Source organism: Phenylobacterium sp., assembly GCF_036502675.1.
Classification (GTDB): Bacteria; Pseudomonadota; Alphaproteobacteria; order Caulobacterales; family Caulobacteraceae; genus Phenylobacterium.
The window spans coordinates 1-56,139 of sequence record NZ_DASXYF010000107.1 but is presented as its reverse complement, the minus strand read 5'-3'; the positions used below and the strand labels follow the sequence as shown (position 1 = coordinate 56,139).

Genomic DNA, 56,139 nt, shown 5'->3' with positions numbered 1-56,139 from the left:
ATGGTCAGCCAGGCGGCGACCAGGGCGGGGCCGAGCCCCGCCACGGTGGCCGCCGGCGGCATGAAGGCGAACGGCCAGACGGCGATCAGCCCGGCGACGGCGAAATCGGCGAAGCCCGGCGGGGCGGGCGACGGCGTCCACTTGGCGGCGTCGCGGTCGCCCGCGTAGGGCGTGGCGCGCATGGCCATCACCGCCGTCGCCCGCGCCGCCCCGTGGCCGGCCACCAGGGCCACCGCGCCGAAGCCGGGCGAAAGGCTGGTCAGCGCCGCGACCCGCAGCGCGACCACCAGGCCCAGCGCCAGGACGCCGTAGGTCCCGACGCGGCTGTCCTTCATGATCTCCAGCCGGCGTTCGGGCGTCCGGCCGCCGCCCAGGCCGTCGGCGGTGTCGGCCAGGCCGTCCTCATGGAAGGCGCCGGTGACCAGGATGCCCAGGCCCACCGCCACCAGGGCGGCCAGGGCGGGGGGCCAGACCTGCAGGCCCGCGAGCCAGGCGGCGGCGCTGATCGCGCCCACGCCCTGGCCCACCAGCGGGAAGTAGCGGGCGGACCGCGTGATCCAGCCGGGCTCGAAGCCGGCCTGGGCGGGCATGGGGACGCGGGTCAGGAACTGGACGGCGCAGGCGACGAGCTGGAGCTGGCGACGCATCTAGAGGCGCCCGGCGATGACGTCGTCGAGGCTGGCGACGTCGGTGAGCAGACGGGCGGCGGCGCGCAGCAGCGGCAGGGCCAGCAGCGCGCCGGAGCCCTCGCCCAGGCGCAGGCCGAGGTCGAGCAATGGCTCGGCCCCCAGGCTGCGCAGCAGGATGTCGTGGCCGCGCTCCGCCGAGCGGTGGGCGAAGATGCAGTAGTCCGCCGCGGCGGGGACCAGGCGGATCGCGGCCAGCGCGGCGGCCGAGGCGATGAAGCCGTCCACCAGCACGGGCCTGCGCCGGCCGGCCGCGCCCAGCACGGCGCCGGCCATCATGGCGATCTCCAGCCCGGCGAACTCCGCCAGCACGTCGAGCGGCGCAGCGGCGGCGGTGCGCGCGGCGGCCCGCCGCAGCACCGCGGCCTTGCGGGCCAGGCCCGCGGCGTCGTGGCCGGCGCCGGCGCCCACGCAGTCGGCCAGCGGCGCGGGCGCCAGGCGGTGGACCACCAGGGCGGCGGCGGCGCTGTTGCCGATGCCCATCTCGCCGATGGCGATCACGTCGGCGGCCTCGGCGGCGCCGGCGGCGATCTGCGCGCCGCGGGCGAGCGCCGTCTCGACCTCGCCGCAGGTCAGCGCCGGCTCGACGGCGGCGTTGCGCGCGCCGCGGCGGACCTTGGCGTCGATCAGCGCCGGATGCGGCGCGAGGTCGGCGTCGACGCCGGCGTCCACCACCCGCACCTCGGCGCCCACCGCCGCGGCGAAGGCGTTGGCCGTGGCGCGGCCGGCCAGGAAGGTGGCGACCATGGCGGCGGTGACTTCGGACGGATAGCTGGAGACGCCCTCGGCGGTGAGACCGTGGTCGCCGGCGAAGATCAGCAGGCGGCAGCGGTCGATGACCGGATCTTCGCGCCCGGTCATCAACGCCAGACGGACGGCCAGGTCCTCGACGCGGCCCAGCGCGCCGGGCGGCTTGGCCTTGCCGTCGAGGCGGGCGCGCAACCCCGGTTCGGCGGCGCGGTCGAGGGCGGGGATGTCAGGCAGGGTCATCGGGGCTCCAGTCCGGCGATGGCCGAAAGCGCCGGGATGTCGAAGGCGTCGGCCAGCGCCAGGGCCAGTTCGTCGAGCGCCGCGTCGATGCGGGCGGACTGGTCGAGGCCGTCGGACGCCGCGCCCCACTCGGCCAGCAGGGCGGCGCGGGCCTCGCCGACGTCGAACAGGCCGTGGACATAGGCCCCGGCGATGCGGCCGTCGAGGGAGACCGCCCCCTCTCCCGTCCCTTCGTCGCGGACCAGGAAGGGCCGGGCGGCGTCGGGCCCGTGGGTGCGGCCGGCGTGGATCTCATAGCCGGCGAAGCGGGCGCCGGAAGTCAGGCGGCCCGCGGCGGCGCGCAGCACCTTCTCCGGCTGCAGCACGGTCTCCACGTCCAGGAGGCCGAGGCCCGCGGCCTCGCCGGGCGGCCCCTCCAGCCCGAGGGGATCGGCGATGCGCCGGCCCAGCATCTGGTAGCCGCCGCAGATCCCCAGCACCCGGCCGCCGCGGCGGACATGGGCGGCCAGGTCCACGTCCCAGCCCTGGGCGCGTAGGAAGGCGAGGTCGGCCAACGTCGCCTTGGTCCCGGGCAGCACCACGAGGTCGGCGTCGCCCGGCAGGGCGGCGCCCGGCGGGACGAAGGCGAAGGCCACGGCCGGTTCGCTTCTCAGGGCGTCAAAGTCGTCGAAGTTGGCCATGCGCGAGAACATGGGGACGACGATGCGCAGTTTCCCGCCGGCGGCGGCGCGGGCCTCGTCCAGCACGACGGCGTCCTCCGCCGGCAGGCGCCGGGCGGCGGCGAGCCAGGGGGCCACGCCGCAGTCGCGCCAGCCGGTACGGGCGGCGATGGCCGCGCGGCCGGCGTCGAACAGGGCCGGATCGCCGCGGAACTTGTTGATCAGGAAGCCGCGGACCATGGCGCGGTCCGCGAGATCCAGCACTTCGTGGGCTCCGACCAGCGCGGCGATCACATGGCCGCGGTCGATGTCGCCCACCAGCACCACCGGCACGCCGGCGGCGCGGGCGAACCCCATGTTGGCGATGTCGCCGGCCCGCAGGTTGATCTCGGCAGGACTGCCGGCGCCCTCCACCAGCACCAGGTCGGCCTCGGCCTGCAGCGTGCGGAAGCTTTCCAGCACCACATCCAGCAGTTCGCCCTTGCGGGACTGGAAGGCCGCGGCGGCCCAGGTCCCGGCCACCCTGCCGTGCACCACCAGCTGGGCGCCCGTGTCGCTCTGCGGCTTGAGCAGCACCGGGTTCATGTGGACGCTGGCCGGGGTGCGACAGGCGATGGCCTGCACCGCCTGGGCGCGGCCGATCTCGCCGCCATCGGCGGTGACCGCCGCGTTGTTGGACATGTTCTGCGGCTTGAACGGGCGCACCTTCAGGCCGCGGTTGGCGTAGAGGCGGCAGAGGCCGGCGACCAGCACCGACTTGCCCACGTCCGAGCCGCAGCCCTGGATCATCAGCGCCGCCATGCGAGGCCTCCCACCAGCAGGGCCAGCGCCGCCAGCGCCAGCGCGCGGCGATAGAGCGCCAGGCCGCGGCGCAGGTCGGCCGGCGTCGGCGGGGGGCCCTCGCCCAGCGCCGCGCGGTGGTGCGGCTCGCCGTCGTAAGCCACCGGGCCGCCCAGCCGCACGCGCAGCGCGCCGGCCATCGCCGCCTCCGGCCAGCCGGCGTTAGGCGAGGCGTGCCGGCCGGCGTCGCGGAACATGACCCGCCAACCGCCACCGCCCGCCAGCGCCAGCAGACCGCCGGCCAGCCTGGCGGGGAGCAGGTTCATCAGGTCGTCGGTGCGGGCCGCGGGCCAGCCGAACCAGCGATAGCGCTCGTCGCGGTGGCCGATCAGGCTGTCGGCGGTGTTGACGGCCTTGTAGGCGAACAGGCCGGCCAGGCCGCCCACCAGGAACCAGGCCAGCGGGGCCGCCACCCCGTCGTTGAAGCTTTCGGCCAGGCTCTCCAGGGCCGCGGCGGCGACGCCCGTCTCGTCGAGGCCGCCGACATCGCGGCCGACGATGCGGCCCACGGCGGCGCGGGCGCCCGGCAGATCGCCGGCGGAAAGCGCCCGGTCGACGGCCGCCACGTGGTCGTGAAGGCTGCGCGCGGCCAGGCCCAGCGAGCCGGCCACGGCGGCCGCCGCGAAACCCCAGGCGGGGCCGGCCAGCAGGCGCTCGAGGCCATGGCCGGCCAAGGCCGCCCCGCCGGCGACCAGGGCGAGGCTCGCGGCGCCGGCCAGCCGCCGGGTCCGCGCACCGCCGCGGTTGAGGCGTATTTCCAGGCCGCGCAGGGCGGCGGCGATCCAGGCCACCGGATGCGGCAGGCGCGCGTGCAGGCGTTGGGGATAACCGGTCGCCGCCTCCACCGCGCCGGCGGCCAGCACCAGCCAGGGGTCAGCCGGCACGGCCGATGACCTCGACCAGCGGCCCGGCCGTGCCGGCCGTGAGGCGCGCTTCGACCCCATAGGCCCGGCTGAGGACCTCCGGCGCCAGCGCCTGCTCCGGCGGGCCGTCGGCGAGGATGCGGCCCTGCGCCATCACCACGATCCGGTCGGCCAGCCGGGCGGCCAGCGACAGGTCATGCAGGGTGACGACCACCCCGCAGCCCCCGCCGTGGGCCAGGGTGCGGAACAGCTCGGCGGCGTCGAGCTGGTGGCCGGGGTCGAGGCCGGTGAGCGGCTCGTCGGCCAGCAGCCACTGCGGCCGGCCGGCCAGGGCGCGGGCGATCAGCACCCGGGCCCGCTCGCCGCCGCTGAGCGTGGTGACCAGGCGCTCGCCCAGGCCTTCGACCCCCGCCGCGCGCATGGCCTCGGCGACGGCGGCCGCGTCCTCGTCCGAGAGCCCGCGGGAGCCGATGAACGGCGTGCGGCCCAGGCCCACCAGGATGCGCGCCTCCACCGCCCAGGCGACCTCGGCGATCTGCGGCAGGAAGCCGATGCGCCGGGCCCGCGCGCGCGGCGACAGGGCGGCCACCAGTTCGTCGTCCAGCCGGACCTCTCCGGCGTCGGGACGGCGCAGGCCGGCGAGGCAGGCCAGCAGGGTGGACTTGCCGGCCCCGTTGGGCCCGAGGACGGCGGTGACCTGGCCCGGCCGGAAGGCGGCGTCGACGCCGTCCAGCACCGGCTTGCCGCCGAGGCTCAAGCGCAGGCCGTGGGCGGACAGGCCGCTCACGCCAGCCTCCGGCGCATGGAGAGCAGCAGGGCGAAGAAGAACGGCCCGCCGAGGATCGCCATGGCCACCCCCAGCTTCACCTCGCCGGCGGCCGGGGTCAGGCGCACCAGGATGTCGGCCGCCAGCACCAGGGCCGCGCCCCCCAGGGCGCTGGGGATCAGCAGGCCGCCCGGCCTGGACCCCACCAGCGGCCGCAGCAGATGGGGCACGATCAGGCCTACGAAGCTGATCACCCCGGTGACGGCGACGCTGGCCCCGGCGGTGAGCGCCACGCCCAGCGCCAGGGCCCAGCGGAGGCGGGTCAGGTCGACGCCCAGCGAGCGGGCGCCGTCCTCGCCCAGGGTGAGGGCGTCGAGGCCGCGGCCGGTGAGCAGCAGCAGCGCGCAGCCCACGGCCATCAGCGGCGCGGCCAGGGCGACGTCGGCGACGCTGCGGTCGGCCAGCGAGCCCATCAACCAGTCGATGATCTCGTTCACCGCCCAGGGGTTGGGGGCGAGGCTGAGCGCCAGGGCCACGCCGGCGGCGGCCACGGTCTGCAGGATCACGCCCGCCAGGACGAAGGTGACGATGCTGGAGGCCGCGCCCGACAGCGCCAGCAGGAAGAACACCGCGAGCAGGGCGCCGCCCATCGCCGCTACGGCGATCACCCAGGAGGCCTGCGCCCCGGCACCCAGGTAGAGGGTGAGCACCGCGCCCAGGGCCGCGGTGGAGGAGACGCCGAGCGCGCCGGGGTCGGCCAGGGGGTTGCGGGTGTAGCCCTGCATCGCCGCGCCGGCCATGCCGAGAGACCCGCCGACGAAGACGGCCAGCACGGTGCGCGGCAGGCGCAGCTCGAAGATGATCGCCCAGCGCGGGTCGTCCGGGTCGCTCCAGGCGCTGAGCGGCGCCCAGACCCGGCCGGCGGCGAGGCTGGCCAGCGCCAGCAGCCCGATCAGCAGCGCCAGGACGGCGAGGGCGAGGCGGCGATGGCGGACGCTCACGCGAGGGCCTGCAGGGCTTCGCGGCGGACGCGGGCCAGCATGGCGGCGGTCTCGATCAGCACCGGCCCGCCGCAGAAGGTCAGGCGCTGGGGGAAGACGGCGCGGTGCATCCGCCCGCGCACATGCGAGAGCGCCGGATGGGTCAGCACCCGGTCGGCCCAGTTGGGCGCGCCGGGGCGGGGCTCACCGGCCAGCAGCACGTCCGGCGGGTCGGCGATCACCCGCTCCAGCGGCACGTCGCCGGTGCGTTTCAGGCCGTAGCGGGTGGCGGCGTTGTCGAAGCCCGCGCGGGTCAGCATGTCGTCCATCAGCGCCCCCTTGGCGGCGGCGAACCCGCCGGACTGGTAGACCAGCACCGTCAGCCGCCGCTCGCCCGGCGGCGGCGCGGCCCGGGCGATGGCGGCCCGGATGCGGGCGACCAGGGCGTCGCCGCGCTGCGGGCGGCCGACGGCGCGCGCGACCTCGGCCACCTGCGCCAGGCTCTCCTCGACGGTGTCGGGGGCGGCGAACAGCGCGGTGCGCACGCCCAGCCGCGCCAGGGCCGCACGGGAGGCGGCGGAGGAATGCCCGCCGGTCAGCACCAGGTCGGGCCGAAGCGCCACCACCTCCTCGGCGGACTCGTAGGTGTAGGGGAAGGTGCGCCCCACCGGGCCCAGGCTGGAGGTCTCCGGATCGTGCGACCAGTGGCTCAGCGCCACGATCTGCGCGCGGTCGGCCAGGTGGACCAGGATCACGTCCAGGCAGGGGTTGAGCGAGACGATCCGCTTCGGCGCCGGCGCGGCCGCCCGGGCGCCCCCCGAGAGCAGGCCGGCGGCGAGCCCCGCGGCGGCGGCCCGGCGGGTGGGGGCCCGGCTCAAAAGTCGATCCCGCGCTGGGCCTTGATCCCCTGCTCGAAGGGGTGCTTGACCAGGGTCATCTCGGTGACCAGGTCGGCGATGGCCAAGAGCTCCGGCTTGGCGTTGCGGCCGGTGACGCAGACGTGCTTGTCGCGCGGCCGGGCCTGCAGGGCGGCGACCACCGCGGCGATGTCCAGGTAGTCGTAGCGCAGGGCGATGTTCAGCTCGTCCAGCAGCAGGAAGTCGATGGCCGGGTCGTGCAGCATCTCCAGCGACCTGGCCCAGGCGGCTTCGGCGGCGGCGACGTCGCGGGCGCGGTCCTGGGTGTCCCAGGTGAACCCCTCCCCCATCACCTCGTAGCGGACCAGGTCGGGGAAACGGCGGAAGAACTGCCGCTCGCCGGTGATCCACTTGCCCTTGATGTACTGGACGATCCCGACGTGCTGGCCCCAGCCCAGGGCGCGGGCGACCATGCCGAAGCCGGCGGTGGACTTGCCCTTGCCATCGCCGGTGTGCACCAGCAGCAGGCCGGCGCCCTCGGCGGTCTTGGTCGCCATCAGCGCCTCGCGCTCGGCCTGCAGCGCCTTCATGGCGTCGGCGTGCCCGCGGTTCTTCGCGTCCTCGTCGGTCATGGGCGCAGCTCCTGCAACGCGGCTTCGACCCGCGGCCACTGGCCGGGCGCGGGCAGGCCGAAGCGCAGCCAGTGGGGATGGTCGCGGAAAGGGCGCGCCAGCACGCCGCGCCCCGCCAGCGCGCGGAAGGCGGCGGCGGCGTCGCGGCGCCGCGCGAGGCGGAACAGCGAGGTCCCGCCCAGCACCTCGAACCCGGCGGCGGCCAGACGGGCGTCGAGCCGGGCGGCGTCGCCGGCGAGCCGGCGGACCGTGCGCGCGCGCCAGGCCTCGTCGGCGTAGGCGCCGGGCGCCGCGGCCAGGGCCTCCGCGCCCACCGGCCAGTCTCCGAAGGCGGCCCGCACCCTGGCGGCCAGGGCGGGCTCGGCGACCACGAAGCCCAGGCGCACGCCGGGCAGGCCGTAGAACTTGCCGAACGAACGCAGCACCACCAGCCGCCCGCCGGCGCGCGAGGCCAGGGTCAGGTCCGGGACGGTCTCGCCGAAGGATTCGTCGACGATCACCCAGCGCCGGGCGGCCTGGGCGGCCAGCCGGCCAGGCGGGATCGCCGATCCGTCGGGGTTGTTGGGATTGACCGCCACCAGGGCCTCGGCCGCCCGGTCGTCGTCGAGGTCGCGCACGGCGGCGGCGGCCACGCCGGCGGCCGCCCAGGCTTCGGCGTGGCCGCCGTAGGTGGGCGCGACGATCGCCGCCGAGCGCGCGCCGGTCAGGCGGGGCAGCAGCCTGAGCCCCGCCTCCGCCCCCGGAACCGCCGCGACCGCAGCCGGCGCGGCCCCAAAGGACCGGGCGGCGGCGGCCTCCAGGGCGGCCACGGCCTCGGGGTCCGGCAAGCGCCGCAGGTCGGCGGACGCCGCACGGGCCCCGCGCCAGGGACGCGGGTTGATCCCCGTGGAGAGGTCGATCCACGGCTGCGGCGCGTCCGGGAATGCGGCCTTCGCCGCGGCCAGCCGGCCGCCGTGGCGGAACAGGACCTCCAGCGCCGTGGTCACCGGATCAGAACCTCCCACGGACGCCCAGGTAGGCCGCCCTGCCGGTGGAACCATAGTTGCGCACGGTCTCGTAGTCGTCGTCGAAGGCGTTCTCCACCCGGCCGAACACCTCGATGGCGTCGTTGACGGGGTAGGACGCCCGCAGATCCAGCAGGGTGTAGGCCTGCAGCACCGTGGCGTTGGCGGCGTCGTCGAAGCTGCGGCCGACGTAGCGGATCTCCCCGCCCAGCGCCGCGCCGTTGGCCCAGGTGTAGGTGGCGGCGATGTCGGCCTGCTGCTCCGGCCGGCGCGGCAGGCGGTTGCCGTCGTTGGCCGAGCCCGCCACGGCGTTGCGGGCGTGGGTGTAGGTGTAGCTGGCCTCCACCGTCAGCGGGCCCAGGTCGGCGGAGGCCTCCAGCTCGGCGCCCTCGGCCTTGGTGCGGGCGACGTTGTCGTAACCGCCCGAGCGGCGCACGCCGTTCACGAAACAGACCGGACTGGCCGCGCTGGCGAAGCAGGAGACGAAGTCGATCTGGTTCTTCGTCGCCCGCTCGAACCAGGTCGCCCGCAGGCGCAGCCGCCCGTCCACGAAGCGCTGCTCAATCCCGGCGTCCCAGCCGTCGGCCTGCTCGGGGGCCAGGGCGAGGTTTCCGTATATGCTGTAGAGTTGGTAGAGGGTCGGGGCCTTGAAGCCCTGGCCGTAGCTGGCGCGCAGCACGGTGTTCCCGTCGTTCAGCGACCAGGCGAGGTCGGCCTGGCCCAGGGTGTGGTCGCCGAAGGTGTCGTGGCTGTCGCGGCGCAGGCCGCCGGTCAGGGTCAGGCCCTGGAGCACCATGCCGCGCACCTGGGCGTAGAGGCTGTCGATCCCCGCCTTGCCGCGGACCGGCGCGGGGTTGGCGTCGAAGGACGAGGGCGAGGCCGTGCGCATGGACGCATCCTCGGACTCCGCCCCGAAGGTGGCCGCCCAGGCCTCGGAGAAGGTCCAGACCCCCTGGTACTCGAAGCGCCGGTTGCGGCCGCGGGCGTCGAAGGTTTTGGTGGTCACCGTCTGGGCGGGGTTGAACTGGTCGCGGTCGGTGCGGGTGTAGTTCACCCCCAGCCGGTTCTTCAGCGCGCCGCCCAGCAGGTCGAAGTTGACGCCGGCATAGCCCACGAGGTCGCGGGTCAGCGCATATTCGGCGGTGTCGTCGAAGCTGAAGGCCGGGGCCGGGAAGCCGTCGAATTCGTTGCGGCCCTTGGAATAATAGCCGCGCAAGTCGAGGCTCACCGCCTCGCTCAGCTGCACCCGGCCGCGGGCGGTGGCGCCGGTGTTGCGGTAGCCGTCCTTCTCCGTCCCGTAGCGATAGGCCGAAACCCCGCGGGTGCTGAAGCGGCCGGCTGCGATCCGCCAGTCGCCCCAGGTCCCGGCGCCGCCCGCCGTCGCGCGGACGTCGGCGGTGCTCATGGAGCCGCCTTCCGCCTGCACCGTCGCCTCGAACGGCTTCGTCGCCCGGGCGGTGAGGATGTTGACCACGCCGCCGATCGCCTGGCTGCCCCACAGGGTCGACTGGCTGCCGCGCAGGACCTCGATGCGGTCGGCGTCGCCGATCATCAGGTTGGCGAAGTTGTAGCCGCCACTGGTGGACGCCGGGTCGTTCAGCTTCACCCCGTCGATGGCCAGCACGGTCTGGCCGTCCTCCGCCCCGCGGATGCGTACCGAGGTCACGCCGCCGGGGCCGCCGTTGCGGGTGACGCTGACGCCGGGGACGCGGGCGAGCAGGTCGCTGGCGAGCAGCGCCTGGCTGGCCGTGATCGCGTCGTGGTCGATGACGGTGACCGACTGTCCGATGCGGTCGGCGCGCTGGGGCGTGCGGTTGGCGGTGACGATGAGTTCGCCCACCGCCTGGGCGGCGACGGCGGGCGTCGCGGTCTGGGCGAAGGCCGGGCTGAAGCTGGAAAGCGCCGCGAGGGCGGCGGTGGAAAGCAGCATAGGTCGCATGGGTCATCCCCTGGTTCATGACGGCGACCGGCGAAGCTCGGGCAGGACGGGGCGGGCTTGACGCACGCCTGTCCGGCCCGCGCCGCGCGCGGCCAACAAACGTCGCCTGTCGGGAAGACCCGTTCGCCCGGCGCACCCCGGCCGGTCGAAAGACGACTGCGTCAGGCAGGTCTCCTGGCTCGCGGGTCGCAGCCGGTGCGCGTCGCCTTCCCAGACCGAGGTCCAGTGGACTATGACGCGCGGGCTCGCCGCTTACAGTTGCGGGGGCAGCCCAGGTGTCGCACCTGAGTTCCCTTTTCACCCCTTGCGGGGACCTGTCGCAGCGCCGCCTTAGGCGCAGCCGGCGGGCGCGTCAATCGCGGGAGCACGGCCATGGGGCTGACTTTGCTGCTGGGCGGCGCCCGATCGGGCAAGACCCGCCATGCGCTGGCGGCCGCCCAGGCGCGGGCCGCGGAGACCGGCGGGCGCCTGGTGATGATCGCCACCGCCGAGCCGCTCGACGCCGAGATGGCCGCCCGCATCGCCCGCCACCGGGCCGAACGCGGCGGCGGCTGGACGACGGTGGAGGCGCCGCTGGGCCTGGCCGGGGCCGTGCGCGCGTTGGGGCCCGCCGACGTGGCGGTGATCGACTGCCTGACGCTGTGGCTCTCGAACCTGATGGGGGCGGACGCGGACGTCGACGCCGAGGTCGAGGCGTTCGCCGAAGCGGCGTCGGCCTCGCCGGCGGCGCTGTTCCTGGTCTCCAACGAGGTGGGCGCCGGCATCGTGCCGGACAATGCGCTGGCCCGCCGCTTCCGCGACGCCGCGGGCCTCGCCAACCAGCGGCTGGCGCGGGCCGCCGACACGGTGGTGGCGGTGATCGCCGGGCTGCCGCTCCGGCTGAAGGGATAGAGCCGGCCCCCTCGCCTCACACCTCGATGTTGTAGACCCTGGCGGCGTTGCCTGAGAGCACCTTGACCTTCTCCTCTTCGGTCAGGCCGCTCATCGCCTTGTCCATGTCGTCGATCGGATAGAGGCAGATGGGGTGCGGGAAGTCGGTCTCGAACATCACGTTGTCGACCCCCACCGTGCGGATCATGTAGGTCAGGTCGCGGCGCTCGAACCAGAAGCAGGTATAGAAATTGGTCGCGAAGTACTCGGAGGGCAGGCGCTGCAGCGTGCCCACGTTGACGCCCACTTCCTTGTACTCGTGGTCGAGGGCTTCAAGGATGAACGGCACCCAGCCCAGGCCGCTCTCCACCGAGACGAACTTCAGCTTCGGGAAACGGTCGATCAGGCCCGAGAGGACCAGGTTGCCCATCACCCGGCCGTTGTTCATGAACAGCATCGCCCCGCCCAGCGCCATGCGCAGGTCGTTCGGCAGGCCCGGCCAGCCCTGGTCGCCGAACCAGTCCATCGACTGCTCCGAGCCGCCGATATGGAAGTTCGCCGACATGTCGAGGGCTTCGCAGGCCTCCCACATCGGGTCCCAGAAGGGTTGGCCCAGATCCGGCAGCTTGCTCCCGTCGGAACCGGTGAAGGTATGCGGGTCGGAATTGATGTTGACGCCCCGCAGTCCCATGGCGCGGGCGCGCTCCATCTCCTTGACGGCCAGCTTCGGGTCCCACCAGGGCAACAGCGCCATCGGAAAGATCCGTTGGCCGCTCTCGGCCTGGAACTCGCCCATCGCGTCGTTGAAGATCTGCACCGAGGCCAGGCGCAACTCGTCGTCCACCCGCGCGGCCTTCTGGCCGCCGAAGCCCAGGATGTTGGGATAGAGCACCTGCGCGGCCACCCCCGTGGCGTCCAGCAGCTCCACGCGCTCCTTGGCGCTGTATGAGGACGGGTGCACGTCCTCGATCTGTTGCTTCAGGTAATCCAGCCCCGGCCACTTGCCGCCGTCCCTTTTGACGGTGCTCGACGGACTGGCGCCGAGGCCGATAACCTTGTCGCCGTCGATCACCCAGGAGCGTTTGCCGTCGATCACCTTCACCTGTGGCACGCGATCCTTCAAGCTGGCCGGCGCGCGCCTGGTCCAGAGGTCGTGGGGCTCGGTCAGATGGGTGTCGACGTCGATCACCTTGCGGCCGCCGAAGACCGACGCATCGAGAATGGGCTTGTCCATGGCGTTCCCTCCGGCCGCTGCGCAGCCTTGCGGCGACGGTAGAACGCGGCGGCGGCGAGGGAAAGCCGGCTGGCGTAACAGACGCCGGCTTGTTTTTCAGGAGCTTACGAAGCAGGCCGGCGCCGCATTACTTCAGGGAGCCCCGCTCCAGCAGGCGGGCCGTCAGCGTCGGGTCCACGCCCAGCTCGGCGCAGACGCCGGCGGTGTTCTCGCCCAGCGCCGGCGGCGGGCGGTCCAGGCGCAGCGGCAGGTCGCCAAAGTCCCACAGCGCGCCCACCTGCTCCAGCCGGCCCCAGTCGCGGCTGTCGTAGGCGGCCACCAGCCCCTGGGCGCGGGCCTCGGCGGAGTCGAAGAAGGCGTCCATCTGGTCCTGGCGCGCCGGCTCGGCGGGGACGCCGGCGTCGCGCAGGCGGGCCAGCACATACTCCCGCGGCCAGGCGGCCACGGCGGCCTCCAGCGCCTCGGGCGCGGCGGCGTCGAAGGCGGCCAGCAGTCCTGCCCGCTCGGCCGGCGTCCTGGCCAGCAGCGCCAGCCACCGGCCGTCCTCGCAGCGGTACAGCCGGTCGAACGGGCTGAGGCCGGTCTGGGCGGCGTCGAGCCGCGGGCGCGGCGTGACGTTCCCCGCGTCGTCCATCGTCACCTCGCCGATCGACTGCAGGCACTCGCCCAGCAGGGAGGCGCCGCAGAACTGGCCCCGGCCGGTGGCCTGGCGGTGATGGATCGCCAGCAGCGCCGCGGCGGCGGCCTGCAGCCCGCAGTGGTAGTCCATGTAGGCGTTGCGCATCCACATGGGCGGATTGCCCTCGCCCGCCGCCTCCATCTGCCAGCCGGAGGCCGCCTGGGCCAGCGGGTCGAACCCCGGCCAGTCGGCGCGGGGGCCCTTCGCGCCGTAGGCGTCGATGTGGCAGTAGACCAGCTCCGGGCGGTCCGCCGACAGGGTCTCGTAGTCCAGGCCCAGCCGGCGCACGGCGCCCAGCCGGACGTTGTGACAGACCACGTCGGCCCAGGCGGCGAGCGCGTCCACCACCGGCCGCGCCTCCGGCGCCTTCAGGTCGATGGCCAGGGCGCGCTTGCCGCGGTTGCCGGAGGCGAAGGACTTGGCCGGGCGCCAGAAGCCGGACGCCGGCGGGCGCAGGCCGTCGCCGCCCACGGGCTCCAGCTTGATCACCTCGGCGCCCAGATCGGCGAGGATCATCGCCAGGAAGGGGCCGGCGATGTACTGGCCGAGGTCCAGCACCCTGACCCCGTCCAGCGGCGGGCGCGCGGGGCCGCGGGCGACCTCGGCCGGCGGTCGCGGCGGCCAGTCCGGCGGTCCGGGCGGCGGCGTGCGGATGCGGCTGGGCGGTGCGGTGAGATAGGGCGCGCCGGGCTGCCAGCTCGCCCCGCCGGCCGGGTCCTCCACCCGCACGGAGAAGCCGTTCACGCGGGCCTGCGCGTCGGCGTAGATCTCGCCCAGCTCCAGGCAGGGGAAGGCGGGCACGTCGGCGCCCCACAGCGCCTCCAGCCAGGCGGCGCGGGGACGGCGCGCGAAGGCGCGGGCCTTCAGCGGCTCGGGCAGGCCGACGTGGCCCAGGCCCGCGCCGCGCACGGGCCGGTCGGGGGGCGCGGGCGGCGTCTCGCCCAGCTCCCGCAGCGCCTCGGCCATAAGCGGCAGGAAGTCCGCCACGCCGATCACCTGCATCCACAGCCCGTCGGCGCAACGGTAGCGGGGATTGCCGAAGCCGCCCTCCGCCGGGCCGCGGCGGCTGAGCGTGCGCGACATGTAGGCGAACGCCGGGGCCTCGGCGCGCGCCCACACGCAGCCCATCGAGGCCAGCGCTCCCTGCAGCAGGCTGGTGCGCACGGTCCCGCCGCGCCCGTCGCGCCGTCGGGCGATCAGCCGGGCCAGCACCCCGATCAGCGCCAGCCGCGCCGCCCCCAGGGTGGCGAAGGGCGCGCGGACATAGACCGGCCCCTCCGTCCGCGAAAGGCCCGTGAACTCGTCCAGCATGCCGGCGCGCGCCAGCACCAGGCTGTCGGCGCAGGGGCCGTCGGCCTCGGGACCCGCGCCCGGAAAGGCGGTGACCGCGCAAACCACGAGCTGCGCGAAGCGCCCGGTGAGCGTGGCGTCGTCCAGCCCGAGGGCCGCGGCGTGCGAGGGGCCGTAGTCGTGGATCAGCACGTCGGCGCCGGCCAGCAGGTCCAGGAGCCGCGCCCGGTCCTGCGGCGCCTCGGGATCGAGGTCGAGCACCGCCTTCGACCGCTGGCGCACCGCCGCCGCGTCCCCGCCGGCCGCGGCGAGGCGCGCCACCTCGGCCCCGGACTCGGCAAGCTGGCGGGCGGCGAGCTGGCCGGCCGCGCTGCGGGCCAGGTCCAGCACCCGCAGTCCGTGGAGGACGCCCGCGGGCTCCGCCGCGCCGGCCACCTATTCGGCCGCGATCCGCGGCGCCTTCCACCAGGAGAGGTCCAGGCCGAACAGCCGCGCGGCGTTGGCGCCCAGGATCTTGCGCTTGGACTCCTCGCTGAGGCCCTTCATCGCCTTCAGGCCGTCGACCACCCCGTCGAAGTCGTGGTCGGGGTGCGGATAGTCGGTGGAGAAGCAGAGGTTGTCGTCGCCGATCGCCTCCACGGTGAAGGGCAGCAGGCGCTCGTCGCCCTCCGCGCCCACGAACACCTGCCGCTTGAAATACTCCGACGGCTTCAGGGCCAGCGGCGCGCTGGCGTGGCCCCAGTGATGGGCGTGGTCGTCCATGCGGTCGAGCCAGTAGGGCGCCCAGCCCACCCCGCACTCCACGATCATCGCCCGCAGGTTCGGGTGGCGCTCCAGCACCCCGCCCATGATCAGGCTGAGCAGGCCCATCTGCTGCTCGAACGGATGGGAGACCATGTGGCGGAACAGGAAGTTGTCGTAGCGGTCGAGGCCCACCTGCGGCAGGTCCTGGGTGGTGCCCTCGTGCAGCACGACGGGCACGTTGTTCTCCGCCAGCACCGCCCACAGCGGCTCATAGGCCGGATGCTCCAGGGTGCGGCCGCCGATGGGGTTGGGCCGCATGAACGCGCCCTTCAACCCGATCCCGGCGCCGCGCCGGGCCTCGGCGATCGCCGCCTGCACGTCCATCTGCGGGATCACCGCCGGCGCCACCAGCCGGCGCGGGTCGTGGGCGCAGAAGTCCGCCGCCCAGTCGTTGTAGGCCCGGCACATGGCGACGCAGGCGTCCTTGTCCTCCAGGCTGAAGAAATAGAGTCCGGCGGTGGGATAGATCACCATCACGTCGACGCCGGCCCGGTCCATGTCGGCCAGCCGGGCCGCAGGGTCGGCGGCGCCCGGCAGCCGCTCGGGCTTCTTGCCGGGGGGCAGCGGGATGTAGGGCAGCAGCTTGTCGCCCACCATGCGCCGCGTGCGGCCGCGGCTGTCGACCACCCGCCTGGGCACGGCCGAGGCGTAGCGCTGGTCGAGGTATTTCGCCGACCAGGTCTCGGCCGGCTCGATGAAATGGGCGTCGGCGTCGACGACGGGGCCGTAGGACATGGCGCGCTCCTGGGGTGTACGGGGCCTCGGCCCGGCCGGGCGGCCACAGGTTGCCACAGGGGTCACGCCACGGCGAGACCGCCGTTGATGGTGATGGTCTGGCCGGTCAGGTGCGCCGACTGCGGCCCGCAGAGGAAGACGGCCATGGGCGCCAGGTCCTCCGGCCCCGGCAGCCCCAGGCCCGCCCGCCGCTCGGCCTTCTCGAAGATCTTGCGGCTGAACTCCTGGCGCATGACGTTGTCATAGGCCTGGGTGTCGCGCACCAGCGAGGGCGTCAGCGCATTGGCGCGGATCTGGTGGCGGGCCATCTCCCGGGCCAGAGTGCGGATGAACATGGCCGCGCCGGCCATCGCGCCGCCCACCACCGACTCGCCGGGGGTGGGGATCTTGGCCGCGTCCGACAGCACCGCCAGGATCGCCCCGCCGCCCCGGCCCATCATCTGCGGGACGGCGTAGTGGCAGGCGTAGACCAGCGACAGGAAATAGCCCCTGGCGGCGCCCTCGAACGTCTCAGGCCCCAGCTCTGTGAACGGCTTCACCCCGCCCGACGGGTTGGGCGAGCGGCCGGCGTGGACCAGGATGTCGACGCCGCCGAACCGCTCCTGCGCCACGTCGAACAGCACCTTCTGCGAGGGCCCGTCGCTGGCGTCGGCGGCCACGAACAGGTAGTCGGTCGCCGGCGCGGACTCCTTCAACCGCGCGACCGCCGCCGCCCCGCTGGCCTCCGTGCGGCCGTTGACGATCACCGCCCGGGCGCCCACCTGGCCGAGCTGGCGGGCCACCTCGAAATTGATGCCGCCGGTGGCCATCATCACCACCGCGACCTTTGAGCTGAGCAGGTCCGACATCTCGCCTCCCGGGCTGTTCTCCTACGCGGGATGCCACGCGGTTTGCAGGCATCCTAATTCCCAGGGCCCGCCGATGACCAGCCTTCAGCGGAGGATTGGAGCCCGGCGGCGGTTGCGGCGGCGTGCGCCGTGAGGCAACGTCCGCGACCATGGCCCCACGCCCCGACGCCGTCCTGCTGCACCTGCCCCGCGAACCGCTGCGCCAGCGCCTGTCGGCGGTGCGCTTCATCGAGGCGACCGACGAATCCACCCTGGACGCCGAGGACCGCGCCAGCATCCGCGCCGTCGTCACCAGCGGCGTGCAGCGGCTCGGGCCGCAGCAGATGGACGCCCTGCCGAACCTGGGCCTGATCGTCGCCATCGGCGCGGGCATAGACGGGGTGGACCAGGCCGCCGCCGCCGCGCGCGGCGTCCGCATCGCCACCGGCAGCGGCGTCAACGCCGAGGACGTGGCTGACGCCGCCGTGGCCCTGTTCCTGACCGCGGCGCGGCGGATCGTCAGCAACGACGCGCGCGTGCGGACCGGCGGCTGGCTCCCCAGGGAGCTGCAGCCGGTCCGCTCGGTAGGGGCGACGGCGGTGGGGATCGTCGCCATGGGCCATATCGGCAAGGCCATCGCCGCCCGGCTGGCGCCGTTCCGCTGCAGGCTCGCCTGGACCGGGCCGCGGCCGAAGCCGGAGGTGGAGATCCCCTATGTGCCCGACCTCCTGGAGCTGGCCCGGCAAAGCGACGCCCTGATCGTGGCCGCGCCGCTCAACGCGGAGACCGAGGGCCTGATCAGCGCCGAGGTGATCGAGGCGCTGGGGCCGCAGGGCCTGCTGGTCAACATCGCCCGCGGCGGGGTCGCCGACGAGGACGCAGTGATCGCGGCGCTGAAGGACGGCCGGCTGGGTGGCGCGGCCCTCGATGTCTTCCAGCAGGAGCCCACGCCGCCGGACCGCTGGCGGGACGTGCCCAACGCCGTGCTCTCGCCCCACACCGCCGGCGTCACCCACCAGGCGATGGCCGCGGTCTACGACCTGGCCGCCTCGCGCGCGATCGCCTACCTGCGCGAGGCCCCGCCGCGGCGCTCCGGCTGAAACCCGACGCCCTTCATCGCCCGGGCGAGCCCGAAAACTGACGTTCGCCAGTAATTTTAAGCTTGCGTCCCGGGACCCGGGCTCCCAGCCTTGGCCGAATTCGAGCGAACCCTCGCGAAGGGAGGCGACGAAGACGCGATGACCGAGGTCCCTCCGGCCGGCCACAGCCGGTTGCGCAGCAGCTCCAAGTTCCTCAACCACCCCGGTCTGCGCGAGTGGTGCGCGCGCGACATGCTGCGCAAGAACGGCCCCGACCAGGCCTCGCCGGCCGGCGGCTACCAGATGATCCGCATCCTGGAAGACGAGCTGCAGGGCGACGCCCGGGTCGAGGACCTGCTGGCCGCCGAGCGCCGCGTCCACCCCGGCCTCGACGCCTGGCTGGACCGGGCCTACGTCCCGACCTTCACCGCCGCCGATCTGCAGGACCTGCCCGAGACGTCCCTGGGCAAGATCTTCTACGACTATATCGTCGAGCGGAACTTCGAGCTCGACTTCCACCCGCCGATGCCGAAGACGATGTATGCGCTCACCCGCCTGATGCGCGCGCGCAGCCACGACATCGAGCACATCCTGCTGGGCGCGGGCTTCGACTACCTGGGCGAGCTGGTCCCCGCCTATTACTGCCTGACCCAGCTGCACAAGGAATTCAGCCCCGAGCTCGCCGGCGAGCTGTCGCAGCTCTACATGCTGATCTCGCTGCGCTACACGGTGCGCACCGTGCTGCACTATCCCGAGACCTGGCCGACGGCGATGGAATGCATCGCGCGCGGCATCCGGGCCGGCGAGCAGTCCGATTTCACCTACATGGCCAACTTCGAGCCCTACCTGCACCTGTCCGTACCGGAGGCGCGGGAGGCGCTCGGCATTCGCGGCGTGGCCGACATCGACACCGAGCCCATGTCGCTGAAGTGGGGCGACGCCTCGCACCGGGCCCTGGTCGAGGCCTCGGCCAGGCGGGCGGCGAAGGGCTAGATCCATGGTCCGCGCCGCGGGCCGTGCGAGGCCAACGCTACGAAGGAGAGGGTCGCATGAGCGGCGCGGACCAACTGCTGGGCCTGCAGGATGCGGTGGTGCTGGTCACCGGGTCGGGCTCCGGCATCGGCAAGGCCACCGCCCTGCTCTACGCCCAGGCCGGGGCGCAGGTGGCCTGCTGCGACATCGGCGAGGCGGCGGCGGCCGCCACCGTGGCGGAGATCGCCGGCAAGGGCGGCCGGGCGATCGTCCTGCACGCCGACGTGACCCGTCAGGCGGACGTGCGCGCCATGGTGGCCGAGACGGAAGCGCGCCTGGGCCCGCTGGAGGTGGCGGTCAATGTGGTGGGCGGGTTCGGCGGGGCGAAGCCCAGGCCGTTCATGGACCTGCCGCTGGAAGAGTGGGAGATGCCGCTGCGCGTCAACCTGACCGGCACCATGCTGTGCTGCCAGGCCGAGGGGATCGCCATGGCGCGGCGCGGAACCCAGGGCCGGATCGTCAACTTCGCTTCCTCGAGCGGGATCGCGGCCTCGCCCTCCATCGTCCACTACGGCGCGGCCAAGGCGGCGGTCATGCACCTGACCAAGTCCGTGGCGCTGGAGTACGCGGAGTACGGCATCCGGGTGAACTGCGTGGTCCCGGGCACCCATTGGACCGCCGGGATCGAGCGCCAGGCCACGGACCCGGAGACCGGCGCCCGCATCCGCGCCTTCGCCGAGCGGGTGCGCGAGCAGACGCCGTTGAAGCGGATGGGCGAGACCTGGGAGACCGCCGGCGCGGCCCTGTTCCTGGGCTCGAAGCTCTCGTCCTACATGACCGGCCACATCGTGATCTCCGACGGCGGCGTGCTGCACACCACCGCCCGCGGCGGCGTCTCCGAAGGCATGACGCCCAAGGCGCTGGAGTGAGCGTCGCACCGGGAGGCCTCGATCCAAGCCCTGGCCGCGGGTCGGCAGCATGACCCCGCCCGGGACCTGCGGACGCCGCCCCGGGCGCTAGCTAGGATGGACGCCGACGAACTTGAGGACGCCGACCGAAGATGGCCAAGCAGCGCGACCTGATCCGCATGACCGAGGCGGAGACCGCCGCCTTCATCGAGGAATGCCGCAGCATGGTCGTGGCCACCCTCGGCAAGGACGGTGCGCCGCACCTCACCACGCTCTGGTTCGCGGTCGAGGATGGAACCTACATCTTCGAGACCTACGGGACCTCGCAGAAGGTGGTGAACCTGCGCCGCGACCCGCGGATCAGCCTCATGTGGGAGGCGGGAACGGAGTACGGCGAGCTGCGCGGCGTCACCGTCCAGGGACGGGCCGAAATCGTCGGCGAAGGCCCCCGGCTGCTGGCGCTGATACGGCAGGTGATGGCCCGAAACGCGCCCCGGTTCGCCGGCGAGGCCCTGGACAGGCACGTCGCCGGCATGGCCCGCAAGCGCGTGGCGATCGTCGTCCACCCAGAGAAGACCATCAGCTGGGACCATCGCAAGCTGGCGGCGGCGGCCCCCTAGCTAGGTCCGCCTCCCCCTAATGCCCGCCGCCGGCGGCGGCGGCACGCCTGGGCTTGGGAGCCAGCCAGATGAACGATGCGGCGATCGACAGCGCCACCGCGACGGCCAGGAACATCTGGTTGGTGGACAGCATCACCGCCTGCAACTGCGCCATGCCGTCGAGCTGCTGCAGTGCCTGGTCGCGGGTGAGGCCGCGGGCGGTGAGCAGGTCCAGCGTCGCCTGCGGGTTGGGCAGCGCGCCGGCCAGCACGGTGCGCTTGGCCGTGGCGGCGTTGTCCCAGGCGGTGGTCATGATCGAGGTGGCGAAGGCCGCGGCCGAGGTGCGCAGGAAGTTCTGCAGGCCCGCCGCCGAGGCGGTCTCCTCGGGCAGCACCGACGACAGGGTGAGGCTGGTGGTCGGGATGAAGAAGAACGGCACCGCCACCCCCAGCACGAACTGCGGGAAGGCGAACTGCCAGAAGCTGGCGTCCGTGGTGAAGGTGCTGCGCCAGAAGGCGATCCCTGCCATCCAGAACACCCCGAACGACACCAGGGCGCGGACGTCGATCCGGCCCACCAGCCGCGCCACCACCGGCGACAGGGCCACCGCCAATATGCCGTTGAGGCAGCCCGCATAGCCCGCCCAGGAGGCGGTGTAGCCCATGCTGGTCTGCAGGAAGAGCGGCAGCAGCACCACGGTGGAGAAGAACGCGCCGAAGGTCAGGCTGAGCGTCACCACTCCCACCGTGAAGCCCCGGTGGCGGAAGATCCGCAGGTCGACGATCGGGTTCTCCGAAGTGAGCTCCCAGATCAGGAACGCCGCGAAGCCGATGGCGGCGATCACCGCCAGGATGACGATGGTGGGCGAGTCGAACCAGTCGAGCTCCTTGCCGCGGTCGAGCATGACCTGCAGCGCGCCGATCCAGACGACCAGCAGGCCCAGGCCCACATAGTCCACGGGCACGCGGCGGGTCGGCGTGTCGCGGCTGGCCAGCGAACGGGTCACGAACAGGCAGATCACCGCCGCCACCGGCACGTTGATCAGGAAGATCCAGCTCCAGTGCAGGTTGTCGGAGATGAAGCCCCCCAGCAGCGGTCCGGCGATCGGCGCCACCACCACCGTCATGCTCCACAGCCCCAGCGCCTGCGGCGCCCGGTTCTTCGGGAAGATATGCAGCAGCAGGGTCTGGGACATGGGCATCAGCGGTCCGCCGCACAGCCCCTGCGCCACCCGGCCCGCCACCAGCAGCGGGAAGCTGGGCGCCAGGCCGCAGAGCATGGAGAATAGCCCGAACCCGGCGATGCTGACGGCGAACACCTTCACCGACCCGAAGCGCCCGGCCAGCCAGCCGGTGAGCGGCACGGTGATCGCCTCGGCCACGCTGTAGGAGGTGATCACCCAGGTGCCCTGCGACGGCGAGACGGCCAGCGAGCCCGCGATGTGCGGCACCGAGACGTTGGCGATGGTGGTGTCCAGCACCACCATGAAGTTGGCGAGCGCCAGGAAGACGCCGGCGATCACCAGCGCCGCACCGGTCAGCGGCTCGGGCTCCCGCGGGGGAGCGGCTTGCGCATCGGCCACGGCTCAGCCTCCGACGTCGATGTCGGCCTTCATGGAGAGGCCGACACGCAGGGGATGGCGGGCCAGCCCCCGGGGGTCGAGCGAGATGCGCACCGGCAACCGCTGCACCACCTTGATCCAGTTGCCGGTGGCGTTCTGCGAGGGAATCACCGCGAAGGCCGAGCCGGTGCCGCCGGAGAAGCCGACCACCTTGCCATGGAACTCGACGCCCTTGCCGTAGAGGTCGCTGGTCAGGGTCACCGGTTGGCCGGGGCGCACCTTGCGCAGCTGCACCTCCTTGAAGTTGGCGTCCACATAGGCGCTCTGCACCGGCACGATGTTCATCAGCGGCGAGCCGGACTCCACCTTCTGGCCCACCTCCAGCGTGTTCTTGGTGACCACGCCGTCGACAGGCGCGCGGATGACCGTGCGGGAAAGCTCCAGTTCGGCTTGGGCCAGCTGGGCGCGGGCGGTCGCCACCTCGGGGTTGCCGGCCAGGTCGGAGCCGGCCACCAGCACATTGGCGGCGCGCTGCTGTTCGCTGGCGGCCACGGCGTTGGCGCGGGCCTGGACAAGCGCCGCCTGGGCGGAGGTGCGGGCGGCCTCGGCGGCGGTCAGCTCGTCGCCCGAGACGGCGCCGGCCCCGGCCAGGTTGCGCCGGCGGGCGTAGTCCACCTCGGCGCGGCGCAGCTCCGCCTGGGCCTGGACGATCTCGGCGTCGCGGGCGGCGGCCGCCGCGCCCAGCGCCTGGTCGTTGGCGAAGTACTGGCGCACCCGGCGCTCGGCCTGGTCGAGGTCGGCGCGGGCGCGGTCGACGGCGAGGCGGAAGTCGGCGGGGTCGACCACCGCCAGCACCTGCCCCTTCCTGACGGCCTGGGTCTCGTAGATCGGCACCGAGACCAGCTGGCCGTCCACCAGGGCGCTCACCTGGGCGGTGGAGGCCTGGACGTAGGCGTTGTCGGTCCCCACGTGGCGCGAGCCCACCAGCAGCCAGTAGACGAGGTACAGGATCGCCGCGGCGGCCACCACCACGCCCAGGATGACGAACAGGCGCACGCGCCGCCGGCGCTTCACCGGGTCGGGACGGGACGGCGCGGGGCGGGGCGGAGGCGCGGCCTGGGCTTGCGCCTGGGCGGTCGGGCTGTCGTCGTCGAGCGGCATGGGCTTACATCCGGATGATCAGCAGGGCGTTCAGGCGCGGAACCCGCCGCCAAGGGCGCGGACCAGGTTCGCATCCAGGGCGAGGGCGCGCGCGTCGAGCTGGGCCACCGTCCGGCGCTGGGCGATGACCGCATCCTCGGCGGTGAGCAGGGTGAGGTAGGTGGTCAGGCCGCCCTCGTAGCGCAGGCGGGCGACCCGGTAGGCCGCCTCCCCCGCCGCCAGGCTCTCGCGGGCGGCGGCCAGGCGGGTCTGCAGGGCGCGCAGGGACGCCGCGGCGTCGGCCACGTCCTGCAGGGCGGTGACCAGGGTCTGGTCGTAGTCGGCCACGGCGGCGTCGTAGTTGGCGCGGGCCCCGCGGTAGTTGGCCTGCAGCCGGCCGCCCTGGAAGATCGGCAGGCTGAACGCCAGCGCCCCCTGGCCGATGTCGGAGCCCGACTTCGTCAGGTTCTCCAGGCCCAGCGACTGGACGCCGATGAAGGCCGCCAGGTTCAGGTCCGGATAGAAGCCCGCCTTGGCCACGGCGATCCGCTTGGCGGCGGCCTCGGCCCGCAGGCGGGCGGTCTGCAGGTCCGGCCGGCGGCCCAGCAGGTCGGCGGCCAGGTTCTGCGGCAGGCCGAAGGCGGAATTGGGCGCGGCGGCCGGCCGGTTCAGCTGCAGTCCGCGGTCGGGGCCGGCGCCCGCCAGCGCCGCCAGGCGGTTGCGGGCGATGGCGATCTGTTCGTCCAGGGCGGCCAGGTCCTGCTGCGAGGCGGCGGCGGCGGCGCGGGCCTGGTCGGCCTCGCCCCGGTTGGCCAGGCCGCCGGCCAGCTGGCGGCCCACCAGCTCCGACGAGGCCCCGCGGTTGCGGGCGGCGGCCTCGGCGGCGTCGTGCTCGGCGGTGAGCCGGACGAAGTCGGCGTAGGCCGCCGCCAGGTTGGTGGTCAGCATCAGCCGCGCCTGGGCCTGGTCCATCCGCGCGGCCTCCGCCTCGGAGGTGGCGGCGGCGAGCGCGGCGCGGTTGCGGCCCCAGAGGTCGAGGTCGAAGCTGAGATCCAGCGTCGCGCGGCCAGTGTCCTGGTAGCCTTGCGGCACGAACTGGGCGGGGAAGCCGTTGTTGTAGCTCTGCTTCGCCTCGGCGGCCTCGGCGTTGGCGCTGAGCTGCGGCAGGGTCGCGGCGCGCGCCGCCCGGGCGGCGGCCTCAGCGGCCCGCAGGCGGGCGGCGGCCTGGGCCAGGGTCGGCGAGCCCGCCAACGCGTCGTCCATCAGGACGTCGAGCTGCGGGTCGCCATAGGCCTTCCACCAGAGGTCGGCGGGCCAATCCCTCGCCGGCGCCTGGAAGCTCCCGGCGGTCGCATAGGCGGAAGCCGGCGCAGGCCTGGGCGCCTCGCCCAGCTTGGGGACGGCGGCGCATCCGGCCAAAAGCACGCTGGCCAGCAAGGGCATCATCGAGCGGTGCATCCGCGCCTCGGGGAGAACGTCGCGGACCGCCTGCGGCGATCCGTCAAGGTTGAATTACCGTACGGTACGGTCATATTATGGGGACACCATCTGGACGGCGTCAAGTCCTGACCGTAGAGATTCAAGCATGAGCGTGGGCGTCGGCCTCAGCCGAAGGGAAGAAAAGCGCGACGAGCGTCGCGACGCGATCCTCGACGTCGCCCGCCAATGCTTCCTGGCCGAGGGCTACGCCACCACCTCGATGTCGGCGATCGCCGCCCGGCTCGGTGGTTCGAAAGGCACGCTCTACAACTACTTCCGCTCCAAGGACGAGCTGTTCGCCGCCATGATGGAGCGGCAGTGCGGCGAACTGTCGGAAGTGCTGTTCGACGTCTCCAGCGTCGGCGACCAGCCGCACCAGCGCCTCACCCACTACGCCCGCAACTTCCTGGAACTGCTGCTGTCGCCCATGCCGATGGCGATCCACCGGCTGGTGGTGGCCGAGAGCGAGCGCTTCCCCGAGCTGGGCCGCGCCTTCTACGAGTCCGGCCCGCGGCTGGTGATGGGCCGCATCGGCGCCTACCTCGCCGAACTGATGGACCAGGGCGCCCTGCGCCGCGCCGATCCGATCGTCGCGGCGCAGCAGTTCAAGGACCTGGCGATCTCCGGCGTCTACCAGCCCCGCCTGTGGGGCGTGATCGGCGACCTGACGCCCGAGGAGATGGACGTGCAGGTGGACCGCGCGGTCGACACCTTCATGCGGGCCTACGCGCCGTAATCAGGCCCGGTCGGGGCTCCGTTTCGCTCCGCCGCCATCTCCCCGTCGAAGATCCGCGAGGCTTCCGACGTGTCCAGGTCTTCGGCGTTCCGTACGCCCATCGCCTGGCGCGCCTCCGCCGGCGTCAGATGGAAGATCTCCTCGAACCGCCCCATCAGGATGCACTCGGAGTCGAGCCCGATCGACACCCCGCGCCGCATCAGGTCGACCACCGTCAGCCAGGTCGCCGGGTAGTGCAGCGCCGCGCGCATCACCATGCGGAAGCCGCCGAACACGTGCAGCGTGAACAGGGCCGAAGCCAGCTCCGGGCTCAGGTTGGCGTGCAGGTTCGACAGGCGCGCGAAGTAGGGCAGGAGCTCGCCCAGGGTGTTGAACTGGCCGCCGGTGACGATGTGCTCGAAGTCGTGGATCTGGCCGGAGCGGAACAGGATGTACTCGCGATCCGCGTCGGTCTTCGGGAACGACCAGCCGAGGTTGAGCTGGAAGTCATTGTCGACCACGTAGCGATAATAGACGCCGCCGAAGCTTGCCGGGTCGTACCTGCCGAAGTCCTCGACGGTGTGGCGGCAGACGGGCTTGGCGTCCAGCCAGGCCTTGAACTTCGGGTTCTTCTCCTTCTCCGCGGCGATCAGGCGGTCGAGGGCCGCAAAGTCGCGGATGCGGTGCAGCGCCTGGACGAGGCCGTTCGACGTGTCGCCGGCGGTGGGCAGGTCGGGGCCGTTCCGGCGCAGGAAATGCAGCGCCAGCCACTCGCGGATCGCCGGATCGTTCAGGTATTTCGACGAGCTGACCAGGGCGCTGCTCTCGGTGGCGACCGGCTGGACGCCCTTGAGGAAATAGGCCGGGTTCTGTCTCGCGCCGTCGTCCATCCTCAGGCCTCGCCGTGCCGGGCGGCCCAACGCCCGGCCGCATTCTCCCCCAGCCGGGCCGGATCGCAAGGCCCGATGACGCCTGCCGGCGCCTCCGGTTCAGAGCCCCATCACCGCCAGTTCACCGCCGTCGACCGTCAGATCGCGGCCGGTCACGAAGCTCGCGTCCGCCGAGCACAGGAACGCCGCCGCCGCCGCGATCTCCTCGGGCCGGCCCATCCGGGCCAGCGGCGAGCCCTGGATCATGCCGGTCATGACCGGATGGGACGCCAGCTCCGCCCGGCCCATGCCGGTGTCGATGATGCCGGGCGAGATCGAGGCGATCCGCGCGCCCCGCGCGCCCCAGGCCGAGGCCCGGTGCTTCACCAACCGCAGCACGCCGCGCTTGGACAGCGCATAGGCCGCCTCAGCGGTGGGCGCGAACTTCAGCAGCTCCGCCAGGCCGTCGGGCGCCAGCGGCGCGTCATAGGCCGCGGCGGCCTCCGGCGAGGCCGGCATGTGTCCGGATATCGAGGCGATCAGCACCGCCGCCGTCCCGGCCTCCGCCTTAGGCAGCAGGGCGTCGAGCAGCCGGGCGCTGGCGAACAGGTTGACATCGAGGATCCGCTCCGGCCCGCCCATGGTGGGCGACAGGCCCGCCGCGTGCACCAGCGCCTTGAACGGCCGGGCGCCGACGGCCGCCGCGATCCGGCCCGGAAACGCCGGATCGGCCATGTCGCCCGCCAGCGCCTCGACGCCGGCGCCGTCCGCGCGCAGCCCCTCGGCCACGGCCTCCAGCGAGGCCGCTCCCACGTCGGTGATCAACAGGGAGTATCCCGCCTGCGCCAGCCGGCGAGCGCAGGCGCCGCCGATCCCGCCTGCCGCGCCGGTCACCACGGCGAGGCCCGATTGCGAATTCATGGACGTCATCCTTCAACCGCCGCCGATCTTCGGGATCAGGCAGACTTCGCTGTCCGGCGCCAGCGGCTCCTCGAAGGCGTCCTGGTGGATCTCGCCGTCGATGGCCAGCGCCATCCGCCGTTGGACGAACTCGCCCAGGCCGGGGAAGCGCACGTCCATCGCCCGGATCAGCTTGCGCACGCTGTCCGCCGCAACGTCGAACTCGGTCAGGCCTCCGGTGAGGGCCGCCAGGTCCGACGTGGTGGAGACCACATGGACCATCAGCCGCCCTTGGCCTCGATCGCCGCGCGCACCCGCGGCGGCGACAGCGGCAGGGCGTTCATGCGCACGCCGATGGCCGCGCGCACCGCATTGGCCACGGCGGCCAGCGGCGGTACGATCGGCACCTCGCCCACGCCCTTCACTCCATAGGGATGCCGCGGGTTCGGCACCTCGACCATGATGGCGTCGATCATCGGCAGGTCGGAGGCCACCGGCACCCGGTAGTCCAGGAAGCCGGCGTTCTCCATCCTGCCGGCGGCGTCGAAGATGTACTCCTCGTTCAGCGCCCAGCCGACGCCCTGCACCGCGCCGCCCTGGATCTGGCCTTCCACGTAGGAGGGGTGGATGGCCCGGCCCACGTCCTGCGCCGCCGTATAGCGCAGGATGGTCACCGCGCCGGTCTCGGGATCGACCTCCACGTCGCAGAGGTGGGCGGCGAAGCCCGGGCCGGCCCCTTGCGCGTTCAGCGACACCTCGGCGCCGATCGGCCCGCCGGTGCGGCCGGAGGCCCCGGCCAGCGCCTTCAGGCTCATGGTCTTCTCGCCGTTGCGCCAGACCGCCTCGCCCTTGCGCCACTCCACCTCGTCGGCGGGCGCGTCCCAGAGCAGGGCCGCGCGGCGCTTCAGCTCGGCCACCACCTTCTCGGCCGCCTGGATCGCCGCCATGCCGGTGGCGAAGGTGGTGCGCGAGCCGCCGGTGACCATGCCGTGGCCGATCGAGGCGGTGTCGGCCACGATCGAGCGGACCTTCTCCATCGGCACGCCCAGCACCTCGGCGGTCATCATCGCCATGGAGGCGCGCGAGCCGCCGATGTCCGGATTGCCGGTCGCCACCGTCGCGGTGCCGTCGTCGCCCAGGTGCACCGAGGCGGAGGATTCGCCGCCGAAGTTGAACCAGAAGCCCACGGCCAGGCCGCGGCCCTGGTTCGGGCCCAGCGGCGCCGTGTAGTGCGCGGTCTCCTTCAGCGCCTCCAGCGTCTCGAGGTAGCCGATGTTCTGGAACGTCGCCCCGTAGGCCGCCACCGTCCCGTCCCGCACGCCGTTCTTCTCGCGCAGGGCGATGGGATCCATGCCCAGCTTCAGGGCCAGGTCGTCGACGGCGCTTTCAAGGGCGAAGGCGGCGATGGGCGCGCCGGGGGCGCGGTAGGCGGCCACCTTCGGGCTGTTGGTCACCACGTCCCAGCCGACGATGCGCAGGTTGGGCACGTCGTAGCAGCCCAGCACCGTCATGCAGGCGGCGCCGACCGGCGACCCCGGATAGGCGCCCGCCTGGAACTTCATCTCGACGTCGGCGGCGACGATCGTGCCGTCGGCCTTGGCGCCCAGCCTGACGCTCATGGCGGAGGCGGACGTCGGGCCGGTGGCGCGGAACACCTCCTCGCGGCTCATCACCATCTTCACCGGCGCGCCGCACTGCTTGGACAGCGCCAGGGCGATCGGCTCCAGGTAGACCGTGGTCTTGCCCCCGAAGCCGCCGCCGATTTCCGCCGGCGTCACGCGGATGTCGGAGATGTCCATGTTCAGGATCTTGGCGCAGTTGGTGCGCACCATGAACGCGCCCTGGCTGGAGGCCCACACCGTCGCCTGGCCGTCCGGGGCGATGGCGCAGACGCAGGCGTGCGGCTCGATGTAGCCCTGGTGCACCGCCTGGGTGTGGTACTTGCCCTCGACCACCACGTCGGCCTGGGCGAAGCCGGCGTCCAGGTCGCCGCGGGCGAACTGGTAGCGCTTGAACACGTTCGAGGCCTTGTCCGGCTTGGAGCCCAGGCCCTCGGTGAACATGTCGGCATGCAGCACCGGCGCGTCCGGGGCCATGGCCGCCTCCACGTCGATGACGTGCGGCAGCACCTCGTACTTCACCTCGATCAGGTCCAGCGCCTCATCGGCGATGGCGGCCGAGACGGCGGCGACGGCGGCCACCGCGTGGCCGTCGTAGAGCGCCTTGTCGCGGGCGATGACGTTGTGCGCCAGGTCGCGCAGGTTCGAGAGGGCCTCGCCCCCGTCGTGGACTTCGTTGGCGATGTCGGGGAAGTCGGCCCCGGTCACCACCGCCTTGACGCCTGGCAGGGCGCGGGCCTTGCGGGTGTCGATGGAGACGATCCGGGCGTGGGCGTGCGGGCTGCGCTTGATGCGGCCGTGCAGCTCGCCGGGCATGACGAAGTCAGCGCCGTAACGCGCGCGGCCCGTCACCTTCTCGGCCCCGTCCGGGCGGATCGGGCGGGTGCCCACGACGGCGAGGTCCGGCCTTGTCGCCGGACGGTCAAGGGTGTCGGTCATGACGCTCTCCGAACTTGTCGCATCTCGGCGGCCGCATCCATGACGGCGCGGATCACCTTGTCGTAGCCGGTGCACCGGCAGAGGTTCCCGGCGAGCCAGTAGCGCACTTCCGTCTCGGTGGGGTCGGGATTGGTTTCCAGCAGGGCCCTGGACGCCACCAGCAGGCCCGGCGTGCAGAAGCCGCACTGCAGGGCGGCGTGCTCCAGGAACTTCTGCTGCAGCGGGTGCAGCACTCCGTCCTGGGCCATGCCCTCGATGGTCTCGATGCGCTTGCCCTCGGCCTCGGCGGCCAGCATCAGGCACGAGCAGACCAGCCGCCCGTCGACGATGACCGAGCAGGCCCCGCAGTCGCCGGTGCCGCAGCCTTCCTTCGATCCGGTCAGGCCCAGCTCGTCGCGCAGGGCGTCCAGCAGGGTCGTGCCCGGGTCGCTGAGGAATTCGCTGACGTCGCCGTTCACCACGGCGGTGATGTGTTTCTTGCTCATGCGCGCTCGCTTGCCCGGCGGTAGGCGATCAGGGCGGCGCGCCGGGCCAGCACGCCTGCGATCTGGGTACGGAATTCGACGGTGCCGCGCTTGTCGCTGATCGGGCGGCAGGCGGCGCGAGCGGCGGCGTCGAGCCTGGCCAGCGCCGCCTCGTCCACCTTCGAGCCTACCAGCGCCTGGCCGGCGTCGGCGACCAGCAGCACGGTCGGGGCCACGGCGCCCAGGGCCACATGGGCCTCGGTCACCACGCCGGCGGCGTCGAGCGTCAGGTTCACGGCCGCGCCCACCACGGCGATGTCCATCTCGGTGCGCGGAATGAAGCGCAGGTAGGCGTCGCCCGACTTCGCCGGGCGCGGCGGCAGCCTGATCTCCATGACGAACTCGCCGTTGGCCAGCGAGGTGCGCCCGGGACCGGTGGGGATCGCCTCCACCGGAACCTCGCGCTGGCCGCCCGGGCCGACCACGACGGCTGTGGCGCGGGCGGCCACCAGGCCCGGCACGCTGTCGGCGGCGGGCGAGGCGTTGCAGAGGTTGCCGCCCAGGGAGGCGCGGCCCTGCACCTGGGTGGAGCCGATCAGGTTGGCGCCCTCCACGACGCCCGGCCAGGCGCGCACCAGGGCCGCCGTCTCCGCGAGCACGGCGCCGCAGGTGGCCGCGCCGATGATGAAGCCGCCGTCCGGGCCCTGGCGGACGCCGACGGCGCCCGGAATGGCCTTCAGGTCGACGATCAGCGACGGCTTGACCCGTCCGCCGCGGATCTGGACGAGCAGGTCGGTGCCGCCGCCCAGGACGCGCGCCTCGCCGCCGGCGCCGGCCAGGGCGCCTACGGCCGCCTCGACGCTGGTGGGCGCGATGTAATCCCGCTGGGCCAAGTTTCCCCCTTCCATCCTCTGGTGTCGAAGTATGACTTGGGCATGCAGGTAAGCACGCCCTGGAACAATTGCACGGCCGGCCCACGCCCGGCGCGGGAAGGTCTCCGGCAATCTGGCCACGAAGCAGGGGGCCGGATCAAGTGCTGAAGGCGATTCGGTTACGCAGTTTGACCCGTGAGGCGACATGAGCCGGGGGATGGGGTGAGGACTGTCCTGGCCGACATCTTCCGGGCCGGCGTGGCGGCGGCGCACGGCGGGCGGCTGTTGGCCGCCCATTCCCGCTTCGACGGCCGTGCCTGGAGCTACCGTCGCGGCGGCGTCCACGCCCGGCTGGACCTGCCGGGCGCCGGGCGCGTGCTCGTCGTGGGCGCCGGCAAGGCCGCCGCCGCCCTGGGCGAAGGGCTCGAAGCCGTGCTGGGCGAGCGCATCGACGCCGGGCGCCTGGTGGTGAAGTACGGCCACGGCGCGCCGCTGCGGCGCATCGAGGCGCTGGAGGCCGGCCATCCGACCCCCGACGCCGCCGGGCAGGCCGCCACCCGCAAGGTCCTGGAGTGCGTCGCCGGCCTGACAGCGGACGACCGTGTGTTCGTGCTGCTGACCGGCGGCGCCTCGGCCCTGCTCACCGCCCCCGCGCCCGGGCTCACCCTGGAGGACAAGCAGGCGGTCACGGGGCTGCTGCTGCGCTCGGGCGCCGACATCCGCGAGATCAACACGGTGCGGCGCCGGCTCTCGTCGGTGAAGGGCGGCGGCCTCGCCCGCGCCATCGGCCCGGCGCCCAGCCTGACCCTGATGATCTCCGACATCCCCGACGGCGATCTCGCCCTGATCGGCTCCGGCCCCACCTGGCCCGACCCTCCGCGCCCGGCGAAGCCCTGGAGATCCTCAGGCGCCACGGCCTCGAGCGTGAAGCCCCGCCCGCCGTGCTGCGCCGTCTGGCCGCGCCGCCGGAGCCCGCGCCGCTTTCCGCAGCCCTCGGCCGCGCCGACCACCTCGTGCTGGCCGACAGCGCCGCGGCCCTGGCCGCCGCGGCCGAACGGGCCGCCGCCCTCGGCTACGCCGTCGAGGTCGTCGATCCCCGCATGACCGGCGACGCCCACGCCGCGGCCCGCGCCTTCGCCGCGGACCTGCGACGCCCACGCGGCCGCCCGACGATCCTGCTCGCCGCCGGCGAGACCACGCTCAAGGTGCAGGGCAAGGGCAAGGGCGGCCGCTGCCAGGAGTTCGCACTCGTCGCCGCCCGCGCCCTCTCAGGCGTCCCCGGCGTCCCCCTGCTCGCCGCCGGCACCGACGGCACCGACGGCCCTACCGACGCGGCCGGAGCCTTCGCCGACGGGACCACCGCGGCCCGCGCCGTCCAGGCCGGAGTCGACCTCGCCGCCGCCCTGGCCGGCAACGACGCCTACGCCGCGCTCGCCGCCCTCGGCGACCTGTTCGTCACCGGGCCCACCGGAACCAACGTCATGGACCTGGCGATCGGCGTCGCCCGGTAACCTGAGCTCACCCGCCTGAGGCCAGCACCTTGCGGCACGCTCCGGTCAGCCGCTCCAGGTCCGCATCGCCGATGCAGAGCGCCGGCGTCAGGTAGACCACCTTCCCCATCGGCCTGATCCACGCCCCCTCCTCGGCGAAGGCCGCGCAGAGCCGCCCGACATTCACCGGCTGCTCGAACTCCACCACCCCGATCGCCCCCCGCACCCGCACGTCCACGACGCCGGCCGCGTTCCGGCAAGGCGCCAGCCCCGCCTCCAGGCCCGCCGCGACCCGCGCCACGTCCCGCGCCCACTCGCCGCGCTCGAAGAGGTCCAGCGAGGCGTTGGCCGCCGCGCAGGCCAACGGGTTGGCCATGTAGGTCGGGCCGTGCATCAGCGCCGCCCCGGGGTCGTCCGACCAGAAGGCCTCGAACACCCGCCGGCTGGCGATCGCCGCCGACAGCGGCAGGGTCCCCCCGGTCAGCGCCTTCGACAGGGTGACGATGTCCGGCTCGATCCCCGCCGCCTGCATGGCGAAGAACGTGCCCGTCCGCCCGAAGCCGGTGAAGATCTCGTCGAAGATCAGCAGCACTTCGTGCCGGTCGGCCAGCGTCCGCAGGCGCCGCAACGTCTCGGCGTCATGGAACCGCATCCCTCCCGCCCCCTGCACCAGGGGCTCGACCATGATCGCCGCGATCTCCCGGCCCCGCGCGGCCAGCAGGGCGTCCAGGGCCTGGAAGCCCGCCGTGTCGGTCGGCAGGGTCGCCATCACCTGCGCGGGCAGCACGCCGGCGAACAGGCCGTGCATCCCTTCCTCGGGGTCGCACACCGTCATGGTGGCCAGCGTGTCGCCGTGGTAGCCGCCGAGGAACGCCAGGAACCGCGTCCGCCCCGCGACGCCGCGGTTGATCCAGTACTGCAGCGCCATCTTCATGGCGATCTCCACCGCCACCGACCCCGACTCGGCAAAGAAGACGTGCTGCAGATCCCCCGGCAGCAGCGCCGCCAGCCGCCGCGCCAGCCGATAGGCCGGCTCGTGCGCCAGCCCCCCGAACATCACGTGCGGCGCGGCGTCCAGCTGGCGCCTCACCGCCTCGGCGATGTGCGGGTGGTTGTAGCCGTGGCACGCGGTCCACCACGCGGCGATCCCGTCCACCAGCTCGCGGCCGTCCTCCAGCACGATCCGCGTCCCGTAGGTGCGGGCCACCGCCAGCGGCGGGGCTGCGGTCTTCATCTGGCAATAGGGCCGCCAGACGTTTTCCGCGCCGGCGGCGAGCCAGGAAGGCGGCGAAGGCATCGGTGAACTCCGATCAAGCATGGCGGGCGGGCTCGTCGGGGGTTACGAGCCCGGCGCGCCTTGCTATGCCCTCCGCGCGCCGCCCGCCACCGAGGATCAGATGCACAGCCTGCAAAGCTTCGCCGAGAGCAAGCTCGCCGCCCTGGAGGCCCGCACCCTCAGGCGCACCCTGGCGCCGACCCACCGGATGGACGAGATCTGGGTGGAGCGCGGCGGCCGCCGGCTGATCTCCTTCTCCTGCAACGACTACCTGGGCCTGTCGCACCATCCGGCGGTGAAGGCCGCCGCCGCCGCCGCCATCGAGACCTATGGCGTGGGCGCGGGCGCCTCGCGGCTGATCACCGGCGACCATCCGCTGCTCAGCGTGCTGGAGGGCAGGCTGGCCGCGTGGAAGAGCACGGAGGCGGCCTGCGTGTTCGGCTCCGGCTACCTCGCCAACACCGGCATCATCCCGACCTTCGCCGGGCCGAAGGACCTGGTGATCGTCGACGAGCTGGCCCACGCCTGCATCTGGGCCGGAGCGCGGCTTTCGGGCGCCAAGGTCGAGACGATGCGCCACAACGACCTGGACCACCTCGAGGCCCTGCTGGCGGCGAACCGCGCGAGCGCCGAGCATGCCCTGGTGGCTACCGACGGCGTCTTCTCCATGGACGGCGACCTGGCCCCCCTCGACCGCATGTCGGAGCTCTGCGCCGCCCACGACGCCTGGCTGCTCAGCGACGACGCCCACGGCCTGGGGGTGCTGGCCGACGGCCGCGGCTCGGTCCACGCCTTCCCCGGCGCGCAGGTGCCGCTGCAGATGGGCACCCTGTCCAAGGCGGCGGGCGGCTACGGCGGCTATCTCTGCGCCTCCCAGGCCGTCGTCGACCTGATCAAGACCCGCGCCCGCACGGTGGTCTATTCCACCGGCCTGCCGCCCTCGGCCGCGGCCGCGGCCATCGCCGCCCTGGACATCATCGCCGGCGACCCGGAACTCTGCGCCCGGCCGCTGGCCAAGGCCCGCGCCTTCACCGCCGCCCTCGACCTGCCGCAGGCGCAAAGCCCCATCGTGCCGGTGATCATCGGCGGAGCGACCGCGGCCCTGGAAGCCTCGCGCCTGTTGCTCGAACAGGGCTTCCTGCTGGTCCCGATCCGCCCGCCGACCGTGCCCGAGGGCACGGCGCGCCTGCGGGTGGCCTTCAGCGCCGCCCACCCGGACGAGGAGGTCGCCCGCCTCGCCCGCGCCGTGCGGCCGCTGATCCGGGCCTGAGCCTTGCCCGCCCTCTTCGTCACCGGCACGGGCACCGACGTCGGCAAGACCTACGTCTGCGCCGCGCTGCTGCGGGCGCTGGCGGCGAGGGGCCATGCGGTCGACGCGCTGAAGCCGGTGGTCAGCGGCTTCGATCCGGCCGCCCTGGAGGACAGCGACCCGGCCGTGCTCCTCCGCGCGCTGGGCCGGCCGGTGACGCCGCAGGCGCTGGCCGCCCTCTCCCCCTGGCGGTTCGCGGCCCCGCTCTCCCCGCCCCTGGCCGCCCGGCGCGAGGGGCGCGCCCTCTCGGCGACGGAGGTGATCGGCCTCTGCCGGGAGCGCGCCGGCGCGGCGCACGACCGCCTGCTGCTGGTGGAGGGCGCCGGCGGGGTGATGTCGCCGCTGGACGAGACGGCCACCATGCTTGACCTGGCCGCCGCCCTGCAGGCGCCTGCGCTGCTGGTCGCCGGCTCCTATCTCGGAACCATCAGCCACACCCTGACCGCCGCCGCGGCCCTGCGCGGGGCCGGCGTCGACCTGGCGGCGGTGGCGGTCAGCGAAAGCCTGGACGCCCCGCCGCTGGGCGAGACGGTCGAGGCGCTGGCGCGGTTCCTGGACGTCCCGGTGTTCGCGATCCCCCGCGGCGGCGAAGCGCCGGCGGAGCTCGTCGGCCGGCTCACCCCTGCGGCTTGCGCCAGACCAGGGTCGTCATCGGATAGGTGATGTAGAGGCCGCCGTCCCCGCGGCGGGCGGCCATTCCCAGGCGGTCGGCGCCCTCGTCGGCGTCGGCGGCCACCAGGGCCCGCACCTCGTCCAGGGCGGCCGGCCCCGGGAAGGAGGTGGCCAGCACCGCCTCCAGCGGCAGCTCCGCCGCATAGGGCGCGACGTGCAGCTCCTGCAGCCCCGCCGCCCGGCCCAGGATCCGCAGGTCGTCGGCCGGCAGGGCGTGGACGTGGGAGGGGTCGCGCAGGATCTCCAGCCGGTCGAGGGCCGGCCCCTTGTCCGCCGCCGGCGTCAGGTCCGAGACCACGATGCGGCCGCCGGGCCTGGCTGCCCGCCGCATCTCGCCCAGCACCGCGGCGGGGTCGGCCATGTGGTGGAAGGACGCCCGCGTCACCACCACGTCGAAGGCGGCGTCCGCGAACGGCAGCGGCAGGACGTCGCCCTGCACCCAGGCGACATTGTCGACGCCCCGCTCGGCCTGCAGGGCGCGGGCCTGCGCCAGCATGGCGGAGGTGAGGTCGATCCCCGTCACCCGCCGGGCCGCACGGGCGAAGTCCAGCGTCATCGAGCCCGCCCCGCAGGCCACGTCCAGCACCTCGTCCTCGGGCGAGACGCCGCTCAGCGCCACCGGGTCGCCGGGCCCGGCGCGGCCGGCGGACTGGCCGACCAGGGCGGCGTAGGATTCCGCCTGTCGGGTGAATTGGTCGAGGACGGCGGCGTTCTGGTCCTGGTGGCTCGGCATCGGCGCTCTCCCTCGGAATCCAGGACTGGATGGCAATGCACTGAACAGACGTGGCCTCAGGATGGCGTTCCTCGCGCCTCCGCCAGCGGCCAGCGGCCCTCGGCGGAGAAGTTCTTCATCGTCCCCTTGTTGCGGTGCGCCCGGTCGCGGATCTCGGGCAGCAGGGAATAGCAGGTGGCCGGCTGGGCCTTGGCGATCGCGCCGGCGGTGGGGAAGTCGTCCAGGTCGAGGGACCGCGCGCCGGAGATGCGCACTGCCCGGCGCAGCACCATCGCGGCCTCCAGAAGGTCCGGCGCCAGGCGGTCCGCCGCCTGTCTGGGAAGCGCCGTGACCGAGACGCCGTCCAGCACCCCGCCGACGATGGCGCCCTGCTCCACGCGCCAGTCCAGCAGCGGCGCGCCGTCGCGGAACAGCTGGGCGCGGATCGCGCCGTCGGGCCCGGCCTCCACCTCCATGCGGTAGTCCAGCCTGGGCGTCGCCCGCGCCGCGTGGGCGATGGCCAGGGCGACCTGGTCCAGCATGTGGGTGCAGCCCGCGTTGCGCACGGCGGCGGCCAGGCGGGCCCCGGCCTCCAGCGGCTGGCCGGCCAGCGTCTCCAGCGCCCTGGCGGCCATGAAGCAAGTGGCCCAGGGCGTGCGCACGCTCTCGATTTCCACCGCCTGGATGACGCCGCCGTCGTGGCGGACGGCGGTGACGAAATGGTGGAAGTCGTCCTCCATCTCCGCCTGCTGCCGCCCGGGCGCGCCGGTGATGCGCACGCAGCGGCGGTAGGCGCCGCCGGGGCCGCGCCGGGCCCCGGCCCCGGGTTCGGAGACCTCGCCCAGGGCCGTCAACCCGCCTGGAACAGCTTGACGACGTCGCCCGAGGTGACCACCCGGGTGACGCCTTCCTCCACCGGACGCTCGGCGGCGCCGAACGACACCGGCGCGGTGGAGACGCCCTTGGCCGTGGCCGCCGCGCGCAGGGCGCCCACGGTCGCGTCCTTCCTGGCGATGTGCTTGAAGGGGTCGTAATTGAACGCCCGCATGGCGTTCAGGTGGCTGACCTTGTTGATCTCCAGGTCGGTCATCCCCAGCCCGTCGAACGACTTCCACAGCAGTTCGGGGCTTTCCGGCCAGACCGAGTCCGAGTGCGGGTAGTCGCACTCGTAGCAGATCGTATCGACGCCGATGGCGTCGCGGTTCTGCAGGCCGAAGCGGTCGTCGATGAAGCAGGTGTAGAAGTGCTTCCTGAACAGGTCGGACGGCTTCTCGCCGCCGAAGTCGGAATTGGTCCAGGAGTGGTGGCGCCAGTGGACGTAGTCCGCCCGCTCCAGCAGGTAGGGGATCCAGCCGATGCCGCCCTCGGTCAGGGAGATCTTCAGGTTCGGATACTGCTTCAGGGCCGGCAGGTGCAGCCAGTCCGCCGCCCCCATGGCGATGGCGATCGGGAAGGTGGTGGTCCAGACCTCGATCGGCGAATCCATGGAGGTGTGGCTGGGGGCGTTGCCGGTGCCGATGTGGCAGGAGATGGTGACGTCGTGCTCCGCGCAGGCCTTGAAGAACGGCGCCCAGTATTGGTTGTGGATGCTGGGCAGGCCCTTGACCGTCGGGTTGTCGGAGACGCTGACCGCATGGCACCCCTTGGACGCGACGCGCCTGATCTCCGCCACCGTCTCCGCCATGTCCCACAGCGGCAGCACCGCCACCGGGATCATCCGGCCGGGATAGGCGGCGCACCATTCGTCGATGTGCCAGTCGTTGTAGGCCTTCAGGTGCGCCAGGGCCGCCCGCTTGTCCGGGTTGGCCAGGAACACCGAGCCGTCCATGCCGGTGAACGAGCCGAAGCACAACGATCCCAGGATGCCGTTGGCGTTCATGTCGTCGATGCGGTCGTGGATGTCCCAGCAGCCGCGGCGCATGCCGCTCAGCTTGGCGGGCTCGAAGCCGTATTCCTCCAGCGGCCGGCCGGCGACGGCGTTCATGGCCACGTTGCGGATTTTGCGGTCGCCGTACATCCAGTAGTCGGCGTTCGGTTCGCGGATCAGGCGCGGCGCGCTGTCCCGGAAGGCGGCGGGGACGTGGTTCTCGAACACGTCCGGCGGCTCGACCAGGTGGTCATCGACGCTGACCAGGATGAGATCGTTCATCTGCATGGCCGGTTCCTCGCTAAAGGTCTCGATTCCGCCCGTCTTGCGCGGGGCGGCTGAGGCGCACCCAAGAACTGATACACCGTCATTTCACTCTACTCCCTCGGAAATCGCCCGTCCAGCAGAACCTCCGGCCACGCTGGGCGGCGGGCGGCGGACGCAACGCCTGGCGGACGTAGTCGAGGATGGGCGCGAAGCCGGAAAGGTCGATCGCGGCGCGCCGCGTAAAGGGACGAGTCGCCGGGCCGCGGCCGCGCGGCGCTCAAAGCCGTTGCGCGCCCCGGAACAAGAACCTATCGTCTGTCAGCTTTTGGCCCGGCTTGGGCGGCGCAGGGGCTCGGGGCCGCCCGTCGGGGGCGCGGGCGCTTGGCGAACCGCCGCGGCGAGCGTAGAGCCGCGAACAGACAACAGATTTCACGCCATCGGAGGAACATCCTTGACCGGCACACCCAACACTTTCGACCTCACGGGCCAGACCGCGTTCATCACCGGCGCCGGCCAGGGGGTGGGCCGCGGCATCGCCCGGCTCTTCGCGGCGCACGGGGCCGCGGTGGCGGTGAACGACTACTTCCTCGACCGCGCCGAGGCCGTGGCGGACGAGTTGAAAGCCGACGGCGCCAAGGCCTTCGCCGTGCAGGCCGACGTCAGCGACATCGCCGCCGTCAGGGAGGCCTTCGCCAAGACCGAGGCGGCGCTGGGCGCGCCCTCGATCCTGGTGAACAACGCCGGCAACGCCGGGCCGGACGGCTTCGCCTCCGCCTTCCCGCTGTTCTGGGAGACCGAGCCCGAGGACTGGGACCGCTTCTTCCGGGTGAACCTGTTCGGGGTGATGAACTGCTGCCGCGTGGCCGCGCCGGCCATGGTCAAGAAGGAGTACGGCCGCATCGTCACCATCGTCTCCGACGCCGGCCGGGTCGGCGAATCGCGGATGGCCGACTACGCCGCCGCCAAGGCCGGCGCCGCGGGCTTCATGCGCGGCCTGGCCCGCGACGCCGGGCGCTACAACGTCACCGCCAACAACATCGCGCTGGGCACCGTCCGGCCGCCGATGACCGACGAGCAGCGCGAGACCGTGATGTCCTCCGAACGGGTGAAGGCGCAGCTGTCGCGCTACGTCATCCGCCGCTTCGGCCAGCCGGAGGACATCGCCGCGATGGCGCTGTTCCTCTGCTCGCGCGAGGCGAGCTGGGTCACCGGCCAGACCTATCCGGTGAACGGCGGTTACTCGTTCAGCATCTAGGCTCGCCCGACGGGAGTTGTGGCCGGCCGGCCTTTCGCGAATCCAGAATTAAGATTTCTGTCTTAGAGTTGGAACCGACGTAACAGGCCGGAGCCGGCCGGAAGCAACTGCGATGACCGAGACCATTACCGTCAACGAGACGATCACCGTCAACAAGTCGGGCCAGGCGCTCGGCCGCAAGGGCCGGCGGACGCGCGCGAACATCGTCGCCGGCGCCGGCCACCTGCTGCGCGAGACACCGATGGGCAGCCTGACGGTGGCGGCGATCGCCAAGCAGGCCGAGATCTCCGCGCCCACCTTCTACCTCTACTTCGAGGACGTGGGCGAGGTGCTGCTGGCGGTGCTGGAGGACCTCGCCCACGAACTGGACGGCGTGCTCGCCATGCTGAAGACGCCCTGGCCGACCGAGCGCACCTACGCCTGCGCGTTCGAGTTCGTGCAGGCCTATTTCGAGCTGTGGATCAAGCACGGCGCCCTGCTGCGGGCCCGCAACCAGATGGCCGACCAGGGCGACCCCCGGTTCGTGAAGATCCGCTACGGCAACGCCATGCAGTTCGCCGACGCGCTCGGCGAGAAGTTCCGCAACATCCGGCGCATCGATACGGGCGACGTGATCACCGCCGTCAGCCTGTCGGGCGCGATCATCACCGCCCTGGAACGCCTGGCGACGGTGATGGCGCTGGAATCCGACGTCCGCGGAGGCCCGCGCCGGGAAGAAACCAGCCGCGGCGTACGCTGGGGGGAAAACAACCGCGCCCTGGCCCACCTCATCGCCGACATCGTCAATCCGCTGCACCCGGTCGTGCCGTAACCCGCGCCGCAAGCTGACAATCCGCCGGTCCGGCCCGCGCCTGTCGCGCGACCGCGGCGGTTGACAATCCTGCAGAAACGAAGAAGCCTCGGTTTCGTCGATAATGACGTTCCGCAGGTCGCGAAGGTTTCGCGCCTGTGAGCGACGCATAATTACACGTGTTCCGACGACATGGGGGAAACATGGACAATCGCATACTTATTGTGTTGCTGGGCGCCACTGCGCTCACGTCCGCCGTCCCGGCGTTCGCGCAGGGCGCCGGCGAAGGCGCCACGCTCGGCGAAGTGGTCGTCACCGCCCGCCGCACCTCGGAAAACGTCCAGAGCATCCCGGTGACGGTGCAGGCGATCAACGGCGAGGGGCTGCAGAAGTACGCCGTCACCCAGTTCACCGAGGTCACCAAGCTGGCGCCCGGCCTGCAGCTGTCGTTCGCCTCCGGTTCCCGGGGGTCGAACGCCGAGGTGACGCTACGGGGCGTCCGGTGGTCGTCCGCATCCGGCAGCGTGGCGATCCCGATCTACATCAATGAAGTCGCGGTCGACCCGAACTTTGCGCTGTTGAGCCTGTATGACGTCGGCCAGCTGGAAATCCTGCGCGGGCCGCAGGGCACGGCGCGGGGCGCGCCCTCGATCTCGGGCGCCATCACGGTGACGCCGCGGGCGGTGAACCTCAGCGAGTTCGGCGGCTACGCCAGCGCGCTCGTGGGCAATCATGACCACACCAACTTCCAGGGCGCGCTGAACATCCCGATCATCACCGACAAGCTCGGGATCCGGGTGGCCGGGCTGGCCGAGGACAGCCAAGGCAACCGCGTCCACAGCCTGAACAACCGGCTGCCGCCGCACGTCGGCGCCAAGAGCGCCCGCGTCACGGTGTACTACGAGCCGACCGACAACCTGTCGGTCAACCTGTCCTACCAGTACCTGCGCAACATCAACCAGACCTACGACCATGTGGCGGGGACGGGCAGCCCGGGCTTCACCACGCCAGCGGGCGCGACGCCCGGCCAGACCACGCGCGTGCTGCCCCCGAACTACAACGGGCCGCCGATCAGCACGGAGGACTACCTGGCGGTCAACGACCTGCGGTCGGACCTCAAGAGCCGCGCCGACATCTGGATGCTCAACGCCAAATGGGACGTGGCGGGCCATACCCTGCAGTATATCGGCGGCTTTCAGCAGACCAAGTTCAGCGGCCCGAACTCGCAGGACCCGGGCAATAACCTGATCGGCTACGACCCCGCCCAGGGCATCACCGCGACGGGCAAGGAGCTCACCACCCAGGAACTGCGGCTCTCCTCCATTCCCGGCGGCCACATGCTGGATTACGTGGTGGGGGGCTACCTCTACCACAACAAGAGCGAGACCGACCTCTACACCACCTCGTCGTACCTCCCGGGCGCCTTCGGCGCGCCTGGCCTGACGCAGAGCCCCTACGCCAGTCCGGCGGCCGCGGACCGCTATCGCCTGCCGCAGTTTGTGGTCATACCGACCACCCAGATGACCTCTTCGGTCTACGCCAGCGCGACCCTGCACCTGCCCTGGGACACCGAACTGACCGGCGGGATCCGCAAGATCCACGACCACCGCGCGAGCAACAGCATCATCATCATCGGCCCCGGCCTCGGCGTGACCGCGGCCGGGGCCGGCGGCGTCTGCACCGGCGCGGCGGTCAGCCAGGTGTACGGCGCCGGCTACTGCGACCGCATCCTGGTTCAGCAGCTCGCGCCGCTGCAGTTCCCCTCCGACCAGACCCGGACGCCCACGATCTACAACGTCTCGCTCTCGCACAAATTCACGCCGGACCTGCTGGGCTACGTGACCGTCGGCAGCTCCTACCGCACGCCCGGCACGAACATCGGCGTCTTCGTCGCCAGCGAGACGATCCGCTTCCCGCGGCCGGAACGCTCCACCTCCTACGAGGCGGGCCTGAAGACCACCTGGCTGGAGAACCGTGTGCGGCTGAACGCCGACATCTTCCAGATCAACTACAGCGGCCAGCTCGCGCAATTCCCGGGCACCAACTACCGCAACGTGACCACCGGGGCGACCGCCCAGACCTCGCCGGCCTTCTACCAGAACGCCGACAGCCGGGTGCGCGGCTTCGAGGCCGAAGTCGCCTTCGAGCCGGTCCGCAACCTCAACCTGGCCGGCAACGCCGCCTATGCGAAGATCACGTCGAAGGGCGGCCTGGTGCCGTGCAACAACCCGAGCGTGCCCCTGACGGCCACCAACGAGGTCAACTTCTGCACGCAGCCCTCCGGCGTGACGCTCAACACCTCGCCGAAATTCACCGCGACCTTCAACGGCGAGTACGTCGTGCCGATGGACAAGTTCAACGGCTACGCCCGTTTCAACGTGGCCTACCGCGGCAAGAACCCGAACTACGGGTTCCTGGCCAGCGTCCCGGCCTACACCCTGGTGGACCTGTTCGCCGGGGTGCGCGACGCGAGCGGGACCTGGGAGATCGGCGCCTATGTGAAGAACGCCTTCAACAAGAAGGTGGAGCTGACCCGGACGGTGATCACCAGCAACCTGCTGCCGGCGAGCGGCACGACCGCCGCCCAGTTCGGTCAGTCGGGTTATTTCTGGGTGAGCGCGACCATCCCGCGGGAGATCGGCGTTCAGCTGCGGTATGCGTTCGGATCGCACTGAATGCGGCCGGGCCGTGCGCGAGCGCGGCCCGGGTTCTTTTCATGACCCCGAGAAAGGCGGTCCCGGGTGAACCACTCGCCGACCCTCGCCGGCCCGTCCGCCGCGGCCGACGCGGCCGGCCTCACCAGCGGCCAGCGGGCGCGCATGCTGGCCATGCTGACCATCGTCAGCACCTGCAGCCTGATGGACAAGGCGATCATCGGGACGCTGCTCGAACCCATCAAGAACGAGTTCAGGCTGCCCGACCTGCAGATGGGCGTCATCGCGGGGCTGGCCTTCGCCCTGGCCCACGCCGTCGTGGCCATCCCGTTCGGCCGGCTCGCCGACCGGGTGAACCGCCGAAACCTGATCGCCGCCTGTCTCCTGGCGTGGAGCGCCATGACCGCCTTCTGCGGCCTGGCCCAGACCTTCCCGCAGCTCCTGCTGGCGCGGATGGGCGTCGGCGCCGGCGAGGCCGGCGGCCAGTCCGCCTGCCTGTCGGCGGTTTCCGACCTCTATCCCGAAAAGCAGCGGGCGACGGCGATTTCGATCTTCTACCTGTCGTCGCCGATCGGCGGCATGCTGGCCGGCAGCATCGGCGGCCTGGTCGCCGCCGCCTACGGCTGGCGGGCCGCCCTGCTGGTCGCCAGCGCGCCCGGCTTCCTCATGACGGTCGTCTTGCTGCTGCTGGGCCGGGAGCCGCCGCGGGAGAAGATCGCGGCCCGCGACGCCGGCGGCGAGCGCCCGTCCTTCGCCGAGGTGCTCCGCTTCATCCGCGCCCAGCGTGCGCTGCTGCATCTCTTCGCGGGACTGGGGCTGGTCACCTTCACCATCACCGGCCTGGGCGCGTTCGCCGCCTCCTTCTTCATCCGCTACCACGGGATGAGCCTGAAGCAGATCGGCCCGACGCTCGGCGTCGCCGGGGGCGTGATCGGCGTCGCCATGATGCTCGGCAGCGGGTTGGTCGCCGACGGGCTGGGCCGGCGCGACCCGCGCTGGCGGCTGTGGATCGTCTCGCTGACCCTGCTGGCGGCGACGCCGTTCCTGCTGGCCGCCTACACGGTCTCCGGGCCGGCGGCCCTGCCGCTCTACATGACCAACCTGCTGGTGGTGAACGTCTGGATGGGACCGGGCTTCGCCACGTCGCAGAGCTTGACGCCGCCGCGCATGCGCGGGACGGTCGCGGCCATCATGTTCGTGGTCAACGGCCTGTTGGGCTACGGCTTCGGGCCGGTGATCGTCGGCGGCCTCAGCGACGCGCTCGCCGTCCACCTGGGCAAGGAATCCCTGCGCTGGGCGCTGATCATGGTGGCCGGCCTGAACGTCTGGGCCGCCCTGCACTTCTACCTGGCCAGCCGCACCCTGCGCGCCGACCTGGCCCGCCTGCAAGGCGTCGGGGCCTGAGCCGGAAATCGGCGCAGGGTCCCCGTTTTGGGGCTCGCCAGTCCGGCGACGAGCCGCCAGTCTCGGCCTTCCACCGGAGCGGAACCAGCGGGCCGCCCCGCGCCAGGAAGGATGCGCGCATGGACGCCAGACGGACCGCCGGCTTCGCCGCCGGCGAAGCCCAGCCGCTGACCATCGCGCAGCGCAACCTCATGCTGGCGCTGCTCACCATGGTGGGCTTCTGCGGCGCCATCGACCGCTCGATCATCTCCACCGTGCTGGAGCCCATCAAGCACGAGTTCGGCCTGAGCGATTCCCAGCTCGGCATGGCCTCCGGCCTGGCCTTCGCCGTGGCGCACGCCGTAGTGGCCATTCCGCTGGGCATGCTGGCGGACCGGGTCAACCGGCGCAAGCTGATCGCAGTCTGCCTCGTCGGCTGGAGCGCGATGACCGCGCTTTGCGGCCTGGGCCAGAACTTCGCCCAGCTCATTCTGGCCCGCATGGGCGTCGGCGCCGGCGAGGCCGGCGGCCAGGCGGCGACGCTGTCCACGATCTCGGACCTGTTCCCGGCCGAGAAGCGCGCGACGGCGATCTCGATCTACTACCTATCCGGCCCCTTCGGCCTGATGTTCGCCGGCGGGGTCGGCGGCCTGACGGCCGCCACCTACGGCTGGCGCGCCGCGATGCTGGTCGCCGCGGCCCCTGGCGTGGTCCTGGCCCTGCTCCTGCTGCTGGTCGGCAAGGACACGCCGCGGGAGGGGTCACCGCGCCTGGCGCCGAGATCCGACGCCCCCGGCCTCGGCAAAGCGCTACGCTTCATCGCCTCCCAGCGGTCGCTGCTTCACCTGATGGCCGCCCTGGCGATCATCACCCTGGTGGTCACCGGACAGGGGGCGTTCGGCTACGCGTTCTTCATGCGCTACCACCACATGGACCTGCGGGAGCTGGGACCGCTCCTGGGCGTGAGCTCGGGGGCCATCGGCCTCGCCTCGATCCTCACGGCCGGCCTCATCTCCGACCGGCTGGGCCGGCGCGATCCGCGCCTGAGGCTCTGGGTGGTGGTGGCGACCCTCGTGGCCGGCACCCCGATCGTGATGACGAGCTACGTCATCCCGGGACCGCTCGCCTTGCCGCTCTACCTGACCCATGTCCTGCTCCTGAGCGTCTGGCTCGGCCCCGGCATCGCCACCGCCCAGAACCTCGCCCAGCCCCGGATACGCTCGACGGTGGCGTCGATCGTATATGTGGTGAACGGCCTGATCGGCTTCGGCCTCGGGCCGGTGGTGGTTGGCGCCCTGAGCGACGGTCTGGCCGCGCAGCTCGGCGCAGGGTCGCTGCGGGCGGCGCTGCTGGTGGTGACCGCCCTGGGCTTCTGGGCGGCCCTGCACTTCCACCTGGCCACGCGCAGCCTGACGGCCGACCTGGCGCGCGCGGCCGCCTGAAGACCCTGAACGTCAGGCTTGATCGAGGCTGAAGGTGTCGGTCAGGTCCGCGATCGGGTGGGCGTGGCCGAGCTCGTCGGTGAAGCCGTACTCCCGGGCCAGCTCCGCCGTCCAGAAGTGGGCGCCAGACTTGTCCATGATCTTCGGATCGGCGGCCAGCGCCACCACTCCGCGGCCGTTGTAGCGCGGGGTCTCCGGCTCGGCGGGAGGGACCGTGTGGCCGTTCGGCCAGATCGAGGTCACGGCGACGTTATGGTCCTTCAGGTCGAGCGCCATGTCGCGGGTCAGCCGCTCAGTGGCCGACTTCCCCACGCCGTAGACCACGTTGTAGCGGTAGCGCACCGCGCCGCGGCCGCTGACGTTGACGATCAGCGTCGGCCGCCGGTCGCGCCCGGCGGTGTCGATCATCAGCGGGGCGGCGTAGTAGCTGGCGAGGTAGGCCGACTTGGCGCCCAGGTCGACCACCTCGCGCCACAGGTCGGTAGAGGTCTCCCAGAACCGCTTGCCGATGGCGGCGCCGAAGCGCGGCGCGGCGAAGACGCTGTTCACGATCACGTCCAGCCGACCCTGCTCGGCCTTGACCCGGGCGAGGATGTCCGCCAGCGCCTGCTCGTCGGTGCAGTCGCAGGCCACCGCCACCCCGCGCCCGCCGAGCTGCTCGATCTGCTCGACGGTCTCGGTCAGCGACCCCTTGGCGTCGCCCGTCCCGGGTTTGAGCGTCCGGCCGAGCGCGTAGACGAAGGCCCCCGCGGCCCCCAGCTCCACCGCACAGCCCATGCCGACGCCGCGGCTGGCTCCCGCCACCACCGCCACACGTCCTTCCAACGGCCGTTGCGCCATCTCGGACCTCCTCCCATTCGTTATAATAGTTCCTCGACCCATAAGACTGTTGGACATCGTGGCGCAACCGCTTGCGTCGCCGCTGAGCGCCGCGACGACAACCTTCAGGAGGAACGGCCCATGTACGCGATGGTCCTGGACCGGCTGGACGACGACATGCAGATCCGCCCGGCGGACGTGCCCCTGCCCGTCCTGGCCGCCGACGACGTGCTGGTCCGCATGGCCTACGCCAGCGTCAACCCCGCCGACTGGAAGCTTTGCTCCGGCTGGATGCAGCGCTTCGAGGACTTCCGGCCCGGGCGGCCCTTCATCCCCGGCTTCGACGGCGCAGGGATGATCGAGCAGGCGCCGGAGAGCTCCGGCTTCGGCAGGGGCGACCGGGTGTTCGTGCGCGCCAAGCAGATGATCGGCCGTGACGGGACCTTCGCCGAGTTCACCGGGGTGGATCTGGAGGGCGTCGCCAAGGTTCCCGACGGCCTCGGCCTGCCGGCGGCGGCTACGGTCGGCACGGCCGGCCTCACCGCCTGGCAATGCGTCGGTCCCCGCGGCGCGGACCTGCGGCCGGGCCAGACGCTGTTCGTCCAGGGCGGGTCCGGCGGCACGGGCAGCTTCGCCGTGCAGTTCGCCAAGGAGCTGGGCGCCCGGGTGGCGGCGAGCTGCAGCACGGCCAACGTCTCCTACCTGCAGGGACTGGGCGTGGACCTGGCCGTCGACTACCGCCAGGGCGACGCGGCCGAACGGCTGCGGGCCTGGGCGCCGCAGGGGGTGGACGCCTTCATCGACCTCTTCAACCTCGGAAGCTCCGGCGACCCGCTGGCGCTGCTGAAGCCGGGCGGCGTGTTCGTCGGCGTCGAGACCCTCGACGCCTCGGCGCGTACCCGCGCCGCGCAGGACGGCGCCGCGCGCGGCGTGCGCGTCACACAGCTGGTCGCCTCGCGGCCCGACGGCCCGGCGGACATGCCCCGGATCGGCGCCCTGATGGCCTCCGGCCGGGTGAAGGCGCCGCAGCTGGAGATCCTGCCCCTCGACCGGGCCGGCGAGGCGCTCAGGCGCCTGCGCAGCGGCCACACCCGCGGCAAGATCCTGCTGGCCATCGACAAAAGCCTCGCCTGACGCAGTCCCCGTATGGCGATTGACGCCGCTGCGCCCCCCTCGGCAAATGGAGCGGAAGGAACGCGCGCCGCCTCGCAGGATCGGGCCTGGGCAGCGCCACATCGGCCCGCCGGGGCCGGGACAGGCAGATCGATATGAACACCTCCGTGCACGATCCGCGCTGAACGACAGGAGACGTCCGCCATGAAGCGCCAGGACAAGTTCGTCGCCGTCGACTGCGAGACCCTCGAATGGGCCGGGGTCTCCCGTCCGGGCGACCCGGCCGGCGCGCCGGCCATCCGCTACCGCACCGTGATGCGGGGCGGCGGCGGCCTGCCCGCCGTCTTCATGACCGAGTACGAACCGCACCACGTGGAGCCGCGCCATCGCCATCCGGAGGACGAGGTGCTGTCGATCTTCTCCGGCGAACTGGAGGTGGACGGCAAGACCCATCGGGCGCCCGCCGTACTGTTCGTCGGCCGCGGCACGCTCTACGGCCCGCTCACCGCGGGGCCGGACGGCGCCGGGTTCTTCCGGGTCGCCTACACCCAGGCGATGCTGGCCGGGCCCGCCGAAGCCTGACCGCAAAAGGGGGGAGCCGGCATGAAGATCTCGTTCCAGACCTACAAGGTGCAGGAGTGGTTCGGCGGCGACATCATGGGCGTCGTCGAGCTGGCCCGGCGCGCCGACGAGCTGGGCGTCCACCAGGTCAACATGGTGGAGCACATCCTGATGGGGACCGACTTCTCCAACTACCCGTACGGCGATTTCGGGGTCGGGCCGGAATACCCCTGGTTCGAGACCATCTCGGTGCTCTCCGCCATCGCCGCGGTGACCCGGAACATCCGGCTCTCCACCGGGGTGATGATCTCGCCGCTGCGCCCGGCGCCGCTGCTGGCCAAGCAGCTCGCCACCCTGGACAACCTCTCCCGCGGGCGGGTGGACATCGGTATCGGCCCGGGCTGGCAGCGGGCGGAGTACGACGCCGCGTCCATCCCCTGGGAGCGGCGGTTCAGCCGGATGACCGACCAGCTGCGGGCCTGCAAGGCGCTGTGGACCCAGGCGCCGGCCAGCCACCACGGCGAGTTCTATTCTTTCGACAACGTCTATTCGACGCCGTTCCCCGTGCAGCCGGGCGGCGTGCCGATCTGGTTCGGCTTCGCGCTGAACGACCGTAACCTCGACCGCATCGCCGAGCTGGGCGACGGCTGGCTGCCGGCGCGGGAGACGCCGGCCCAGATGGCCGAGGGGATCAGGCGCATCAAGGACGCCATGGCCGCCAAGGGACGCGACCCCGACAGGCTGCAGGTGCGGGCCGGCCTGCACGGGCCGCCGGGGCGCAGGAGCGACCTCAACGCCGCCCTGGACCGCATTCCGGAGTTGGCCGCGGCGGGCGCCACCGTCGTGGAGATCTCCCCCGCGGCGTTCTGCAAGAGCCCGGAGCAGGCGGAGGATCTGTTCAAGGCGGCGGTCGCCGCCGGAGCCGAGGCCGATGACACCTTGACGCCGCGCCCTTCTCAAGCGTGAAGGTCTAGCAACCGGCCAGTCGCGCAGGATCTGGGAGTGGAGTGTTGACGAGTTCTTCGATCAGCGGCGGCGTGGCCCCCTCGGTCACCGTCACCGGCTTACCCGGCCTGCCGCTGTTCCAGCCGGGCGACGACCTGGCCGGCGCCATCGCCGACGGCGTCGCCGCGGCCGGCCTTGGGCTGCAGGACGGCGACGTCCTGGTGGTGGCCCAGAAGGTGGTCTCCAAGGTCGAGGGCCGGCTGGTGGCCCTGGCCGGCGTCGAGCCCGGCGCCAGTGCGCGCGCGGCCGCAGCCAAGGCGGACAAGGACCCCGCCGTGCTGCAGCTCGTCGAGCAGGAGTCCTCCGAGATCATGCGTGTGGCGCCCGGCGTGGTGATCGTCCGCCACCGCTCCGGCCAGGTGCTGGCCAACGCCGGCATCGACGCCTCCAACATCTCCCACGAGGGCGGCGAACGGGTGCTGCTCTGGCCCGCCGACCCGGACGCCAGCGCCGCCCGCCTGCGCCGGGCGCTGGAGGCCCGCTTCGGGATCAAGCTGGCGGTGATCGTCAGCGACAGCCTGGGCCGCGCCTGGCGCATGGGCACCACCGGCACGGCGATCGGGGTCTCGGGCCTGCGCCCGATCCGCGACCGGCGGGGCGAGACCGATCTGTTCGGGCGCACCCTGATCGCCACCGTCATCGGCGTGGCCGACGAGATCGCCGCCGCCGCCTCCCTGGTGATGGGCGAGGCCACCGAGGGGCTGCCGGCCGCCATCGTCCGCGGCGCGACCTATGTCCGCGACGAGACGGCGGGCGTGGGCGAGATCGTCCGGCCGCTGGCGCAGGACCTGTTCCGTTGAGCCATGTGATCGCGCTGTGCGGCGGGGTTGGCGGCGCCAAGCTGGCGTTCGGCCTGGCCCGCGCGGTCGCGCCGCAGGACCTGACCATCGTCGTCAACACCGGCGACGACTTTGAGCACCTGGGACTCAGCGTCTCCCCCGACATCGACACCGTGCTCTACACCCTCTCCGGCCTCTCCGACCGCGAGCGCGGCTGGGGCCGGACGGGGGAGACCTGGGGCTTCATGTCGGCCCTGCGCCAGCTCGGCGGCGAGGACTGGTTCAATCTCGGCGACCGTGACCTGGCCATGCACGTGGAGCGCTCCTGGCGGCTGCGCGCCGGGGAGAGCCTGTCGCAGGTCACCGCCCGCACGGCGCGGACCCTGGGGATCGGCACGGCGATCGTCCCCATGTCCGACGCCCCGGTCCGCACCGTCGTCGAGACCGCCCAGGGGCCGCTCAGCTTCCAGCGCTACTTCGTCGAGGCCCGCGCCGAGCCGCGGGCCCGCGCCATCCGCTTCGAAGGCGCCGAGGCCGCCCGCCCCTCGCCGGCCTTCGCAGCGGCGCTCGACCGCCGCGACGTCGCCGCCGTCGTCGTCTGCCCCTCCAACCCCTACCTGAGCGTCGATCCGATCCTGGCCGTCCCCGGCGTGCGCGACCGGCTGGCCGCGCTGGGGGCGCCGGTCGTCGCCGTCTCGCCGATCATCGCCGGCCAGGCGCTGAAGGGGCCAGCCGCCAAGCTGATGGCCGAGCTGGGCGCAGAACCCGGGGTGCTCGCCGTGGCCCGGCACTACCGGGGCCTGGCGACCGGCCTGGTCATCGACCAGGCCGACGCAGGCGATGCGGCCGCCTTGCGCGCGATGGGCGTGACGCCACATGTCACAGGGACGATAATGCATTCCGACGAGGATCGGACCCGGCTGGCGCAGGAGACGCTGCGGTTCGCCGCGGACTTGTCGGCCCCGCCGCGGGCGGTCGCGGCGCACGGAGGCCCTTGATGGCGGAGGTGTTGATCGCGGTGCGCGGGGGTCGCGACGCCAAGTCGCGGTGCTGCGAGTTCGTCGACGCGCAGGACCGCGCCGCCTTCGTGGAGGCGATGCTGACCGACATGCTGCGCGCCATCGCCCGCGCGGGCGCCATCACCGCGGTGCATGTGGTCACGCCCACGCCGGAGATCGCCGACCTCGCCCGCCGCTTCGGGGCCAACGCGCTGCTGGAGACCCGCGCCGCCGGGGTCAACGCCGCCTTCCACGTCGGCCGCCGGCACGTGGCCGCGCGCGATCCCGGGGCCGCCGTCGTCCTGCTGCCCGGCGACCTGCCGGGGCTGGAGCCCGCGGAGCTGGACGCGGTGGCCGCGCGCCACGCGCCGGGCCGCATCGTCATGGTCCGCGCCGCCCAGGACGGCGGCACCGGGGCGCTGGCGTTCGAGGCCCGCGTCGACCTGCCCCTGGCCTACGGCCCGCAGAGTTTCGAGCGCCACCTGGCGCTGGCCCGCGCCGCCGGGCTGCAGCCGCTGATCGCCGAGGCCCCCAGCCTCGCCCACGACCTCGACCGGCCAGGCGACCTGCGCGCCTGGCTGGCCCACCGCCCGAACGGCGCCACCGCTCAACTGATGTCGCGCCTCGCCGCCCCAACCGGAACCGCCGCATGACCCTTGACCCCGCCGACCGGCGCCTCGCCGACAGGCTGCTTTCCGCGCCGACGGACGAGCTGGCCGCCGCCGCCCGCGCCAAGCGCGACGCCGACGCGGGCCGGCTGCTCACCTACTCCCGCAAGGTGTTCATCCCGCTGACCCAGCTGTGCCGGGACGTCTGCCATTACTGCACCTTTGCCCATCCGCCGCGCCCTGGCGAGCCCGCCTATCTGAGCGCCGATCAAGTGCTGGAGATCGCTCGCGCTGGCGCGCGCGCCGGCTGCCGCGAGGCATTGTTCACGTTGGGCGACAAGCCCGAATTGCGGTATGGCGCGGCCCGCGAGGCGCTGGCGCGGCTCGGTCACGAGACCACGCTGTCCTATCTTGCGGAGATGGCGGGGCTGGTGCTGCGCGAGACCGGGCTGTTGCCACATCTCAACCCCGGGGTCATGACCCGCGCCGACATCGACCGGCTGCGCACCGTGTCGGTCTCTCAAGGGATCATGCTGGAGAGCGCCTCGGAGCGGCTGCGCCGCCGCGGCGGGCCACATTTTGGCTCACCCGACAAGGACCCCGTGCTCCGTCTCGAGACGGTGCGAGTCGCGGGCGAAGCGGCGGTGCCGTTCACCACCGGGATTCTGATCGGCATCGGCGAGACCCGGCGCGAGCGCATCGAGGCGTTGCTGGCGCTGCGCGACCTGCACGACTGCCACGGACATTTGCAGGAAATTATTATCCAGAACTTCCGGGCGAAGCCGGGTACGCGTATGGCGCAAGCGCCCGAGCCCAATCTCGACGACCACCTCTGGACGATCGCCGTCGCGCGGCTGATCTTCGGGCCGGAGATGAACATTCAGGCGCCGCCCAATCTGAACCCCGGCGCGCTCGCCGAGATGGTCGCTGCTGGCATCAACGATTGGGGCGGCGTCTCCCCGGTCACCCCCGATCACGTCAACCCAGAGAGGCCGTGGCCGACGCTCGACCGGCTGGCCGAGCAGACCGCCGCAGCCGGCAAATTTCTGGTCGAGCGTCTTGCGATCTACCCGACATATGCGCGCGACGTGGAGCGTTGGGTCGACCCAGCTCTCCGCACTGCGGCGCTTCGCGCAATCGATGCTCAAGGGTTCGCGCGTGCCGATGATTGGGTGCCCGGCGCCGGTATCGAATCACCAGTAGCCCCTCACCCCGGCCCTCTCCCCGCAAGCGGGGCGAGGGAGGAGGCAGCGAAAGGCTCCTCGCCCCGCTTCAGCGGGGAGAGGGAGGGGCCCGCGAAGCGGGAGGGTGAGGGGCAGCTCGCCGGGATCCTGGACCGGATATCGGCTGGAGAGATGCTCGGCGAGGCTGATATCGTGCAGCTCTTCAGGGCGCGCGGGTCGGAATTCGATAGAGTTTGCCGGGCAGCCGACGAGCTGCGGCAACGGGTAAACGGCGACACGGTGAGCTATGTCGTGACCCGCAACATCAACTATACCAATGTCTGCTATTTCCGCTGCCAGTTCTGCGCGTTTTCCAAGGGCAAGCTCACCGAAAACCTCCGCGGCCGGCCCTATGACCTCGACCTCCCTGAGATCCGGCGGCGGGTCGAGGAAGCCTGGGACCGCGGCGCCACCGAAGTCTGCATGCAAGGCGGGATCCACCCGGAATATACCGGCGCCACCTATCTGAGGATTTGCCGTGCGATCAAAGAGGCGGTGCCCGACATCCACATCCACGCCTTCTCGCCACTCGAAATCTGGCAAGGCGCCAAGACCCTCGGCCGCACGCTCCCCGATTTCCTGCGCGAACTGAAGGCGGCGGGGTTGAGCTCCCTGCCTGGCACTGCAGCCGAGATCCTCGACGACGAGGTCCGCGCCGTGATCTGCCCGGACAAGATCAAGACCGGCCAATGGCTCGAAGTCATGGAAACCGCCCATGCGGTCGGGCTGCGCAGCACCGTCACGATCATGTACGGGCATGTCGACCACTACGAGCACTGGGCGCGCCACCTCTTGCGGATCCGCGCATTGCAGTCCCGCACGGGCGGCTTCACCGAGTTCGTGCCGTTGCCCTTTGTGCCAATGGAGACGCCGATATACCTGAAGGGCCGCGCCCGTCGCGGCCCGACCTATCGCGAGGCGGTGCTGATGCACGCCGTCTCGCGCCTCGTGCTTCACCCGGTCATCACCAACATCCAGACCTCATGGGTCAAGATGGGCGCCGGCGGCGCCGCCGCGTGTCTGGCGGCGGGTGCCAACGATCTCGGCGGCACCTTGATGAACGAGAGCATTACCCGCGCCGCCGGCGCGGTGCACGGCCAGGAGATGCCGCCCGAAAACATGGAGGCGCTGATCCGCTCTTTGGGGCGAGGTCCGCGCCAGCGCACCACGCTCTATGCCGACGCCCCGGCCGAGCGGAAAGCCGCCTCGTTCGGCGCCCCCGAGCTAACGGAGCCGGTCAACACGCCGGCTCGACGCTATGAGCGGCAGCCGCAGAGCGCCGCCGCTGATTAAAATTTCGGGGAGGGACGACATGGAGATCGAGGCCGCCGTCTTTCGCAGAGTTCAGGAGCCGCTGACGATCGAGGCGGTGGAGATCGACAAGCCGTGGGGTCGCGAGGTGCTGGTTCGCACGGCGGCCACCGGCGTCTGCCATAGCGACCTGCACGTCGTCGACGGCGTCGGGAGGTTCCCGCTCGACCGGCCGATCGTGCTCGGCCATGAGGGCGCAGGTGTCGTCGAGGCGGTCGGCGCGGATGTGACCACGGTCAAACCGGGGGATCACGTGGTCGCGTGCCTTTCGGGTTTTTGCGGCAATTGTCCGCAATGTCTTTCGGGGCATCCGAATTTGTGCACCGGCGGCATCGTCACGCGGCCCGACAATGCGGCCCCGCGGCTGTCGCAGAAGGGTCAGCCGCTGCGCCAGTTCATCGGCATCTCCAGCTATGCCGAAAAAATGCTGTTGCACGAGAATTCGCTGGTGAAGATCGACCCCGAATTGCCGCTCGACCGCGCGGCGCTGGTCGGCTGCGGTGTCTTGACCGGCGTCGGCGCGGCATTGCGCAGCTCGGGGCTCGAAGCGGGGCAGACCGTGGCGGTCTTCGGCTGCGGCGGTGTCGGATTGTCGATCATCCAGGGCGCGCGGATCGGCGGCGCCCGCCAGATCATCGGCGTCGACATGTTCGAATCGAAGCGCGAAATGGCGGTGCGCGCCGGCGCGACCGATTTTGTCAACAGTGCCGAGGACGACCCCGTCAAGGCCGTGCGCGCACTGACTGGCGGCGCCGGCGTCGACCACGCCTTCGAGGCGGTCGGCAACGCCAAGCTGGTGCGGCAGGCGATCGAGAGCCTCGCGATCCGCGGCACCGCGACGATCGTCGGCGTATTGCCGCCCGACGCGATGATCGAGTTCCCGTGGATGGCGATCCGCCCGGAGTGCAAGGTGCAGACTTCGCGCATGGGCTCCAACCGCTTCCGCTACGACATCCCGCTCTATCTCGATTTCTACCGCCAGGGCCGCCTCAAGCTCGACGACATGGTCACCAAGCGCGGCCATCTCGGCGACATCAACGAAGCCTTCCGCGCAATGAAAGCGGGCGAAGTCGCCCGCACCGTGCTGACCTTCGATTAGCGATTACGGGATACGCCAGCCGGCTTTAGCGGCAAAGCTCTCGAAGAAGTCGAGATCGTAGGCGCGCTCCGGGGACTGCCGGACCAAATCGTCGATTTGATGCGCGTCGTTGCCGACCAGGATGCGCCAGTTGTCGGCCTTGACCCCGTCGAGAATGATTGTCGCCGCCTCGGCCGCGCTCGTCGGCGCGTCCTCGCGAAAGCGGCGCTCGCGCTCGGCCACCATCTTGCGAATGTCGTCATCCGACAGGCTGGAGACATCGCGGCCCATCGACGCGATGCGCGCCCGGGCTTGCGCGATCTGCCTCGCATCGATCTCGTCGGACAAGTTGCCGCTTTGAACCTTGCGCGAGTTGAGCGGGATCGAGGTGCCGATATGGCCGGGCATGACGACCGAGCATTTGATGTGTGGCGCGTTGATCTTGAGATCGGTGATCAGCGCCTCGGTGAAGCCCTTCACCGCAAACTTTGCCGCCGAATAGGCGGTATGCGGTAGACGCGGCCCGACCGACGCCCAGAAACCATTGACGCTGCTGGTATTGACGATGTGGCCCTCTTCCGCTTTCAGCATCATCGGCAGGAAGGCGCGAGTGCAGTTGTAGACCCCGCCCCAGCACACATTGAACGTCTTTTCCCACTCCTCGCGGCTATGGGCGAACATGCTGCCGCCGCCGCCGATACCGGCATTGTTGAAGAGGAGGTGGATCTTGTCTGTGCCGTGACGCTCGGAGACCTC

52 protein-coding genes and 1 riboswitch (1 of these 53 only partly in view) are annotated in these 56,139 nt (G+C 72.3%); of the genes, 23 read left to right on the top strand and 29 right to left on the bottom strand.

What is annotated here, in order from left to right; translation table 11 throughout:
• The 10 genes in view from cobS to VGL30_RS13750 are tightly spaced (at most 4 nt apart) and all read right to left on the bottom strand, a layout consistent with a single transcriptional unit that may run on beyond the window.
• Nucleotides 1–647 carry the 5' portion of an adenosylcobinamide-GDP ribazoletransferase gene (cobS, locus tag VGL30_RS13795; protein WP_331540581.1) on the bottom strand. The gene continues 115 nt to the left of window position 1, outside the view, so the window shows 647 of its 762 coding nt (coding positions 1–647); the start codon lies at nucleotides 645–647; its stop codon lies off the left edge, out of view.
• Nucleotides 648–1,676, bottom strand: coding sequence for a nicotinate-nucleotide--dimethylbenzimidazole phosphoribosyltransferase (gene cobT / locus VGL30_RS13790; protein WP_331540580.1), 1,029 nt, complete (start codon nucleotides 1,674–1,676; stop codon nucleotides 648–650).
• Nucleotides 1,673–3,136, bottom strand: a complete 1,464-nt coding sequence (locus tag VGL30_RS13785; RefSeq protein WP_331540579.1) for a cobyric acid synthase — start codon at nucleotides 3,134–3,136, stop codon at nucleotides 1,673–1,675. Before VGL30_RS13785 ends, cobT begins: the two co-directional genes overlap by 4 nt.
• Complete coding sequence (locus VGL30_RS13780) at nucleotides 3,124–4,059, bottom strand: CobD/CbiB family cobalamin biosynthesis protein (protein WP_331540578.1); 936 nt, start codon at nucleotides 4,057–4,059, stop codon at nucleotides 3,124–3,126. The genes VGL30_RS13785 and VGL30_RS13780 overlap by 13 nt, the downstream gene beginning before the upstream one ends.
• Nucleotides 4,049–4,825, bottom strand: a complete 777-nt coding sequence (locus VGL30_RS13775; protein ID WP_331540577.1) for an ABC transporter ATP-binding protein — start codon at nucleotides 4,823–4,825, stop codon at nucleotides 4,049–4,051. The genes VGL30_RS13780 and VGL30_RS13775 overlap by 11 nt, the downstream gene beginning before the upstream one ends.
• Nucleotides 4,822–5,805, bottom strand: coding sequence for an iron ABC transporter permease (locus tag VGL30_RS13770; RefSeq protein ID WP_331540576.1), 984 nt, complete (start codon nucleotides 5,803–5,805; stop codon nucleotides 4,822–4,824). The genes VGL30_RS13775 and VGL30_RS13770 overlap by 4 nt, the downstream gene beginning before the upstream one ends.
• Entirely contained in the window at nucleotides 5,802–6,662 is an 861-nt protein-coding gene (locus tag VGL30_RS13765; protein WP_331540575.1) for an ABC transporter substrate-binding protein, read from the bottom strand. The genes VGL30_RS13770 and VGL30_RS13765 overlap by 4 nt, the downstream gene beginning before the upstream one ends.
• Nucleotides 6,659–7,273, bottom strand: coding sequence for a cob(I)yrinic acid a,c-diamide adenosyltransferase (cobO, locus tag VGL30_RS13760; RefSeq protein ID WP_331540574.1), 615 nt, complete (start codon nucleotides 7,271–7,273; stop codon nucleotides 6,659–6,661). The genes VGL30_RS13765 and cobO overlap by 4 nt, the downstream gene beginning before the upstream one ends.
• Entirely contained in the window at nucleotides 7,270–8,259 is a 990-nt protein-coding gene (locus tag VGL30_RS13755) for an aminotransferase class I/II-fold pyridoxal phosphate-dependent enzyme (RefSeq protein WP_331540573.1), read from the bottom strand. The genes cobO and VGL30_RS13755 overlap by 4 nt, the downstream gene beginning before the upstream one ends.
• 4 nt (nucleotides 8,260–8,263) lie before the next feature.
• Complete coding sequence (locus VGL30_RS13750; protein ID WP_331540572.1) at nucleotides 8,264–10,216, bottom strand: TonB-dependent receptor domain-containing protein; 1,953 nt, start codon at nucleotides 10,214–10,216, stop codon at nucleotides 8,264–8,266.
• Nucleotides 10,217–10,363: 147 nt separating this feature from the next.
• Nucleotides 10,364–10,549, bottom strand: a riboswitch (cobalamin riboswitch).
• Nucleotides 10,550–10,588: 39 nt separating this feature from the next.
• On the opposite strand from VGL30_RS13750, the gene cobU reads away from it, so the two are divergent.
• On the top strand, nucleotides 10,589–11,107 hold the full coding sequence (cobU, locus tag VGL30_RS13745) for a bifunctional adenosylcobinamide kinase/adenosylcobinamide-phosphate guanylyltransferase (protein ID WP_331540571.1): 519 nt from the start codon (nucleotides 10,589–10,591) through the stop codon (nucleotides 11,105–11,107).
• A 16-nt stretch (nucleotides 11,108–11,123) separates the two neighbouring features.
• Here cobU and VGL30_RS13740 read toward each other — a convergent pair whose 3' ends face one another.
• The 4 genes from VGL30_RS13740 to VGL30_RS13725 all read right to left on the bottom strand — a co-directional run bounded on the left by VGL30_RS13740 (nucleotide 11,124) and on the right by VGL30_RS13725 (nucleotide 16,676).
• Entirely contained in the window at nucleotides 11,124–12,320 is a 1,197-nt protein-coding gene (locus VGL30_RS13740) for an amidohydrolase family protein (protein ID WP_331540570.1), read from the bottom strand.
• A gap of 127 nt (nucleotides 12,321–12,447) precedes the next feature.
• Nucleotides 12,448–14,724, bottom strand: coding sequence for a CoA transferase (locus VGL30_RS13735; RefSeq protein ID WP_331540569.1), 2,277 nt, complete (start codon nucleotides 14,722–14,724; stop codon nucleotides 12,448–12,450).
• Complete coding sequence (locus VGL30_RS13730; RefSeq protein WP_331540568.1) at nucleotides 14,725–15,828, bottom strand: amidohydrolase family protein; 1,104 nt, start codon at nucleotides 15,826–15,828, stop codon at nucleotides 14,725–14,727.
• Between the two features lie 62 nt (nucleotides 15,829–15,890).
• Nucleotides 15,891–16,676 carry an SDR family NAD(P)-dependent oxidoreductase gene (locus VGL30_RS13725; protein ID WP_331540567.1) on the bottom strand — a complete coding sequence of 262 codons (786 nt, stop codon included), beginning with the start codon at nucleotides 16,674–16,676 and terminating at the stop codon, nucleotides 15,891–15,893.
• 149 nt (nucleotides 16,677–16,825) lie between these two features.
• Between VGL30_RS13725 and VGL30_RS13720 the strand changes: the two genes are divergently transcribed.
• The 4 genes from VGL30_RS13720 (at nucleotide 16,826) to VGL30_RS13705 (ending at nucleotide 20,234) form a co-directional block, all read left to right on the top strand.
• Nucleotides 16,826–17,755 carry an NAD(P)-dependent oxidoreductase gene (locus VGL30_RS13720; protein WP_331540566.1) on the top strand — a complete coding sequence of 310 codons (930 nt, stop codon included), beginning with the start codon at nucleotides 16,826–16,828 and terminating at the stop codon, nucleotides 17,753–17,755.
• Nucleotides 17,756–17,893: 138 nt separating this feature from the next.
• Nucleotides 17,894–18,727: a hypothetical protein gene (locus VGL30_RS13715; RefSeq protein ID WP_331540565.1), complete on the top strand. Its 834-nt coding sequence runs from the start codon at nucleotides 17,894–17,896 to the stop codon at nucleotides 18,725–18,727.
• Between the two features lie 56 nt (nucleotides 18,728–18,783).
• Nucleotides 18,784–19,635, top strand: coding sequence for an SDR family NAD(P)-dependent oxidoreductase (locus tag VGL30_RS13710; protein WP_331540564.1), 852 nt, complete (start codon nucleotides 18,784–18,786; stop codon nucleotides 19,633–19,635).
• 131 nt (nucleotides 19,636–19,766) lie between these two features.
• Nucleotides 19,767–20,234 (top strand): pyridoxamine 5'-phosphate oxidase family protein, encoded by a 468-nt coding sequence (locus tag VGL30_RS13705; protein WP_331540563.1) that lies wholly within the window; start codon nucleotides 19,767–19,769, stop codon nucleotides 20,232–20,234.
• Nucleotides 20,235–20,250: 16 nt separating this feature from the next.
• Here the strand turns inward: VGL30_RS13705 and VGL30_RS13700 are convergent, their stop codons facing one another.
• Genes VGL30_RS13700 through VGL30_RS13690 form a run of 3 tightly spaced genes read right to left on the bottom strand, consistent with a single transcriptional unit; the run spans nucleotide 20,251 to nucleotide 24,360 of the window.
• Nucleotides 20,251–21,795 carry a DHA2 family efflux MFS transporter permease subunit gene (locus VGL30_RS13700; RefSeq protein WP_331540562.1) on the bottom strand — a complete coding sequence of 515 codons (1,545 nt, stop codon included), beginning with the start codon at nucleotides 21,793–21,795 and terminating at the stop codon, nucleotides 20,251–20,253.
• Between the two features lie 3 nt (nucleotides 21,796–21,798).
• A complete protein-coding gene (locus VGL30_RS13695; RefSeq protein WP_331540561.1) occupies nucleotides 21,799–22,935 on the bottom strand; it encodes an HlyD family secretion protein in 1,137 nt (378 codons plus the stop codon).
• A gap of 30 nt (nucleotides 22,936–22,965) precedes the next feature.
• Nucleotides 22,966–24,360 carry an efflux transporter outer membrane subunit gene (locus VGL30_RS13690; protein WP_331540560.1) on the bottom strand — a complete coding sequence of 465 codons (1,395 nt, stop codon included), beginning with the start codon at nucleotides 24,358–24,360 and terminating at the stop codon, nucleotides 22,966–22,968.
• Nucleotides 24,361–24,499: 139 nt separating this feature from the next.
• On the opposite strand from VGL30_RS13690, the gene VGL30_RS13685 reads away from it, so the two are divergent.
• Nucleotides 24,500–25,129 (top strand): TetR/AcrR family transcriptional regulator, encoded by a 630-nt coding sequence (locus VGL30_RS13685; RefSeq protein WP_331540559.1) that lies wholly within the window; start codon nucleotides 24,500–24,502, stop codon nucleotides 25,127–25,129.
• On the opposite strand, the gene VGL30_RS13680 is transcribed toward VGL30_RS13685, so the two are convergent.
• The 6 genes from VGL30_RS13680 to VGL30_RS13655 form a co-directional block, all read right to left on the bottom strand.
• Nucleotides 25,117–25,998 carry a Coq4 family protein gene (locus VGL30_RS13680; protein ID WP_331540558.1) on the bottom strand — a complete coding sequence of 294 codons (882 nt, stop codon included), beginning with the start codon at nucleotides 25,996–25,998 and terminating at the stop codon, nucleotides 25,117–25,119. The genes VGL30_RS13685 and VGL30_RS13680 overlap by 13 nt on opposite strands.
• A 99-nt stretch (nucleotides 25,999–26,097) precedes the next feature.
• The gene (locus tag VGL30_RS13675) at nucleotides 26,098–26,898 is read right to left on the bottom strand and encodes an SDR family oxidoreductase (protein WP_331540557.1); all 801 of its coding nucleotides are present in this window, start codon (nucleotides 26,896–26,898) and stop codon (nucleotides 26,098–26,100) included.
• A 12-nt stretch (nucleotides 26,899–26,910) separates the two neighbouring features.
• The gene (locus VGL30_RS13670; RefSeq protein WP_331540556.1) at nucleotides 26,911–27,159 is read right to left on the bottom strand and encodes a MoaD/ThiS family protein; all 249 of its coding nucleotides are present in this window, start codon (nucleotides 27,157–27,159) and stop codon (nucleotides 26,911–26,913) included.
• On the bottom strand, nucleotides 27,159–29,435 hold the full coding sequence (locus tag VGL30_RS13665) for a xanthine dehydrogenase family protein molybdopterin-binding subunit (protein ID WP_331540555.1): 2,277 nt from the start codon (nucleotides 29,433–29,435) through the stop codon (nucleotides 27,159–27,161). Before VGL30_RS13665 ends, VGL30_RS13670 begins: the two co-directional genes overlap by 1 nt.
• Entirely contained in the window at nucleotides 29,432–29,920 is a 489-nt protein-coding gene (locus tag VGL30_RS13660; protein ID WP_331540554.1) for a (2Fe-2S)-binding protein, read from the bottom strand. Before VGL30_RS13660 ends, VGL30_RS13665 begins: the two co-directional genes overlap by 4 nt.
• Entirely contained in the window at nucleotides 29,917–30,792 is an 876-nt protein-coding gene (locus VGL30_RS13655; protein WP_331540553.1) for a xanthine dehydrogenase family protein subunit M, read from the bottom strand. Before VGL30_RS13655 ends, VGL30_RS13660 begins: the two co-directional genes overlap by 4 nt.
• 201 nt (nucleotides 30,793–30,993) lie before the next feature.
• Here VGL30_RS13655 and VGL30_RS13650 point away from each other — a divergent pair, with 201 nt between their 5' ends.
• A complete protein-coding gene (locus tag VGL30_RS13650; RefSeq protein ID WP_331540552.1) occupies nucleotides 30,994–31,875 on the top strand; it encodes a glycerate-2-kinase family protein in 882 nt (293 codons plus the stop codon).
• Nucleotides 31,785–32,282, top strand: a complete 498-nt coding sequence (locus tag VGL30_RS13645; protein WP_331540551.1) for an MOFRL family protein — start codon at nucleotides 31,785–31,787, stop codon at nucleotides 32,280–32,282. The genes VGL30_RS13650 and VGL30_RS13645 overlap by 91 nt, the downstream gene beginning before the upstream one ends.
• A 7-nt stretch (nucleotides 32,283–32,289) precedes the next feature.
• Here the strand turns inward: VGL30_RS13645 and VGL30_RS13640 are convergent, their stop codons facing one another.
• Nucleotides 32,290–33,558 (bottom strand): adenosylmethionine--8-amino-7-oxononanoate transaminase, encoded by a 1,269-nt coding sequence (locus tag VGL30_RS13640; RefSeq protein ID WP_331540550.1) that lies wholly within the window; start codon nucleotides 33,556–33,558, stop codon nucleotides 32,290–32,292.
• A gap of 100 nt (nucleotides 33,559–33,658) precedes the next feature.
• On the opposite strand from VGL30_RS13640, the gene VGL30_RS13635 reads away from it, so the two are divergent.
• Together VGL30_RS13635 and bioD are read left to right on the top strand one after the other, a co-directional pair.
• Complete coding sequence (locus VGL30_RS13635; RefSeq protein WP_331540549.1) at nucleotides 33,659–34,807, top strand: aminotransferase class I/II-fold pyridoxal phosphate-dependent enzyme; 1,149 nt, start codon at nucleotides 33,659–33,661, stop codon at nucleotides 34,805–34,807.
• Nucleotides 34,808–34,810: 3 nt separating this feature from the next.
• On the top strand, nucleotides 34,811–35,509 hold the full coding sequence (bioD, locus tag VGL30_RS13630) for a dethiobiotin synthase (RefSeq protein ID WP_331540548.1): 699 nt from the start codon (nucleotides 34,811–34,813) through the stop codon (nucleotides 35,507–35,509).
• Here the strand turns inward: bioD and VGL30_RS13625 are convergent.
• From VGL30_RS13625 to VGL30_RS13615, 3 genes are read right to left on the bottom strand one after another with little or no spacing between them, the layout of a single operon-like run.
• Nucleotides 35,463–36,251, bottom strand: coding sequence for a class I SAM-dependent methyltransferase (locus tag VGL30_RS13625; RefSeq protein ID WP_331540547.1), 789 nt, complete (start codon nucleotides 36,249–36,251; stop codon nucleotides 35,463–35,465). The two genes, bioD and VGL30_RS13625, sit on opposite strands and share 47 nt — an antisense overlap.
• Before the next feature lie 56 nt (nucleotides 36,252–36,307).
• Nucleotides 36,308–37,084 carry a DUF2889 domain-containing protein gene (locus VGL30_RS13620; RefSeq protein WP_331540546.1) on the bottom strand — a complete coding sequence of 259 codons (777 nt, stop codon included), beginning with the start codon at nucleotides 37,082–37,084 and terminating at the stop codon, nucleotides 36,308–36,310.
• Nucleotides 37,081–38,379: an amidohydrolase family protein gene (locus VGL30_RS13615; protein ID WP_331540545.1), complete on the bottom strand. Its 1,299-nt coding sequence runs from the start codon at nucleotides 38,377–38,379 to the stop codon at nucleotides 37,081–37,083. The genes VGL30_RS13620 and VGL30_RS13615 overlap by 4 nt, the downstream gene beginning before the upstream one ends.
• A gap of 436 nt (nucleotides 38,380–38,815) precedes the next feature.
• On the opposite strand from VGL30_RS13615, the gene VGL30_RS13610 reads away from it, so the two are divergent.
• From VGL30_RS13610 to VGL30_RS13590, 5 genes are all read left to right on the top strand, one after another.
• Entirely contained in the window at nucleotides 38,816–39,619 is an 804-nt protein-coding gene (locus VGL30_RS13610; protein ID WP_331540544.1) for an SDR family NAD(P)-dependent oxidoreductase, read from the top strand.
• Between the two features lie 112 nt (nucleotides 39,620–39,731).
• Nucleotides 39,732–40,430, top strand: a complete 699-nt coding sequence (locus tag VGL30_RS13605) for a TetR/AcrR family transcriptional regulator (RefSeq protein ID WP_331540543.1) — start codon at nucleotides 39,732–39,734, stop codon at nucleotides 40,428–40,430.
• Between the two features lie 206 nt (nucleotides 40,431–40,636).
• A complete protein-coding gene (locus VGL30_RS13600; protein ID WP_331540542.1) occupies nucleotides 40,637–43,084 on the top strand; it encodes a TonB-dependent receptor in 2,448 nt (815 codons plus the stop codon).
• Between the two features lie 66 nt (nucleotides 43,085–43,150).
• Complete coding sequence (locus VGL30_RS13595) at nucleotides 43,151–44,467, top strand: MFS transporter (RefSeq protein WP_331540541.1); 1,317 nt, start codon at nucleotides 43,151–43,153, stop codon at nucleotides 44,465–44,467.
• Nucleotides 44,468–44,586: 119 nt separating this feature from the next.
• Complete coding sequence (locus VGL30_RS13590; protein WP_331540540.1) at nucleotides 44,587–45,888, top strand: MFS transporter; 1,302 nt, start codon at nucleotides 44,587–44,589, stop codon at nucleotides 45,886–45,888.
• A 12-nt stretch (nucleotides 45,889–45,900) separates the two neighbouring features.
• Here VGL30_RS13590 and VGL30_RS13585 read toward each other — a convergent pair whose 3' ends face one another.
• Nucleotides 45,901–46,728 (bottom strand): SDR family NAD(P)-dependent oxidoreductase, encoded by an 828-nt coding sequence (locus VGL30_RS13585; protein ID WP_331540539.1) that lies wholly within the window; start codon nucleotides 46,726–46,728, stop codon nucleotides 45,901–45,903.
• A gap of 120 nt (nucleotides 46,729–46,848) precedes the next feature.
• Here VGL30_RS13585 and VGL30_RS13580 point away from each other — a divergent pair, with 120 nt between their 5' ends.
• From VGL30_RS13580 to VGL30_RS13545, 8 genes are all read left to right on the top strand, one after another.
• Entirely contained in the window at nucleotides 46,849–47,841 is a 993-nt protein-coding gene (locus tag VGL30_RS13580; protein ID WP_331540538.1) for an NADP-dependent oxidoreductase, read from the top strand.
• 183 nt (nucleotides 47,842–48,024) lie between these two features.
• Complete coding sequence (locus VGL30_RS13575; protein WP_331540537.1) at nucleotides 48,025–48,402, top strand: hypothetical protein; 378 nt, start codon at nucleotides 48,025–48,027, stop codon at nucleotides 48,400–48,402.
• 21 nt (nucleotides 48,403–48,423) lie between these two features.
• Nucleotides 48,424–49,347, top strand: coding sequence for a TIGR03619 family F420-dependent LLM class oxidoreductase (locus VGL30_RS13570; protein ID WP_331540536.1), 924 nt, complete (start codon nucleotides 48,424–48,426; stop codon nucleotides 49,345–49,347).
• A 44-nt stretch (nucleotides 49,348–49,391) separates the two neighbouring features.
• Nucleotides 49,392–50,186: a coenzyme F420-0:L-glutamate ligase gene (gene cofE / locus VGL30_RS13565; protein WP_331540535.1), complete on the top strand. Its 795-nt coding sequence runs from the start codon at nucleotides 49,392–49,394 to the stop codon at nucleotides 50,184–50,186.
• 5 nt (nucleotides 50,187–50,191) lie between these two features.
• Nucleotides 50,192–51,163 (top strand): 2-phospho-L-lactate transferase, encoded by a 972-nt coding sequence (gene cofD, locus VGL30_RS13560; RefSeq protein ID WP_331540643.1) that lies wholly within the window; start codon nucleotides 50,192–50,194, stop codon nucleotides 51,161–51,163.
• Nucleotides 51,163–51,816, top strand: coding sequence for a 2-phospho-L-lactate guanylyltransferase (cofC, locus tag VGL30_RS13555; RefSeq protein WP_331540534.1), 654 nt, complete (start codon nucleotides 51,163–51,165; stop codon nucleotides 51,814–51,816). The genes cofD and cofC overlap by 1 nt, the downstream gene beginning before the upstream one ends.
• Complete coding sequence (locus tag VGL30_RS13550) at nucleotides 51,813–54,287, top strand: bifunctional FO biosynthesis protein CofGH (RefSeq protein WP_331540533.1); 2,475 nt, start codon at nucleotides 51,813–51,815, stop codon at nucleotides 54,285–54,287. Before cofC ends, VGL30_RS13550 begins: the two co-directional genes overlap by 4 nt.
• A gap of 19 nt (nucleotides 54,288–54,306) precedes the next feature.
• Nucleotides 54,307–55,404 (top strand): Zn-dependent alcohol dehydrogenase, encoded by a 1,098-nt coding sequence (locus VGL30_RS13545; RefSeq protein WP_331540532.1) that lies wholly within the window; start codon nucleotides 54,307–54,309, stop codon nucleotides 55,402–55,404.
• 3 nt (nucleotides 55,405–55,407) lie between these two features.
• Here VGL30_RS13545 and VGL30_RS13540 read toward each other — a convergent pair.
• On the bottom strand, nucleotides 55,408–56,139 hold a 732-nt coding region (locus VGL30_RS13540; protein WP_331540531.1), incomplete at its 5' end, for an SDR family oxidoreductase.

Bases quoted from the DNA above. Each gene is read 5' to 3' on its own strand.
- cobT (WP_331540580.1), bottom strand. From the start codon at position 1,676: ATGACCCTGCCTGACATCCCCGCCCTCGACCGCGCCGCCGAACCGGGG.
- VGL30_RS13785 (WP_331540579.1), bottom strand. From the start codon at position 3,136: ATGGCGGCGCTGATGATCCAGGGCTGCGGCTCGGACGTGGGCAAGTCG.
- cobO (WP_331540574.1), bottom strand. From the start codon at position 7,273: ATGACCGACGAGGACGCGAAGAACCGCGGGCACGCCGACGCCATGAAG.
- VGL30_RS13750 (WP_331540572.1), bottom strand. From the start codon at position 10,216: ATGCGACCTATGCTGCTTTCCACCGCCGCCCTCGCGGCGCTTTCCAGC.
- cobU (WP_331540571.1), top strand. From the start codon at position 10,589: ATGGGGCTGACTTTGCTGCTGGGCGGCGCCCGATCGGGCAAGACCCGC.
- VGL30_RS13740 (WP_331540570.1), bottom strand. From the start codon at position 12,320: ATGGACAAGCCCATTCTCGATGCGTCGGTCTTCGGCGGCCGCAAGGTG.
- VGL30_RS13730 (WP_331540568.1), bottom strand. From the start codon at position 15,828: ATGTCCTACGGCCCCGTCGTCGACGCCGACGCCCATTTCATCGAGCCG.
- VGL30_RS13725 (WP_331540567.1), bottom strand. From the start codon at position 16,676: ATGTCGGACCTGCTCAGCTCAAAGGTCGCGGTGGTGATGATGGCCACC.
- VGL30_RS13720 (WP_331540566.1), top strand. From the start codon at position 16,826: ATGGCCCCACGCCCCGACGCCGTCCTGCTGCACCTGCCCCGCGAACCG.
- VGL30_RS13715 (WP_331540565.1), top strand. From the start codon at position 17,894: ATGACCGAGGTCCCTCCGGCCGGCCACAGCCGGTTGCGCAGCAGCTCC.
- VGL30_RS13710 (WP_331540564.1), top strand. From the start codon at position 18,784: ATGAGCGGCGCGGACCAACTGCTGGGCCTGCAGGATGCGGTGGTGCTG.
- VGL30_RS13705 (WP_331540563.1), top strand. From the start codon at position 19,767: ATGGCCAAGCAGCGCGACCTGATCCGCATGACCGAGGCGGAGACCGCC.
- VGL30_RS13695 (WP_331540561.1), bottom strand. From the start codon at position 22,935: ATGCCGCTCGACGACGACAGCCCGACCGCCCAGGCGCAAGCCCAGGCC.
- VGL30_RS13690 (WP_331540560.1), bottom strand. From the start codon at position 24,360: ATGATGCCCTTGCTGGCCAGCGTGCTTTTGGCCGGATGCGCCGCCGTC.
- VGL30_RS13685 (WP_331540559.1), top strand. From the start codon at position 24,500: ATGAGCGTGGGCGTCGGCCTCAGCCGAAGGGAAGAAAAGCGCGACGAG.
- VGL30_RS13680 (WP_331540558.1), bottom strand. From the start codon at position 25,998: ATGGACGACGGCGCGAGACAGAACCCGGCCTATTTCCTCAAGGGCGTC.
- VGL30_RS13675 (WP_331540557.1), bottom strand. From the start codon at position 26,898: ATGAATTCGCAATCGGGCCTCGCCGTGGTGACCGGCGCGGCAGGCGGG.
- VGL30_RS13670 (WP_331540556.1), bottom strand. From the start codon at position 27,159: ATGGTCCATGTGGTCTCCACCACGTCGGACCTGGCGGCCCTCACCGGA.
- VGL30_RS13665 (WP_331540555.1), bottom strand. From the start codon at position 29,435: ATGACCGACACCCTTGACCGTCCGGCGACAAGGCCGGACCTCGCCGTC.
- VGL30_RS13660 (WP_331540554.1), bottom strand. From the start codon at position 29,920: ATGAGCAAGAAACACATCACCGCCGTGGTGAACGGCGACGTCAGCGAA.
- VGL30_RS13640 (WP_331540550.1), bottom strand. From the start codon at position 33,558: ATGCCTTCGCCGCCTTCCTGGCTCGCCGCCGGCGCGGAAAACGTCTGG.
- VGL30_RS13635 (WP_331540549.1), top strand. From the start codon at position 33,659: ATGCACAGCCTGCAAAGCTTCGCCGAGAGCAAGCTCGCCGCCCTGGAG.
- VGL30_RS13625 (WP_331540547.1), bottom strand. From the start codon at position 36,251: ATGCCGAGCCACCAGGACCAGAACGCCGCCGTCCTCGACCAATTCACC.
- VGL30_RS13615 (WP_331540545.1), bottom strand. From the start codon at position 38,379: ATGAACGATCTCATCCTGGTCAGCGTCGATGACCACCTGGTCGAGCCG.
- VGL30_RS13605 (WP_331540543.1), top strand. From the start codon at position 39,732: ATGACCGAGACCATTACCGTCAACGAGACGATCACCGTCAACAAGTCG.
- VGL30_RS13590 (WP_331540540.1), top strand. From the start codon at position 44,587: ATGGACGCCAGACGGACCGCCGGCTTCGCCGCCGGCGAAGCCCAGCCG.
- VGL30_RS13585 (WP_331540539.1), bottom strand. From the start codon at position 46,728: ATGGCGCAACGGCCGTTGGAAGGACGTGTGGCGGTGGTGGCGGGAGCC.
- VGL30_RS13580 (WP_331540538.1), top strand. From the start codon at position 46,849: ATGTACGCGATGGTCCTGGACCGGCTGGACGACGACATGCAGATCCGC.
- VGL30_RS13575 (WP_331540537.1), top strand. From the start codon at position 48,025: ATGAAGCGCCAGGACAAGTTCGTCGCCGTCGACTGCGAGACCCTCGAA.
- VGL30_RS13570 (WP_331540536.1), top strand. From the start codon at position 48,424: ATGAAGATCTCGTTCCAGACCTACAAGGTGCAGGAGTGGTTCGGCGGC.
- cofC (WP_331540534.1), top strand. From the start codon at position 51,163: ATGGCGGAGGTGTTGATCGCGGTGCGCGGGGGTCGCGACGCCAAGTCG.
- VGL30_RS13550 (WP_331540533.1), top strand. From the start codon at position 51,813: ATGACCCTTGACCCCGCCGACCGGCGCCTCGCCGACAGGCTGCTTTCC.
- VGL30_RS13545 (WP_331540532.1), top strand. From the start codon at position 54,307: ATGGAGATCGAGGCCGCCGTCTTTCGCAGAGTTCAGGAGCCGCTGACG.